Here is a 57,671-nt window from a genome sequence, read left to right on the forward strand (position 1 = left end):
GTTCGAGCCCGTCCATCTCCGGCATCAGCCAGTCCGCGATAAGAATGCTGATGGGGTCGCGGTCGAGGGTCTCGAGGGCATCCGCTGCGGTATTGACCACCTGTAGGTTGGTGTAACCGGCCTGCTTGAGGGTGCGGCTGACGACGGCGCTGCTGAAACGGGCATCGTCCACGACAAGGATGGGCAGTTCGGGGTTCATTCGAAGTCCGTTGTTGTTATCCGTTGTGGTCAGAAGTGATGCGTTTCCGGCCCATTATAGACGCCAAAGACCGGCGGGTACCGGCGACAATGCAAAACGTTTTTGAGGGATGGCGAGGGTGTGAGCTGCATCGCACGTAGGAGCGGCCATGGCCGCTCCTACGGGGTGGTGGGGCGATCCGGGTGGGCGAGCCAGAGCAGGGCAACGGCCAGCAGAATGGCGGGGATGCCCAGACCGGCCGTAATCAGGAAAAAGCCGATCCAGCCCACATTCTCGGCCACGACGCCGGTAAAGCCTCCCAGGAACTGGCCCGGCAGTGTCATCAGGGAGCTGAAAAGCGCGTACTGGGTGGCGGTATAGCGGGTGTTGGTGAGGCTGGAAAGGTAGGCGATGAAAACCGAGATGGACAGGCCGCCTGTGACGTTGTCCGCCACGATGGCGGCGACAAGCCCGATGGTTTCCGGCCCCAGGCCGGCCAGCCAGGCGAAGGTCAGGTTGGTCGCCGGGGCCATGAAGGCGGTGCCGATCAGCATGCGGGCAATGCCGAAGCGGGCCACCATTAGGCCACCGACCGCCGCACCCACCAGGGTCATGGCAAGACCGAAGGCGGCGGCGATATTGGCGATCTGTTCCTTGGTAAAGCCCAGGTCCAGGTAGAAGGGGTTGGCCATGACCCCCATGAAGATGTCGCTGATGCGGAAGGTGGCCACAAACAGCAGGATGACGATGGCCGCTCTGCCATAGCGCTGAAAGAAGTCCGTGAAGGGGCAGACCACGGCGCCGATGAACCAGGCGGTGACGCGCTGGCGCAGGCCGGTATGCTGGGTGTCCGCCAGGTACTGGATGACCCGCTCTTCCGATTCGGGCGCAAAACGATCCACTTCGGCGACGGGCTCACGGCTGATCAGGGTAGTGACCATCCCCACAGCCATGAGTGCGGCCATCACGCCATAGGACAGCGACCAGCTGCCCACGGCGGCCACGTGCAGGGCGCCGGCGCCGGCGGCCAGGATCGCGACGCGGTAGCCGGTAACGTAGGTGGCGGCCATGGCGGCCTGATGGGTATCCGGTGAGGCTTCCACGCGGTAGGCGTCGATGGCGACATCCTGGGTCGCGGACCCGAAAGCTGCGACAACCGCCCAGACCGCGACCAGCCAGAGCTGTTCGCGCGGGTCAGTCAGGGCCATTCCCAGCAGGCTTACCGCAACCGCGATCTGCGCGGCCAGCATCCAGGCACGCCGGCGCCCGAGCAGTCGGCTCAGACCGGGCAGAGGCAGCCGGTCCACCAGCGGGGCCCAGAGCACCTTGATGGAATGGGCCATGCCGACCCAGCTGAGGAAGCCGATGGCGGCCAGCTCAATGCCCAGGTCCCGCAGCCAGGCAGTAAAGGTACCGCCTACCAGCAGCAGGGGCAGGCCGGCGGAGAACCCAAGGAACAGCATGCCGATGACGCGTGGGTTCAGATAGACCCGCCAGCCGGGGTACAGCGTCGCCTGCGGCGAGGACTCAGTCATGGATTACGCTTCTGTATGGTTGAAGTCCAGCTGCTTCGCCCCGATGGTGATGCATACAACGACCAAGTCGCGGAGACCGCATGCCCGTTTTTCTGATTGCCTTCATTATCGTTCCCATCATCGAGATGGTGGTCCTCATTGAAGTCGGGGGCATGATTGGTGCCCTTCCGACGGTTGGCCTGGTGCTGCTGACCGCCGTCATTGGTGCCGCCATGCTGCGCCAGCAGGGCGCCGCGACCCTGCTCCGTGCCAACCAGCGCATGGCCAGCGGTGAGCTGCCGGCGCGCGAGATGGCGGAAGGGCTGCTGCTGGCCATCGGGGGCGCCCTGCTGTTGACCCCGGGGTTCATCACGGACGCCGTGGGCTTTGCCTGCCTGATCCCCTTCACACGGCGCTGGCTGAGCAGTTACGTGATGAATCGTATGGTGTTCAACGGGGGCGCGTCCATGGGCGGGCATTACGAATACCATTCGTACCGGGAGCGCGGGCCGCGCCGGGATGCCGACGGCAACATCATCATCGAGGGCGAGTTTGAACAGCAGCGCCGGGATGAGGACGATCCCGAGCGCCTGGACCGGCACTGAAAAATTTTCCGGGTGGGGATTGAAAAAAGGCAGTGCATCCCCAACTTAGGGCAGCACAAGGCCAATGTGCTTTGGGTAATCTCAACTCATTGCTTAACCGACGAACCGAAACTGGAGACAAGCAGCAATGAAAATCCGTCCGTTACACGATCGCGTAGTCGTGCGTCGCAAGGAAGAAGAAGAGAAGACCGCCGGTGGCATCGTGCTGCCCGGCAATGCCCAGGAGAAGCCCTCCCAGGGTGAGGTTCTGGCCGTAGGCGAGGGCAAGACCCTGGATAACGGCGAAGTACGCAAGCCGGCGGTGAAAGCCGGTGATCAGGTTGTGTTCGGGCAGTTCGCCGGTAACACCGTCAAGGTCGACGGCGAGGAACTGCTGATCATGAGCGAGAACGACATCTACGGTGTGCTGGAGGGCTGAAGCAGCCCCGGGCACCTGACGAGATTCAACAGTCAAGCAACAGGAACAGAAGACTATGGCGAAAGAGATCAAGTTCTCCGATCACGCCCGCAAGCAGATGGTAACGGGCGTCAATACGCTGGCTGACGCGGTCAAGGTCACTCTCGGTCCCAAGGGCCGGAACGTGGTGATGGAAAAGTCCTTCGGTGCTCCGAATGTCACCAAGGACGGCGTGAGCGTTGCCAAGGAAATCGAGCTTGAGGACAAGTTCGAGAACATGGGCGCTCAGATGGTCAAGGAAGTCGCTTCCCAGACCAATGACAACGCCGGCGACGGTACAACCACCGCAACCGTTCTGGCCCAGGCCATCGTGCGCGAGGGTGTGAAGGCAGTAACCGCGGGCATGAACCCCATGGACCTCAAGCGCGGCATCGACAAGGCATGCCAGTCGGCCGTTGAAGAGATCCGCAAGCTCTCCACGCCCTGCAACGACTCCAAGACCATCGCCCAGGTGGGCACCATCTCCGCCAACAGCGACGAGACCGTCGGCGCGCTGATCGCGGATGCGATGGACAAGGTCGGTCAGGAAGGCGTCATCACTGTTGAGGAAGGTCGTGGCCTTGAGGACGAGCTGGAAGTGGTCGAGGGCATGCAGTTCGACCGTGGCTACCTCTCGCCCTACTTCATCAACAACAACGAGAGCATGACCGTCGAGCTGGACGACCCCTACATCCTGCTCGTGGACAAGAAGATCTCCAACGTGCGCGACCTGCTGCCGACGCTGGAAGCCGTTTCCAAGTCCGGCAAGCCGCTGCTGATCATCGCCGAGGACGTTGAAAGCGAAGCGCTGGCGACCCTGGTGGTCAACAACATGCGCGGCATCGTCAAGGTCGCAGCTGTGAAGGCGCCTGGCTTCGGCGACCGTCGCAAGGAGATGATGCAGGACATTGCCGTTCTTACCGGCGGTACCGTGATCTCCGAGGAAGTCGGCCTGACCCTCGAAAATGTCTCCTTGGATGACCTGGGCAGCGCCAAGCGCGTCAACATCAGCAAGGAAGACAGCACCGTCATCAACGGCAACGGCCAGCAGCAGGACATTGAAGCCCGTACTGGCCAGATCAAGAAGCAGATCGAGGAAAGCACCTCCGACTACGACAAGGAGAAGCTCCAGGAGCGCCTTGCCAAGCTGGCCGGTGGTGTTGCCGTGATCAAGGTGGGCGCTGGCTCCGAAGTTGAGATGAAGGAGAAGAAAGCCCGCGTTGAGGACGCGCTGCACTCGACCCGTGCCGCTGTTGAAGAGGGCATCGTGGCCGGTGGTGGCGTGACCCTGGTGCGCGCGCTGCAGGCGATTGAAGGCCTCAAGGGCGACAACGAAGAGCGCCAGATGGGCATCAACCTGCTGCGTCGTGCCATGGAAGCACCGCTCAAGCAGATCGCCTACAACTCCGGTGATGAGCCGGCCGTGGTGGTCGACAAGGTGCTCGAAGGCAAGGGCAACTACGGGTACAACGCCGCTACCGGTGAGTACACCGACATGCTCGAAGCGGGCATCATCGACCCGGCCAAGGTAACCCGCTCCGCACTGCAGGCGGCGGCATCCGTAGCCGGCCTGATGATCACCACCGAGTGCATGATCGCCGACCAGCCGGAAGAGAACGATGGCGGCGGTGCCGGCGGTGGTATGCCGGACATGGGTGGCATGGGAGGCATGGGCGGCATGATGTAAACGCCCCCTTCCCATCGCCGGTGTGACCGGCTCCATGAAAACCCCCGTGGCGGTTCGCCTCGGGGGTTTTTTATGGTTATCCTGTCGGCGCCTCCATCGCAGTGGTTGTCGTAAGGATGCGCAGATCGTCCCTCCAGAATACAGAGTCATCCGCCGGCGCTGAGCACCCCCGCTTTCGCGTCGGGCCGCTGCGGTTGTTTCTTCTGGTCCTTCTTTTCGTCATGACATGGCTGGTCGCGCTGGTGGTGTATCTGCCGGCAGGTTGGGTCTGGGCCCAGGTGGCGCGAGAGGTTCCCGTTCCTGATGTTGTTGAGGTGCAGCAGGTGGGCGGGACCGTCTGGTCCGGTGATGCCTGGCTGCGCGTGCAGGGCTTGCCCCTGCGCCTGAGCTGGCAGCTGCAGCCGGGGTCGCTCATTCACGGGTTCGTGCCGCTGGAATGGCGGCTTCATTCACCCGGCTCTGAAGCGGAGGGCAGTGTGACCGCCATGCTGGATGGCCGCGTGCGGATGCTGCTGCGCCGCGCCCGGGTGGACCTGGAGGAGATCACGGCCCACGACCTAGGCATCCAGCCCCTGCGCATTCCCGGTGTCATGACGCTGGAGAGCTTCTTCGGCGTCTGGGGTCCGGAACAGGGTTTCGGGAGCTTCCAGGGGAAGGGCCAGTGGCCGGGAGGCAGCGTGACCTGGCCCATGGGCGGTCAACCCCGCCAGTCGCGCATGCCGCCGATTGAGGGGCACCTTACCAGCAACAATGGCCAGCCGGAGCTGGTCCTGATGGAACAGGGCACGTCGGACCCGGCGGTGCGCCTGGTGGTGGATGCCAGTGGTCGCGCCGAGGTTGAGCTCTACAAGCGCTGGATTGATTTCCTGGGGCTGGACTTCGCGCCGGATGCGGCGCCGGGCGATGTGGTCTTCCGTGTGAGTCAGCAGGTGGCGCCATGAACCGCTGGCCGGTCCGTCTTGCGCATCTGCTGCTGGTTGTCCTGGTAGTCCAGCTGGGCTGGAAAGGCGGGCAGTGGACCTGGCGTGTGATCTGGCCGGCGCCATCAGACCCGGTGGAGCTCGCGCTTACGCAGGGCGACCCCCAGCGGGGAGCGGGCAGCAGTATGCCGCTCAGGGACATCGCGCTTTTCGGCCGAGCCGCCTCCGGCGAGCAAAGCAGCGTGTCCCGGGTGGAGCGGGAAACCGCACCGGAGACAGGGCTTACACTGACGCTTCACGGCGTCTTTCTGGCCACCCGCGGGAAAGGCTCCAGTGCTATCCTTTCCGGGCGGGATGGCGCTGCCGAGCGTTACGCGGTCGGTGATGAGCTGCCTGGTGGCGCGGAACTGGTGGCTGTGGAGCCGAACCGGATTCTGCTGCAGCGTAACGGTGAGGTGGAATCGCTGGGTTTTGATGACGACGGGCTCACACTTGGCGGGGTTGCGGCTGCCGGGGAAAGAACGGAAGATAGCCGAGCCGGGGTTGAGCGGGCCGTCGAGGCGCTGGAAGAGGATCCTGAAGAGGCAATCGCCAGGGCGGGTTTCCGGCCCAATGAGGACGGTCCCGGTTATGTGTATGACGGCACCAACGAAAAGCTTTCAGACATGAACCTGCAGCCCGGTGATGTGATCATTTCCGTTAACGGGCAGCAGCTGGGCGACATCGAGGCCGACCGGGCCAATCTGGAACGCTGGATGAACTCGGATCGGCTTGATCTTGAGATTAAGCGTGGGGGCACGCGCTTTTCATTCACGGTTCCGGTTCCATAACCGGCGAACCAGACAACAACAACGGGCACTGGTTATCCGATGATCCGCATGCAACGACTGTTTCTCGCGTTTGCGCTGGCACTGCTGGCTTCCATGCCTCTCATGGCCCAGGACGATAACGGGGCCGGGAACCAGGAGGTGACTGAAGCCGGGAACTCCGAAACCTGGACGGTCAACCTCAAGGATGCCGATATCCGCGCCCTGGTGGACCAGGTCTCGGACATTACCGGTTACAGCTTCGTGGTTGATCCGCGCGTCAAGGGCAAGGTGACCGTGGTCTCGGAAACCCCGATGAACAAGAATGAGGTGTATGACCTCTTCCTCTCGGTACTGCATGTGCACGGGTTCACCGCCATTCCCGGTGAGGATGCGATCAAGGTGATCCAGCAGAGTGACGCCAAGCAGACGGCCGAGGACATCACCCGCTTCATGGATGTGCCTTCCGAGCAGCTGATGACCCGTGTCATCCATGTGGAGAACGTCAGCGCCATGCAGCTGGTGCCCATCCTCAGGCCCATGGTGGCCAGTTACGGGCATCTGGCCGGGGTATCCGCCGCCAACGCGCTAATCATCAGTGACCACAAGGCCAATATCCAGCGCATGCAGCGCCTGATTGACGATCTCGACAAGCCCACGGATTCCGAGGTGGAAGTGGTTCAGCTGGAAGAGGCCTATGTCGGTGACATGGTGGAGCTTCTGGAGGAACTCGGCCCGGATCAGCTCAGTGGCCGTGGCGGCAGTGACGACGACCGTTCCGCCAGCGTGGTTGCTGACGAACGCAGCAACCGCCTCATTCTGCGTGGCACCAGTGCCTTCCGTGAGAAGGTGCGGGAGCTGGTGGAGAAACTGGACACGCCCAGCACCAGCCGCGGCACCACCAAGGTCATCCGGCTCAGCCATGCGGATGCCACCAAGCTCAGCGAGATGCTGAGCGGGCTCATGGGCGATATCACCGAAGGCGACGGGGGTAACCAGGGTAGTAGCGGTGAGAGCGATGTGTCCGTCTATGCGGATAAGGGGCTCAATGCGCTTGTGGTGCGCGCCGAACCGCAGATGATGAGTGAGATCGAGTTCATCGTTGACCAGCTGGACGTACGCCGTGCCCAGGTGCTGATCGAGGCCGCCATCGTTGAGATCAGCAATGAGGCTGGCCAGGATCTTGGCGTCCAGTGGGCAACCGGGGATGAATCCGGCGATTCGACCGCGCCCGTGGCCGGTACCAACTTCGAGAATGTGGGGGTGAGCCTCAATACGGTCCTGGCCCAGATTCTCGGTGGCTCGATCGGTAGTGGCGAGAATGGCTCGAGCCTTGGCCTGGGTTCCGGCCTTACCATTGGCGCCGGGGAACGTGACTCGAATGGCCTCACCTGGGGGGTGCTGATCCAGGCCCTGTCCACTTCCAGCAAGGCCAATCTGCTGTCCACGCCCTCGATCATCACCCTGGATAACGAGGAATCCGAGATCATCGTGGGGCAGAACGTGCCTTTCCGTACTGGCCAGTCCACCAGCACCGGCGATGGGCTCACCAATCCCTTCACCACCATTGAGCGCAAGGACATTGGTCTGACCCTTAACGTCAAACCCAGCATCAGTGCGGATGATGTGGTGAAGCTGGCGGTGGAGCAGACCACCGAGGATATCGGCCAGTCACTGGAAAGCGCTGCTGACCTGATCACCGAAAAGCGTGAGATCAAGACCACGGTGCTGGCTGATGATGAGGAGACCATCGTTCTGGGTGGTCTGATCAACGAGGACTACCGGGTTTCCCAGAGCAAGGTGCCGCTGCTGGGGGATATTCCACTGCTTGGGGCCCTGTTCCGCAGTGAGACCAAAACCCGCCAGAAGCGCAACCTGATTGTGTTCCTCAGGCCCACCATCCTCCGTGAGGAGGGCGAGGCTGATGAGGTGGCGCGTACCCAGTTCAAGCGCCTGTGGGAAGTGAACCTGGGCATGAACGGGGAAAAGACGGAAGGCGAACAGCCTGAGCGGCCCGAGATGGAGGAAATGTTCGAGGGCAACCCGCTGCCGCCGGTTGAATGAAAACCGCTGTCGCCATCAGCGGCAGCGGGCGGGCGCCTGCAGGCGGGCTGCGTTGAGTATGCCTGCGCCCGGCAGGAGGTCCAGCAGGGTATCCTTTTCAAGTTCCGGGATATCCTGGGCAATGAGACCGAGGATGCCACTGACAATGGGGGCTGAGAACGAGGTCTCGCTCATCCAGCGGTGGCCGTCTTCCGGTCCCTGGACCCGCACCTACATCCTCACCAGCCGCCCACCGTATGGCGCGGGCCACGTTGTAGAGATGGCCGAAGCTGTACCATTGCGGTAATCCTCGAGAACGCGCTCAACCTTTTTGATCTTTTCGGCCAGTGTGTCATGGGCGGATGCGGTCTCCGGTGTCCAATCCGCCAGCATCGACTGTTGCTCCGACCAGTCGATCTGGCCTTCGAGGTAGGCAACTTCCAGCATGTAGGCGTAGGCCTGCCGATCCTCGCTCAAGGCCAGAATGGAGGCGCTTTCATCGACGAGGTGGTCAGCCCGGATTTCGTCGGCGCGCCCGGACCGGTTCTCCACGACCACATTGATCCGCAGCTGCGTGGATCCGTGAGGGTCCAGAATACGGACCTGAGTGCGCCTCAGGCGGTCCACATGGCTGCTCCGGAATGCCAGGGTGTTGCCCTCCCAGTGCAGTTCACTCAGCTGGCCGTCAGCTTCCAGGCTGGCTTCTTCCGCCGAGAAACACAGTGACAGGTTGTCCCGGTAGGTGGTGTTCTCGTTCACCAGCAGGTTACGCGTCTCGGTCTTGCCACAGGCGGCTGTTGAGCCGGTATCACTGGCGTCGCCGCTGGAGGAACCGCCGCCGATACACCCGGCCAGCAGGAGTGAGGCAGCCAGTGTGATGTGCTTGAGGGGGGTTGCGGTCAGGCGGAGGAAAGCGGTTGGAGCTCTGAGCATTTTGTGACGCCGTTCTCATTATGAGTTCAGCGATGACAATACTCAGAGAGCGTTAAGGCAGGGGTAACCGACTGTTTGGCCGGGGTTACACCGGTGTAACGCAACCGGGGTGGATCACCCCTGAGTGCAACCGGTTGTAACAGGTGGTTTCAGGTGCGGCTCTGGTGTTACGGCCTCGTTTCGAATGTATCGATGAAGGCCTGGAACTGCTCCACATCCACCGGCTTGCTGAAGTAGTAGCCCTGGGCCATGACGCAGCCGCGGTTCACCAGGTAGACGCTCTGTTCCTCGGTCTCCACGCCCTCGGCGATCACATCCAGGCTGAGACTCCGGCCAAGATCAATGATGGTGTTGGCGATCTGGGTATCCTCCTCATTGGCGAGGAGATCCCGGATGAACTGTTTGTCGATTTTCAGGTGGTGTACCGGCAGCCGCTTGAGGTAGGTCAGCGAGGAATAGCCGGTGCCGAAGTCGTCCACTGCCACGCGGATGCCTTCGTCCCTGAGACGCGAGAGCTTGCCGATGGCATCATCGAGGTTCTGCATGAAACTGGTTTCTGTGACCTCCAGTTCCAGGCGGGAGGGAGGCAGGTCGTGCTGGCGCAGGACACCGAGAATCACGTCCACGATGTTGTCCTGGCGCAGCTGCACGGGCGAGAGATTGACGGACATCCGCAGGGCCAGACCCCGATCCATCCATTCCCGGGCCTGACGGCAGGCCTCATCCAGCACCCAGTAGCCGATCTCGATGATGGAGAGGTTGAGTTCCGCCAGCGGGATGAACTCATCCGGCGGAATGAAACCCCGCTCGGGGTGTTGCCAGCGCAGCAGGGCTTCGGCGCCCAGAACGCGGTGGGTGTCCATATCCACCTGGGGCTGGTACACCAGATGGAACTGACGCTGGGCCAGGGCCATATCCAGATCCCGTTCCAGGTGTTTGCGCTCGCGTATGGCCTGATCAACGCTGGCTACATAGAACTGGAACCGGTTGCGGCCCTCGGATTTTGCGAGGGTCATGGACTGTTCGGCTTTCTGGAGGAGGCGGTCTGACTGCAGCGCGTCGTCCGGATAGACCGCGACACCGATGGTGGCGGTGATGCTGATTTCCTTGCCGCTGACAGTGACCGGGCGACTGAGCTCGTGCAGCAGCCACTCGGCCATGGCGGCTGCCTGGTAGGTCTCCCGGATGCCGCCCTGGATGACCGCGAACTGGTCCGCACCGAATCGCCCTCCGTTGACCAGGTTGTCCTGGCTGTTGTTCGTGATCCTTTCAGCGATCACCTGCAGCAGCTGGTCACCGCTGGAGAAGCCGTACTGCTCGTTGAGTGTCTTGAAATCGTCCAGTCCGAGGCAGAAGATCGCCACCATGCCGCGCTGGCGGCGTGCGTTTTCCAGGGCACCGTTGAGCAGGCTCAGGAACATATCCCGGTTGGGGAGCCCCGTAAGCGAGTCATAGCGTGACAGGCGGGTGATGCGGTCCTGGGCATCCTGGTGTTTCTGCTGGGTCTCCGAAATGGCGGTCAGGAGCTCGTTGGTGTCCTTGACCCAGGTATCGAGCTCATCGCGGTCGTGGCCCTTGGGGGTCTGGAGAAGGTGCCGCCCGGGGTCGGCTGGATCCACATTCGACAGATCCTCGGCGATGCGGAACAGCGGTCGTGTGACCAGAAGATGGTAGACGACGTAGAGCACCAGGCCGAGGATCAGCGCACGCGCGATACCGGAAAGCAGGATGAGCGAGGCGCGCTCGAGCCAGAGCGTGGCCTGGGGGGCGGTGTCCACCTCGATGATCAGCTCGCCGTATTTGACCCTTTCGCCCCCCTGCGTGCGCATCAGGTCCACCCTGTAGGTGCGCTGCTGCCCGAAGATCACGTCGGTGAGGGAGCGATAGGGGCTGTCCGTGAGCGAGCGGTCAGCGCGGGCCAGGGGCATGCCATCGGGATGGACGATCTCGCCGCCACGGATGGACTGCTGTTCGAACAGCCCGTCAATCACCTGTTCCGCAAGGTCCTCATCGATGCTGTAGACGGCCTGGGTCGCTGCCTCCCGCACCAGGGCGAGCGTCTGCTGGGCGCGCTCATCGAGCTCGTGGGAAACGGTGCGGAAATCGATGAAGATCTGGATGCTGCCGATCATCAGGCCGACAGTGAACGCCGTGATCAGTACCCAGCGCAGGATACGGTAGCCGAGACGGCGTTCGGGCTGGAAAAGTGTCCTCATGGATCAGTCCGGATTCCTTGTCACTCCCTCCGGGAAACCCCGGCTCTGGACAAGCGTAGCAGGTCTGTGTGAAAAGCTGAAAATCAGCGCAGGGAGCAGGCCACCCATCAGGGTCGCCAGTCGAACTCCGGGCATTCCGGCAGCAGGCTTGCGGTGTTCATGGCGCGCCAGCGCAGCTCTTCCAGGGAATCCGCAAGGATGTTGATGTGGCCCACCTTACGCCCTGACCGCCCGGCTTTTCCATAGAGGTGCAGGTGGGTGTAGGGCAGCCTGAGGATCTCCGCCACCGGTCCTGTTTCGCCGATCAGGTTGATCATGCAGGTGGGCTGTAAGGCTGCCGTTTCGCCCAGGGGCAGCCCCGAGACGGCACGGATGTGGTTCTCGAACTGGCTGGTAACTGCGCCGTTCTGGCTCCAGTGACCGGAGTTGTGCACGCGAGGGGCCATCTCGTTGGCAACCAGGCCTTCCTCCGTTTCAAACATTTCCAGCGCCAGCACGCCCACATAGCCCAACTCGTTCATCAGTGTGCGGATCATGCGCTGGGCCTGGTCCTCCAGCTCCGGGGTGACGTGCGGTGCCGGTGCAATGGAGAAGCGCAGGATGCCCTGGTGGTGGATATTCTCGGCCAGTGGATAGAAGGCCATTTCGCCGTCCTGGCCGCGAGCAGCCACAATGGACAGCTCCCGCCTGAAGGCAACAAAGGATTCGGCAATGGCCGTGTCACAGCCGATGCGGGGCCAGGCCTGCGGAGCCTGTTCCGGGCTATCGAGCACCGCCTGTCCCTTGCCGTCGTACCCCTCGGTGGCGGACTTGGCCACAACACGGCCACCCAGGCGCTGTGTTGCCGCCTGCAGTTCCTCCGCTGACGCCACTACCTCGAAAGGTGCTGTGCTGATGCCCAGATCCCGGAAGAGGGCCTTCTCAAGGGTGCGGTTCTGGCAGCACTGCAGGGCCCTGGGAACTGGATGGACGGGCTTTTCCGTGGCGATGCGGTTCACCAGCTCGAGCGGCAGGTGCTCGAATTCGTAGGTCACCACGTCTGTTTCGTTGAGAAAGGTTCCGAGGTGTTGGCCGTCGGGGTCGTTGTAGATGGTGCCGACGCCCGCAGAGGCTTTGCCCGCCGGGTCATAGAGGCTGAATTCATGCCCCAGGCGCATGCCATCCAGTGTCAGCATGCGGCCAAGCTGGCCCGCGCCGAGAATGCCGATTCTCATCGTGCCTCCTGCCGTGTTCGTCTTGGTTCAGTCCGCCGGATCGGGGCTGTTGAGCACATCCTGCGTCTGCTTCTCGCGGAAGGCCTGAAGTGCCTGCGCCACGCCCGCATCGGAGAGGGACAGGATCTGTGCGGCCATGAGTCCGGCATTGCGGGCCCCAGCCTTGCCGATGGCGAGGGTGCCCACGGGTACACCGCCAGGCATCTGCACAATGGAGTACAGGGAGTCCAGGCCGCTCAGCGCACGTGACTCAACGGGAACACCCAGCACCGGGAGGGTGGTGTGGGCCGCGACCATGCCGGGCAGGTGCGCCGCGCCGCCAGCTCCGGCGATGATCACCTGCAGGCCCCGGTCGCGTGCCTCGCGGGCGTAGTCACTGAGCAGGTCCGGGGTGCGGTGGGCTGACACGACACGGCGTTCATAGGCAACGCCAAGTTCGTCCATTACGGTGGCCGCGTGTTCCATGGTCGGCCAGTCCGATTTTGAGCCCATGATGAGTCCGACCTGAGCCTGTTGCGCCATGGGTGACTCCACATCACTGTCCAGCGGGAAAGCGCGATATTCTATGCCCGCAGGCGGGGCAGTGCAAATGCTAACCAGTGCCCGGGCTTTGCGCAGTGCCGTACCGGGGGTACCATGCCTTGAACCCGATCAAAGGCAGCACCTGTAGACGCTGGGAGAGCAGCATGGAGTCACTGAGACCGGACGAGGATCAACTGGCTGAGCGTGGAAATGGAGGCGCTTCCGGAAAAGGCGGCAGATCCGGGGAGGCCGGTGGTGGTTCCGGGCCTCCCGGAATGCGCCCGTTATGGCTGCTGCTCGTGCTCGTTGTGGTCTGCGCAGGTGCTGGGGGCTGGCTGGCATGGGAACAGGCGCAGCGGATCGCCGCTCTTGAGAGCCGGCTGGCAACGGTGAAAAGCGATGTCCGGACCAACCAGATGGAGCTCGGGGTGGTGGATGAGGAGCGCGAGGAGACCGGTCAGGCCATCTCCGAGCAGCTCGAGATGCTTGACGACGAAATGCGCAAGCTCTGGGTCGTGGCTCACCAGACCAACCGGCCCCGCATTGAGAAGCTGGAGGAACAGACAGACACGCTCGAATCCCGTGTGGAGGAGCTGGGGGCCGGGCAGCAGAGCCAGGCGGGTCGGCTTGATGAGCTGGCGGGGTCCATCGAGGGCATGCCGGATGCCGGGGAGCTGCGTGCCTCTGTGGAAGAGCAGGTTCAGGGCGTACGTGATGACCTGGACAACCGTATTCAGTCGCTGCAACAGGGCCGCAGGTTGGCGCTGGAGGAACTGCGGGCCCGACTGGATGGGCTGGAAAGCAGCGTGGCCGGACTGGAAGAGAAAGTTTCCGGAAGCGGCGAGGTCAGTGCCCTGAAGGAGCAGCTGACGGAACTGGAGTCCGTGGTGGATTCGATCGACAGTTCGCGTGCCCAGCTGACCCAGCGCTTTGTGCGGCTGCAGGAGCGCGTGGATCGGCTGGCGGATCGCCAGAGTGCAGGAGGCTCCTGAGATGCCACGTAAACAGAATGCCGGAGACCATCTGCGTCGCCGGCTGGATCGCTGGGGAGTTTGGCAGAGCGAACAGCTGGACTCGCTCACCGGTCTGGTAACCCGCCGTCTGGACGCGCTCAATCGTGCCCTCGCAAGGCGGGCTGTGCCCAGATCCCGCCGGGAGCACGTGGAAGCGCTGATGAATGAACGTCGGCAACGTGGCCCCTCGCTGGAAGTGATCGAGGGCGGTGACGGCCGTGATTCCGGGGATTCCTGAAAAAAATCGCGGAAAGGGGTTTGACAGCTCCAGTGAAATGCTTAAAATGCGCATCTCGTTCGGCAGGGAAAGCCCTGCAGAGCGGTTTCGGAGCGGTAGTTCAGATGGTTAGAATGCCGGCCTGTCACGCCGGAGGTCGCGGGTTCGAGTCCCGTCCGCTCCGCCATCTTTTGGGTGGTTAGCTCAGTTAGGGAGAGCATCGGCCTTACAAGCCGAGGGTCGCTGGTTCGATCCCAGCACCACCCACCATTATCCCTTCCAAGTAATTCCGAAACACTCCATATCTTCCCCTGAAAAACCCGAGTTACGCCCATTTGAAGTACCCTTTGGAACCCATTGGACCTGTTTGGCACTAAAGCAGGATTGGGGTATGTTTGGGGGTATACCCCGATAGGCGGGGGTATCTGCTTCCCCGAGGGCTCCACGAATGGCGCGACAACTGAACCGGCTGGTTGACTCCACGCTCAAAAAGGCATCCTACGAGACCCACGGCAGCGTCAAGCTGTTCGACGGCGGCGGGCTCTATCTGCACATCCAGCAAAGCGGTCGCTATTGGCGGATGAAGTACCGGATTGGGGGTAGAGAGCGCCTGTTGTCCATTGGCGTGTACCCCCAGGTGTCGCTAAAGCAGGCACGCGATGAACGGGATCACGCCCGCCAGCAGGTGAGCCAGGGGATAGATCCCGTGCAAGCCCGGCGTGAACGCCAGCAGAGTCAGCGCGAGAAACTGGACAATAGTTTTCAGGCACTCGCTGATGAATGGCTGGTGAAAGTGCATGCCGAGACGGTGGGTGCCACCACCTACGAGAAGAACAAGCGTCGCCTCGAACGTCTCGCATACCCCTACCTGGGGGTACGTCCGATCAGCGAGATCCAGGCCCCCGAGGTGTTGGACGTGCTGCGACGTATCGAACGCCAGGGCCATGTCGATTCCGCTCACCGAGTGAAAACCCTTGTCGGCCAGGTGCTGCGCTACGGCATTGCCCGGGGTGTGGCCGCCCGTGACGTGACGGCGGATCTCAAAGGGGCCCTCGCACCAATCCGGCAAAAACATTTCGCTGCTCAGACTACCCCCGATGAACTGGCGCCGGTGCTGAAGGCTATCGACGGATACAGGGGTGCTCCGGAAACAGTAATCGCTCTGGAACTGCTGCCGATTCTACTACTACGCCCCGGCAATATCCGGGCGCTGGAATGGAGTCAGGTGGACCTCAAGGCACGGCGCATTGAACTGGCGATAACGAAAAACGGTGATCCTCTGGTGGTGCCGCTGTCGGATCAAGCCCTTTCAGCTTTGCAGCGTATCGAGCCTTTGAGTCGACACCGGAGTCGGTTTGTATTTCCCGGTGCGCGGAGTGCCGCCCGACCTATGAGTGATAACGCCATGGGAGCTGCGCTGCGCAATCTGGGTATGAAGGATCAGCAGACGGCCCACGGTTTCCGCGCCGTCGCCCGTACCATGCTGGTGGAGCGCCTGGGCTTCGCTGTGGAGCTTGTCGAGATGCAGCTAGGGCATCGAGTGGCGGATACCCACGGAAGGGCTTACAACCGCACTCAGTGGCTCGACGAACGCGCCCGCATGATGCAGGCATGGGCGGATTACCTGGACACGCTGCGAGACCCGCACAACAACGTGACGGCGATTGGCCGGGGTCGGGCGTGAACAGCTGAGAAAGCGGGTGTTGTTCATTTGCAGCCGCGACCGTGATCTTGATGAAAGGCCATTTGTGGCGATCAAGGCATTCCCGCAGATGTGCTGGCGGAAGCCGCTGGTTGAGAGGAGTAGCTTCCGACGCGCTCGAATCCTTTCGAATGGCGACCCAGGCTCCAGTTGAGCTACTGGGAGCAAATTCTTACCTCTCGCACCCCATATTTTATGCGAGTAACTATTTAAACGATTTGACCGGAAAGCACGGGGCCGTGGAGCACTGTTCCCGGAATTCTCGTGGGCGGCCATTTCGGTAGTAGTTATATACACGTCATAGAAAACAGTATCAGTAAGCAGCCTCTATCAGAGACATAGATCAATAATGAGTAGGTAGCCATCCGTTATTGATCAAGAACTCTATGGAGAACTGTGTCTGATGCTTAGTGCTTGAGGAGAACATCATGCAATCAGCGCAACAGATCACGCAGAATTTGCAGAATCCAAATCTCATGCTTAGTTACGAACCGCAGTATCGAGGACTGCCGGTTCTGGCAAATCAAGAGCGACCACTGATCGTGCAGTACCTGGATGGCATCCTGGACACTGTCGATGAGGCGCTTTGGCACTATCCGCGCATCACAGCGTTTTTGTTCGTTTTGAAGTTGCCAACGGGGTATCCCTTGGGGGAAACCGATAACAGTCCCATGACGCGGTTCTGGAAGTCCCTCAAGGCTAAAATCCAAGCCAATAGATCAAGTGCCCGCAAACGGAACGTGTTGGTACATGACACCGGTGTGTTCTGTGTGTGGTCCAGGGAATACGACTCCCATGAAACCGCTCCTCATTGGCACTGTGCGTTTATGGTGAACCAGGATGCCTATTCCAGGCTGGGATGGTCTCATTCAGATCAAGAGAACATGTGGCATCGGATCCATTCAGCGTGGGCGTCAGCTCTGGGCCTCCATGTCAGTCAAGTACAGGGGCTCGTGCACTTTCCCGGCAACGAAACTTATTACATCAACCGAAACTCAGAAGGGGAGGACAGGGCCGACTTATTCAGACGCCTCAGCTACCTTGCCAAGGCGCCCACCAAGGTCTATCACGACAATATCCACGCATTTGGGTGCTCCAGGTCGCGTAGACCCGGCTCCAGCTCCAGATGGGGGAGTTGTTTGGACTGATTGAGTCGAACATGCAGGCGCTCGGGGGTCTTCCTGTCGATGCCGGTTCTGGCCAGGGCAGCTCCGTGATGGGAGTTGTCCTGGCCTCTGAGATCGCGTAGCGCTAGTGAGTGCTCTAAAAATACGGTACAGTGAAACGACAGAGACGCCCCCTAAGGCAGCAATGTGACAGGAAATTGTAGAAATGACACAGACCTCCACCCTTGAAAGGGTAAGCGACTACATCAAGCACCGACCGCACGGAGCTGTCTTTACCAATGAGCAGGTGGTGAAGTCCACCAGCCTCCCTTCAGGCAACGTATCCAAGGCTCTAAGCCGGCTTTCCGGAAACAAGCGGGTGATCCAGATCAAAAGAGGCTACTGGGTTAGGCCCAGAGAGACTCCTTATGGACGGATCTCCGCCAGTACCGAGGATATCGTTCGCGCAATCGAGCGTCACAAGGACATGCTCGCAGTGCCGGCCGGTGCGGCGGCGGCCAACGCCATTGGCGCCTCGACGCAGATGGCGTTACGGGCAAGCTATGTGACGACGCGACGCGTTGACTCGATCACCGTTGGAAAGCACAAGGTAGAGTTCCGGTACAGCAAGAGTCTGGCTAATGCGGCAACACAGCTGAGTGGCTTGAACAACCATGAGAAGCATCAGGCAGCCACCATCAGAGTGGCACTTCAGTATCTGGGACGTGAGCAGGCTCAAAGTTGCCGCAAGCCCATAGAAAAGGCTGTCAGCGCTTTAACGCCTCAGGCTCGGAAAAAGCTGCGCTCAACACTGAATGGCCCTCTGGCATGGGCTCGCGAATACGTGGAAGGTTAGACCATGGAGACTCCGTACCTTTTCAGGGTCAACGAACGTGATAGGAGAGCGCTTTTTGAGGCCGCACAAGAGGCAACAGGATGGCCCAGCTACGTCCTGGAGAAGGATTACCACGTAACGCTGGTGCTGAGGGTGCTTTTTGAAGAGCTCAGGCCCCGCTATCAGAACGCAGACGTACCGACACCATTTTTGTTCAAAGGTGGAACGACTCTGAGCAAGGTGTTTGAGTGCATAACGCGCATGTCTGAAGACATCGATCTGTCGTTACATCGTGACTTTCTGGGCCACCCAGAGCCGAAGGGTGCCTCGAAATCCCAATTCAAAAAGTACCTGGACAAACTCAACGACAGTGCCCGGGAGACCGTTCGATCCAACCTGCAGCCCGCGTTGGAGGAGCAACTTAAGCGGTTTCACCCGGACTTCTCAGTGGAGGTCATCAATGACGGTATGGACATGGAGGTGCTTTATCCGCAAACCATTGCGACACAAGAGAATTTTTCGGGATATATCAAACCGCGTGTACTGGTTGAATGTGGCGGGCGCGCCGGCTTTGAACCTCACGCACGGCATACAATCTCCCCGATGGCCCTGAGTGCGCTTGGAATCAGCGATGATCAGTGCGAGGTAGAGGTTCTTGGATGCGATAGGACATTCTTCGAAAAGCTGACAGCTGTTCACGAGATCAACAATCGCGCTCAAGAGAAGATGAGTGAACGCCAGTCCCGCCACCTGTACGACCTGGTTTCGATCAACAACGAGTTTCCCCAGTACATTGATAACCGAGATCTGCTCGCCACGGTAGTCGAGCACAAAAAGTGGTATTTCCGCCGTAGTTCTGCCAATTGGGACCACGCGGTACCAGGGACATTCACGATCCTTCCAAGCGGAGAGGTCAAAGAGCAGTTCAGAGAAGACTGGTCCAAAATGGAGGATATGTTTCCTGGCGGTTTGCCTTATACCTTCGATGAATTGATAAATCAGTTGGGACTGATCGAGAAGAAAGTTAACTCTCTTTGATTCTGCCTCAAACAAGTGTCAAAAAATTAACCTTACTGTCTGTGACTCAGGATCTATCTGAGATCTTGGTAGGCCGGGGTATGGGCCATAAATGCGAAGGTCGTAATCGAGAGGAATGGCTTGATGCTTGATAATGTTAAACCAATCGTATCCGCACCGGATCCATTCCTTGGCCTTTCCGTCCCCGAGTGGCAGGCACTAGGTACTTTCCTCGCGGTGCTCGTTGCACTGACCTCACCCTTTGTTATGCATGCGCTTGAAGTGTGGCGCAAAAAACAGGCAGACGAGCGTTCGGCTGGCGCCGCTTTGGTCGCCATAGCTTGGGATCTCCAGGAACTCAGGACATTGATGAAACATTTGATCTCTTATTCAGATGCTAATCCCGAGGAGTTCAAGAAGGTTTCTAAGTATTTGGTTGAAAGCACACCTCAAGCAAGTTCTGAAGTAGGACTGGAAGCGCCAGATGCTAAAATTACCCTAATTGAAAAGCTGGATGATCAATTTTCTATCGCATTTGCGAACTGCCTAGGTAATAAGGGCAAAGTACTGAAAGCACTTCAAGGTTATTGGGACCTTTATGAGGGTATGGAAAACATCCAGGAAGAGAGTCTTAGGAAAACCATAATAGAACGGGCTGAGCAGTGTGCCTCTGAAATTGATTTCATCATGAGAGATATTCCATGGGAGGCATACCGGGAGGTAGTCAATGATCCGAGTAGTTGTAGCAACATAAAGGATGAAAAGGCTTAATTGCGGATCTTACTCTATCCACTCAGTTAAAAGCCAAACATCACAGACACGCGTTTCCGATGCACTGTGGGTTGATCTTAAGCAGCCATAAGGTAATCAGCCATGGTGAGTGGTAGGTGTTGTGAGTGATTGTTCGGTGTTGGAAATATCGACGGTTGGACATGCGAGCTTTTCCCGAACTACCAAATCAATATCTGAGCCTATGGAGACCCACTTCGTCATCAAGGTTTCCAGCCTCCCGTTCAAACGTTTCCGCCACTTCCTCGAGTATTGTTGCTGCGGCTGGCCAACGGGCTCGTTGCGCATCAGCCCAAGACCTATAAGTAGCGGCCAATTCTCGTTCCTGTTGGCCTCCCTCAAAAAGGCTCCTTGAGGTAACACCACGGCTATTGATTAAACCACTATGTAAACCGCTCATCAATCTGTCGTTAGGAATACTCTGGATTATGTTGCGAACAGCGAAACAGGGCCAAACTCCGTTCTCGTCGGCCGGGGCATGAGCCATCACTCCTCCGATCCGGAAATCTGCTTGATCCAAGCAATCAACTGCTTGGCACATCTCTCGTGCTTCCTGGACCCATATCTCCAATTCCTCTTCATCGACCCAGCCATTAGGCTTTAAGCCGGGAATAAGCCGCCAATTCCACAGGACAACCCATGATAATTGAGCAGCATTTCGATGCTTTTCCGTTGAAGCCTCTGTGTCCTCTTGCTCATCCTCAGGTTTGTAGAGCCATCTGATCAGGGTGGTGAAATCAGAGGGAGATCTAGCAATTAAACGATGGAAAGCCATTTCCGAACGGTCTGAGTGATTGAAAACTCTGCAGAACGGCACTTCTAGGGCGGCAATCTCCGAATCTGAAATATCGTCACGCTGATCCAACACCTTGAAAAGTTCTTTAACTGGGTGACCGAGGCTTCGCCCTGATCTTTGATGACGGTTCTCAGGAGTTGCCAATTCCCTAAGAGCCCGACAAATGACCTGTGTCGACAAGAACTTTGCTGATTGGGGAATTCCGATTCTTTCGATTACGTCTTCAGACCTGCCAACATCGAGAGCCTTTTCAATAACTGTCTCATAATCAGAGTCATTTTTTTGATCAATAACCCATATATTGGCTTGCCTCCAGTACTCATCAGAAAGCGAAGGCCATAGTTGTTCTAGTTTCTCCCAAGTGTCTGATGTTACAGGGAGTGCCAATAAGATTGACAAAATTAGTTCTGATCGCCATGACTCAGACATGGCACAGGTTAAGATCTCGGTTGTCCAATCCCAGCCAAGGGCTTTGTGGCGTTGAAAAGTGTAAGCCTTTATAAATTGCTGGAAAGCGGCTGTTGTCACCTGACTATTTCCACTGTGCTTTTTTATCAACGCGTCGAGAGATTCTACGTCATTCCTCCGAGCCGCAATAACCGCAACTTCAGTAGGATCGCCAGCTTTTTCTGCAAGAACAAGAATCCCGCTCAGTCCCTCGGATGAAACGATCTCCTCAAGTGCAGTTAAGCGGTACTCGAGAGCAGCCTCTACTTCAGAGCGTCGAGTACCTGGTATGTCTACCCAATGGTTGTCGAATAACCACCGGTGGCGTTCTGTCGGGTCAGAGGGACTTGAAAGATTCTCAATCTGGAGTAACAGGTCCTCTTCCTCTTGATCTGTAGTGTCCTGAAGACTTAAAAAGTAATGATAGCTTCTGACTTGATTGCGAATTACTTCAAGACTACCATCCAAAAGTTTTTCTTTTATCTGGTTTTTAAGTGTTCGAAAAAGCCTAAACCGATACTCAGGAGGGAAAGCTTGGAGCTGGCATTTAAATATGTCTACCCACCTCTCTCTACGGCACCCTACATGCTCTTCGATACGGTCCAAAACCGGTTTAGTTTCCCAGTATAAATCCGATGTCGTTTCCGGAGTCTGGGGGGTACCGGAAACAGGAAGCCAGTGCGGATTACGAGTTCCAGACGTAATGTCATGAAGCTTGGGTGCCAAGCTTGTAAGCAGATTCCATCCTACATCTGGATACCAGTCAATGACTCTATCCAGCACCTCCAATCGTTGGTTCAACGGCGCAAATGTAGCAGGGTGCCAAGGCAAGAAAATGTCTCGTAAACTCTTGGCTGGCCGATTCGAAAAAGTACCTCCGGGGTCGTGCCTAGCTAATGCTGCGAGTGCGAGGGAAACGCGGGGTAAAAGAGTTGGCTCCCAAGCCAATGCTTCCAACCCCCACAAAAGATTTGCATGACGACAACCACTGGTAAATGCATCGCCCTCTTCATCGAACAAGGCTATTACCGGAGGTTTCTCCTGCGTTAATGATTCTTCAAGAGCAGAGAGAAATGCCTTTGGTGATACTTCTGCCAAATCATCTAAGTTGCCAGAGAGGGAAAGCCAACGTTCGCCGGACTCACGGGATAAGAGGTCCTTAACGAGGCGATAACCAATGTCACTTGGATGGATAGTCGTATGGATGTCTTCCAACTTTGCAGTATAGTTGGTCAGCAAAGCGAGCGTGCCAAGAACGCCTTCCCTTAATACTTCTGAATGTTCAAAAACCTTCCCTTTGACAGGAGCCATATAGCGTTCATCTGGAGGGAGGTCCAGGGCAGGGTCTCGCTGACTGAGTAATTCAAACGCCGTCGCTTGAAGAGTTGTAAGGTGCTCATCATTTAAGTAAGGCGCTATAAAATGCAGAGCATCTACGGGGGCAGTTATACGCCAATATCCTTTGACGCGAACCACTGGCGGGTCTACTTCATTAGTAAGAGCTGTTAGCTCGGAACGAAAATCGTTGTAATTCTTCCCAGACAGCGCAGCGAGAGCTTCTCTATCCCCTAAATTGTTGTCCTCTATTACACTCCGGCTACTATCAACCCAAGCGCCTGCTAAGAAGGCAGGAACAACGAGGCGCACTTTTTCAGGGGTAACCCAATCAGGAGAGCCGAGAGCCCCCCGCTCTCTACGAAAAGCCGATAAGGTACAACCAGTATGTATGGCTATCGATTCCGCTTCCGTTTCTTTGAAGCCTAACTCCTGAAGTGATTCTGAAAACGCGTGACGGGTCGGCCGAAATAAGGTGATCATTTCATCACGCCGCCCAGCTGTATAGCCGCATGGAACAAAGACGTGATGTCCTCCGCTAACAGGGGAGGCTGGGCTTTGAATCTCTTCGGAGCCCACTATGATGACCAAAGGGGTATTCCATCTTTTCAGTGCTTGGAAAGCAGCCTCATCTTTAGCAATGACTGAACGTGCTAGGGCAACTCTCCCTGAGGAGTCTAAGTTTGTATTTAACGCTGCAGCGAAAAAAGCGATTGCTTCGTCAGGGGTGTGCGCTCGTACAACACGCTTTGACGGATTTTCGTTGGTCCATTTGATAAATTCACTGGCAGTCTCTTCTCGGCCGGATAGCACAAGTCTTTCCGAAACAGGGGGGTCAGTTTCGTCAGCCCATTCGATCCAGTATTCCTGCAATGATTGAAAGGAACCAGTAATTTTGCCCATGCGCTCCGCAACCCAAAGAGCAACTGCGGGCGCTTGCTCAAGCATGCACTCCAAATCATCGGCATCTAAAACAATAACATCTTTCCAAGTCCCTTCTGATCGCCTTGTATCACGCCATTTTTTCTTACCAACCGGCCATCGGCGTGGTGTTACGAATACAAACGTTGTATCTGCAGGTGTGACATTACCTGGCTGCATTGTCCGTTTGTCATAATCAGCATCGGCCTTCTGTTTTTTACTTTTGCTGGTGCCGAACTCCCATACTGACTTACCAGCGGGAATATGCTCAGTTCCCCCAATGGTCTCAATGACTCCGTCCCAGCCACCAGTATTGACGCTGTCGCCAGATGGCATTTCTAGCTCTGCTATCCTCTCGGTAGATGCATAAATGAGAAGACGTAGTACTTGCGGTAGCAGCTGCTCAGAAATGCGCTCATCTGCCCAACGATCGAGGTCTGTCGCTGTAATCCAATCCATGGTGGCCCCTAAAAGATATCAGGTGATTTTTACCTTAAATCCGGTTCCAATGTCACTCAAGCTGGAAACCGGAATAATGATGTCTCACCAGAGACTTGTCATCCCGGGGATTCCCATTGGATCTATGCGAAGTTATGGAGGAGGGTCATAAAGGGACATTACTAAGCCAGAAGCAGGCTAGAGCGGGTAGGTCAGTCATGCCTTACTCAATACATCTAAAATTGACGCTCCTATGCTTTCACTGCACCCTTATCCCCAAACGGCCTCTATGCCTCCGACACCACCTGTCGCAGGCGCCGCTCAGAATCGCGTCAATCGCACCGATCCAACGCCCCTTTGCACGGAGCCCGAATGAACACGGAAAACCACTCCGAGATTGCGTCCTTTATCTGGTCCATCGCCGATCTGCTGCGCGGCGATCTCAAGCAGTCCCAGTACGGCCGCGTCATCCTGCCGTTCACCCTATTGCGCCGGATGGAATGCGTGCTGGAGCCGACGAAAGACGCGGTGCTGGATGCCGCCAAACAGCACGCGGATAAATCTGAAACCGCCCGAGACCGCCTGCTGCACCGCGCCGCGGACCAGCCCTTCTACAACAGCTCCCCACTGAGCCTCGCGTCCCTGTCAGACACGCAGACCGGCGAGGACCTGATGAGCTACGTGCACTCGTTCAGCGCGCAGGCCCGGGCCATCTTCGAACACTTCAACTTCGAGGACTTCGTCCAGCAGCTGGAGAGCAGCAACCTGCTGTATCAGGTGGTGCAGGAATTCGCGGCCGTGGATCTGAGCCCGAAGCGCATCTCCAACTTCGGCATGGGCAGTGTGTTCGAGGAGCTGATCCGCAAGTTCGCGGAGAGTTCCAACGAAACGGCAGGGGAACACTTCACCCCCCGCGACATCGTGCACCTGGCCACTTCCCTGGTGATGACCGGTGAGGAAGACCACCTCCAGCCGGGCAAGATCCTGACCATCTACGACCCGACCTGCGGAACCGGCGGCTTCCTGTCGGAGGCGGAATCCTACGTGAAGTCCATCAGCGAGCAGGTGGATGTCTCCGTCAGTGGCCAGGAGCTCAACCCCGAGTCCTACGCCATCTGTGTGGGCGACATGCTCATCAAGGGCGAGAAGGTCGAGAACATCAGGCTGGGCAACACCCTCTCGGACGATCAGCTGCGCGGCAATTCGTTCGACGTCATGCTCAGCAATCCGCCCTTCGGTGTGGACTGGAAGAAGGTGCAGGACAAGGTCCAGAAGGAACACAAGGAGCGCGGCTATGAAGGGCGCTTTGGCCCCGGCCTGCCACGGGTCTCGGACGGCTCGCTGCTGTTTCTCATGCACCTGGTCGCCAAGATGCGCCCGGCCGACAAGGGCGGCTCTCGCATCGGCATCATCCTGAACGGCTCGCCACTGTTTACCGGTGGCGCCGGCAGTGGTGAATCCGAGATCCGGCGCTACATGCTGGAGCACGACCTGGTGGAGGCCATTGTCGCGCTGCCGTCGGACTCGTTCTTCAACACCGGCATCAACACCTACGTCTGGGTGCTTTCCAACGACAAGCCCAAGCAGCGGCGCAACAAGGTCCAGCTCATCAACGCGGCGGATCGCTGCGCCAAGATGCGCAAATCGTTGGGCAGCAAGCGCAACTACATCCCGGAATCCGAGCAGGACGAGATCGTGCGCCAGTACGGCCGGTTCGAGGAGACGGACGAGAGCAAGATCTTCCCGACCCAGGCCTTCGGCTACCGGCGCATCACCGTAGAGCGCCCGCTGCAGCTCAACTTCCAGGCCTCACCGGAGCGCATTGAGCGTATGAAGGGCGAGAAGTTCTTCGAAAAGCTCTCCGAGACGGACCAGGCCAACCTGATCAGCGCCTGCGAAAGCCTGGGCGACACCCTCTATCGCAACCGCGAAGCCTTCCTGGAAGCGCTGAAGGGCGAATGCACCAAGGCCACCTTCTACCCCGGCACCGCCCAGCTCAAGAACATCTGGAAAGCACTGGGCGAGCACGACCCGGAAGCTGACTACTGCCGGGACAAAAAAGGCAACCTCGAAGCCGACCCGGACCTGCGGGATAACGAAAACGTCCCGCTCGGCGAGTCCGTCTACGACTACTTCGAGCGCGAGGTCCTGCCCCATGTGCCGGACGCCTGGATCGATGAGTCCAAGACGGACGACAAGGACGGCGAAGTCGGCATCGTCGGCTATGAGATCCCGTTCAACCGCCACTTCTATGTATTCGAGCCGCCCAGGCCGCTGGAGGAAATCGACGCGGACCTCAAGGAATGCACGGATACGATCAAGCGGATGATCGAGGAGATGGCGGTATGAGCTATCCGAGTTATTCGGAGTATCGAGATTCAGGAGTAGAGTGGATAGGCGCTATTCCTTCCCACTGGAAAGTATCCCCGCTCCGAGGCTTTGCAGAGCACACTCCACTTGCTTTTATTGATGGTGACTGGATTGAATCCCCGTTTGTAACTGACGAGGGGGTGCGTCTAATACAAACCGGAAATATAGGTATTGGGGAATATAAAGAGAAAGGGTTCCGGTATATCAGTGAAGAAACCTTTATTCAGTTGAAATGTACTGAAGTAAAGCCTGACGATATTTTGATATGTCGGCTAGCTGAGCCAGTGGGTCGAGCCTGTAAGGCTCCAGACTTTGGCGTAAAGGCCATAACCTCTGTCGATGTTTGTATTCTGAAACCCAACGACCGGGCCGTCGCCAATTTCCTAGTCTATGCGCTTTCTTGTGATCAATATCTGCAGTTCATGGATGCCGTTGCCCGAGGGGGAACGAGACAGAGGGTTAGTAGAACGTTCCTTGGGACTGTTCGCCTTCCAACGCCGCCCGAAGTGGAACAAACCCAAATCGCCCGTTTCCTCGACTACCAAACCGCCCGCATCGACGCCCTGATCGCCGAACAGCAACGCCTGATCGAGCTGCTCAAGGAAAAGCGCCAGGCGGTGATTTCCCATGCCGTGACCAAGGGGCTGGATCCGGATGTGGCGATGAAGGATTCCGGGGTGGAGTGGCTTGGAAAGGTACCGGAGCATTGGACTACGTGCAAAGCAACTTATCTAGGAAGATTCTTTGGCTCTGAGCCTATAGCTGACAATGAGATTGTTTCCGATGGAAATGTTCCTGTTCTAAAAGTTGCCTCACTTTCTAAAGATTCGATAGAAGTTAGGGAATGGGAGTGGTACGCGGAACCCGAACGAGAGAATATCTATCGGCCACATTCCAATTTCGTGGCGTTTCCTAAAAGGGGTGCCGCGATTTTTATTAATAAAGTAAATGTTGTACGGACCAAGGCATTACTAGATCCCAATCTCATGGGGTGGAAGGTAAGTCCGGATGTTTGCCTGGATTACATGGCATATTCTTTAAAGTGCCGTGATATTAGTGATCTAGCCGATGTTTCTACAGTGCCTCAAATCAACAACAAACATATAGCTCCTGAAAAGTTTCCATGTCCACCAAGAGACGAGCAAGAGAGAATTTCCTCATTTATAGATCGCAGGACTTACGATTTTGAGGAACTAATAACTACTGCGCTTAAGACTGTTGATTTGCTTGAAGAGCGCCGCTCGGCCCTGATTTCCGCTGCCGTCACCGGCAAGATCGATGTCCGCGAATGGGAACCGCCGGTTTCTGAAACCTTTCCACAATCCACTGCCAGCGAAGAAGCGCCAGCCTGAGCCCGATTCAAGGAATACGGCTTATGGTCTACAGTGGGAGCAATTCGATAAAACAAGGCGAAGCGTAACGTCATGGCCGACGAACGAGAGCACCAGTTCCAGACCGACATCATCAGTGAGATGACCGCCCAAGGGTGGCAGACCGGCACGGCGGACGGCTATGACCGGGAGCTGGCGCTCTACACCGAGGATCTGGTGGATTTCTTCAAGGAGGCCTACCCGGATCGCTGGCAGAAGTTCGCCAAGGCCTACCCCGGGGATCCGGAACGCCAGCTGTGCGTGGCAGTAGACCGGGAGCGGCGCAAGAAAGGCACGCTCTTCGTCCTGCGCAATCCCGTGCGCCTGCCCGGCCACTACATCGAAGCCTGCGCCTTCAAGCCCGACCACGGCATGAACCCGGAGTCCGAGCAGCGCTACCACGCCAACCGGCTGCGGGTGGTGCCGGAGGTGTCCTACTCGCCCCATGCCGGGGAGAACTACAACCCCCGGCTGGATCTGGTGCTGTTCGTCAACGGTATCCCCACGGCTACGCTGGAGCTCAAGAGCGAGTTCAAACAATCTGTGGAGCGGGCCAAGCGGCAGTACCAGCACGACCGGCCGCTGAAGGCGCCCACCAACAAGCAGGTGGAACCGCTGCTTGCGTTCAAGACTGGGGCGCTGGTGCACTTCGCCGTCAGCCAGGACCGGGTAGCGATGACGACCCGCCTGGCCGGCAAGGACACGGGCTTCCTGCCCTTCGACAAGGGCACCCCGGAAGGCGCGGCGGGCAACCCGACGCCGGCCGATCCCAACGAATACGCCACCGGCTATCTCTGGAACGACGTCTTCGCCCCGGATGCCTGGCTGCGGATCCTGCAGCGCTTCCTGCATCTGGAGCAGAAGGAAGAAGAAGACTTCCACGGCAACATCCAGAAAAAGGAGGCGCTCATCTTCCCGCGCTATCACCAGTGGGAAGTGGTTAATCGGCTCATCGAGACGACACGCCAAGAGGGCGCCGGCGAGCGCTACCTGATCCAGCACAGCGCCGGCTCCGGCAAGTCCAACTCCATTGCCTGGACGGCGCACCAGCTCGCCGGGCTCTACGACGACAACGACGCCAAGCTGTTCAACTCGGTCATCGTCATTACCGACCGAACGGTGCTCGACAGCCAACTCCAGAACACCATCCGCCAGTTCGAGCGTACCGAGGGCATGGTCCGGGCCATCACCCGGGATGAGAAAACCACCCAGAGTAAGTCCGAGCAACTGGCCGACGCGCTGCGTAAGGGCACGCGCATCATCGTGGTCACCATCCAGACCTTCCCGGCGCTGTACGATGCCCTGGAGAAGGATAAAGCGCTCGCCCAGGGCCGCTATGCGGTCATCGCCGACGAGGCCCACTCCTCCCAGACCGGCACCTCGGCCACCAAACTGAAGGCACTGTTGGGCGGTGGCGATGATGACGACGAAGGCGAGGTCAGCGCCGAAGAGCTGCTGGATGCGGCGGTGTCCTCACGCAAGCCACCCACGCAATTGAGCTATTACGCCTTCACCGCCACGCCCAAGGCGAAGACCCTGGAGCTGTTCGGACGCCGACCCAATCGCAACGAACCGGCCAGCGAAGACAACCTCCCGGAGCCGTTCCACCTGTACTCCATGCGCCAGGCCATCGAGGAAGGCTTCATCCTGGATGTGCTGAAAAACTACGTGACCTACAACGTCGCCTGGAAGCTGGCGCATCCCCACGGGGATGAAGAGGAAGTGGAGTCCCGCAAGGCCTCGGCCACACTGGCGCGCTGGGTGCGCCTGCACCCCTACAACATCAACCAGAAGGTGGAAGTCATCGTTGAGCACTTCCGCGCCAACGTGCGCCACCTGCTCGACGGCCAGGCCAAGGCCATGGTGGTGACCGCCAGCCGCCAGGAAGCGGTGCGCTACATGCTGGCGATGCGCAAATACGTTCAAGAGCACGGCTACCGGGATGTTTTCCCGCTGGTGGCGTTCTCCGGTGAGGTGGCTGCCGATGAGGTGATCCCGGAGCCGGTGACCGAGACCAGCAAGCTGCTTAACCCGGATCTGCACGGCCGCGACCACGCCGAGGCGTTCGACACGGACGATTACAACGTGATGCTGGTGGCCAACAAGTTCCAGACCGGCTTTGACCAGCCCAAGCTCTGCGCGATGTACGTGGACAAGAAGCTGCAGGGCGTGGAGTGCGTGCAGACCCTGTCCCGACTGAACCGCGTCTTCCCGGGTAAGGAGACCTTCATTCTGGATTTCGTCAACGACGCCTCGGACATCCAGGAAGCCTTCGAGCCCTATTACCAGCAGACCGAGCTGGCCAACGTATCCGACGCCCAGGTGGTCTACGACCTGTTCGACAAGCTCAACGAGTCCGATATCTACACTTGGACCGAGGTGGAGGCATTCGCTACAGCGTTCTTCGACCCCAAGGCCAAGTCAGCCCGCCTCGATAATGCCTGCCGACCCGCGAAGGATCGCTTCAAGGCCCGCTACGACGACGCCCAGAAGCAGATGCAGGAAGCCCGAAAACAGGCCCGGGAAGCAGAGCGAAAGGGTGATGAGAGAGCCCAGAAACGCGCCGAGCACGACCTCAAACAGGCCGGCGAGCAACGCGACGCCCTCGATACCTTCCGCAAGGACCTTCAGAGCTTTGTGCGCGCCTACGAATTCCTCTCTCAGATCGTGTTCTATAACGACCGGGACCTGGAGCAACTCTGCGTCTTCGCCAAAAACCTCCACGGCCTCCTGCGCGTTGAAAGGCTGGAAGAAGACATTGATGTCTCCGAACTGGAGCTCACCCATTACCGGCTGACCAAGCAGGCTGAGAACCGCCTAGAGCTTGGCGACGAACAGGGTGAGTACAACCTTTCACCGGTCAGCTCCGTGGGCTCCGGCAAGGCTCATGACCCGGAGACGAAGCGTCTCTCCGAGATCATCGACTCACTCAACGAGATTTTCGGCAGCGACATCAGCGAGAGGGATCAGCTCCATTACGCCGAGGGACTTGCAGGCCGCCTGGAACGCGAAGAGTCGGTGATGAACCAGGTGCTGAACAACGACCCGAACCAGATCATGCACGGCTCCTTCCCGCAGAAGCTCCAGGATCTGGTGCTGGATGACATGAACGAGCACCAGAGCATGGCGGAACGGGCAATGGAAACGCCGGAGAATGAGGTGAAGCTGGCGCATTTGGTGCTGCGGTTGTTGCTGGATAAGCATCAGCGGCCGAGTGCGGTTGACGGCCAGGGGAGGTGAAGGCTGCTGCCTCTCACCTGCAAACCCGGGCGATTTATACAGTGGTATTGAATGTGTAAAAGCAGGAATTCAAACGATTACACAGAAAGGGACGGGGTTGGCTTTAACATTTTATGTATGCGGCGGTTTTAGGGTTTCTGAAGTATTAGCGACGGTGGAGTTATCTAGAATTCAGGGATATTGATAACGCCGAATTCCATCCATTACCTGTTACCACCAATAAGTTCAAATATGGCAAAGGTTACGAAAAAACTTACTCCGGCTCAAAAGCGTGCGAAGAAAGCCGCGAAGGCCGAGCGACAAAGGAAATACCAGTGGGTCTTTATGAACGGCAAGCAAGTCAGAATAAAGCGGCCTCCAACCGTGGATGGCATACCGGTAGGTCAGTTCATTGAGGAGAACGCTGATCCGATCTGGTTGCACCAGAATGAACTGTGGGAGCTTATGCCGCTGGAAGACTCTATTTTCGAACCTGACCCGGCCACCGAATCAGAGACAACTGAAGATCAGCATGGGATACCGTTTTGACTTCAATCAGCTGAGCAGCGCTAACCAGGTCATCCACCGCATTTCGGGTGTTAGGACTTTATGAATCATCTCGAACAACTCGTTGCTGAGTGGTATGAATACGGAGGGTATTTCGTCCGTCGAAATATTCAGGTAGGGCCTCGTTCGAATGGTGGCTACGAGGGCGAGCTTGATGTTGTGGCTTTTCATCCTGGGCAGCAACATTTGGTTCATATCGAACCGTCTATGGATGCAAACTCATGGGCAATACGAGAGCAGCGTTATAGTAAAAAGTTTGAAGCCGGGCGGCAGCATATCCCGGCGCTGTTTGAGGGCATCAGTTTACCCCAAGAAATCGAGCAAATTGCTCTCCTTGGGTTTGCCAGCAATGCAAACGTAAAAACCTTGGCAGGTGGTCGAGTAATGACAACCTCTGAGCTGTTTGCAGAGATTGTCGCCGGAATTGGCAACAAGAAAATTGCTAAGGCAGCTGTCCCAGAGCAGTTTCCTTTGCTGCGAACTATCCAGTTTGCCAGTGAGCACCGTCATGCTGCTGGCTGGTGCTAACAATACGCGTCACGCGGATGGCCTTTACGGCGCTTCGCTCTGTAAAGGCCACCGGTGCGCTCTGCGTTGGGCGGCAAGTAGGAATTGGCAATGAACAGAGCGATCACTTTCTTGGCTAGCAGCTTGTCCCTCCTAGTTGGGGGCCTGCTTTATCTGTGCTTCCGCCCAGAATCGCTCACGATGTTTGCCTGGGTGAAGTTAGTCGGACTTTACCCAACGGTTTCTGAGCTTCGGATGCAGGGCGCCTCAATTGCCCCAATACTTCCTGATTGGTTGATATTCTCAGCGCCAAATGGGCTTTGGGTGTTTTCGTTCGGTGCTTTGATGGTCACCCTATGGGGAAGCGCGCGATTGTCAGTTGCCTTCATCTGGGTGGCTGCGTTATGGGTTGTTGGCATCACTTCGGAGGTCATGCAACTTTTTAGCATCGTATCTGGGGTTTATGATCCGGCCGACGTTATCGCGTATACGATAGGTTTACTTGGGATTTTTGTATTTAATAAAAAAGGGGAGAGGCATGAACAATAAGACAGTTCTATCGCTAGGTGCATTTGTTTTATTTCTGGTGTTTGCGGCTGGGAGTGGCGACAGTGGTAGCAGTAAAACGCCAGCGGAAAAGGCTGAAGACCGCCGAAAAGGTTTTCATTGCTTAAGTGGGTGGGATGGGTCGCACCGCGAAGTAGTAAGGCGCGTAAAAAGTAGGCTTAGAGATCCGGATAGCTTTGAGCATATTGAAACCAGAATTACTCCTAACAAAAATGGTGAACACACAGTGATAATGCAATATCGAGCTAAAAATGGATTTGGCGGAATGACTGTTGGATCAGCTTTGGCTACGATAGCGAACTCCGACTGCTCTGTTTCCAGTCTCGATATTAATTAAACGAGGTAAATTCTAGCCAGGCGCAGCGACAGGATTCCAATTTTCTGCACGGCATTGTTACGGTTCGAGCTGACGTACGTGGAGAAGAGGGAATGAACGGAGCATTGCCGCCCAACAAATCGTTGCACCTGACGTTTAACCCGCCACGCATTTTTGCTCTCGCAAAAACACGCGTCGCCTCAAACGCAGGTGAACTCAGGCGTTATGTACTGAGAGGATAGCGAGTGAGGTCGTTTGTAATAGCCCTAACAACAGTCTTGGTGCTTGCATTCGCATCAATGGCGGCTATTGGTGGGTATATGGTTTATGAGGAGGTTAAGCCATTAGCCAGTGTGGGTGACGTAGAGGTTACCGTCACTCGGAAGTCACTTGAGCTACGGTTGATGAGCGCTTCTCCGGGAATGGTTATTTTTTGCTTTGGTGCTGCCGGTTTGATTCTTATGGTCTTCAAGGTTCCTACCAAAGAAGTGCTTGGGTACAAGAGAGAAGGTGCGGGCCCCTCAGGCATGGGATTAATTCGAGAGACAAAAATTCTAGATACAAGAAAAACCTATATCCCTTTGCCTATTTGGTGGTTAATAAAGAGAACGCAGCGATTTGAACGAGTCAACGAAAATGCATAACCAGCCGCGTCACACGGATGCGCTTCGCGTTATGTAGACGTTGCGTCTTTCTATAGGGGGAGTAAATGGCAAAGTACGAACCAAACCAACGAATAAAATTTGCATATAAATTAGAAGGTTGGTCGTATGAGAGTGGTAGTCAGTCTGAGTTGAAACGAACTGGCGAAAAGGTTCTTCCTTCTGAATATACGCGGGATATGGAGGGCAAGATATTTTGCCCAGGTTGTTTCACCAATCTGGTCCGGGTTCCGAAGGGAACCGACTACTTTTCAAATGGGCGCGATGCCTACTTTGCCCATTTGCGGACGTATAAACACGTCAAATGCGATCTCCGAGTAAAGCGCTCTGAAGGCAAAAAATTTGATACTTATGAAGAGGCTCAAAAGGCTATCGATGACGAGAATTTGGTCATCGTATCTGGATTCTTGCAGGAAAAACCTCAAGGTCAAAGAGATCCCGCTGGAGTTTATGACGAAACCCCTGTTGAGGATATGAATGGCCCTGTATCTAAGGTGCCTATAGCGCGCCACTCTGGTGAGTCATTTTCCTTACCCAGTAAGATCACCACAGTTGCTGGAATATGCAGAAACTTTGACGAAAATTTATACAAACATTATTTCCTGCCAGGTCGGCAGCATGCCGTCAGGCTAATCGATTTGCTGAAAGATGTTCGGGAGGTTACCCAGAAAGATAGCGCCCCTCGACTGTACTTTGGCAAAATCATTAGATCTTACACTCCCATCAATGACCCCGCCTATCACAACACTCGAATGACAGAGTTAGCTAGTGCACCCAGTGTGAAAGACTTCTATCTCAAAGAAGAACACGGGATTTCCAGTAGTAAAGGTATTAATGACAAGACCCAGGAACGATATGTTCTTATGTGGGGAAAAGTTGGGACGAATGGAATCGGTCTTTGCATTGAAGGGTTGAGTTGGGGGGAATTCGCATTGTTGCCTGCTCAATACGACTACCTTTTAGAGACATAACCAGTGGCTGTTTTCGGACGCGCCCGCGCTGCGCTCCGGCACGCCGCAAAGCTAAGCGCTAGGCATTCCTATGGGCGAAGAGAACCTTTCCATGCTCCGCTACTATAAGCGGCATGTAATTCAAATGAAAAAGATGCTCAATGAGTTGAATCCTGAAGTTGCTGACCTTCGCCCATTGGCTCAGATTCAGGACTATCTAATTGATCGCGTTGTCGACACCGAGGCCAAAATTTCAAAACAGCAAGCATTACGCAAGTCTCTGAAATCGGAACTCAGGAAGAAGGGAACGACCAAGGAACAGTCATCGAAAATCAAAGAACAAATTGCTTCTTGCGACGCAAAAGTCTCAGGGTACAAGTTTCTTCTTTACGTCTGGCGTTGCTTTGGAGATGGCATTGCAAACAAATACGTCAGCAAGTGGAACTTGAAGCGACTGTTTTACGCGCATGATTCCGCCGAAATGAAGCAGGCTCCAGGTCACCTCGGCGGGAAAAGGGGAATTCGCGCTGAAAAGCATCTGATGCAAGAAGCTCTCTCGCACAATGTGCCTGCGCTATTGTGTGACCTCACAAATATCATCAGGCACGGTGATGTCTGTCTGCTCGGCGCATCAGATCCGTTCGTCATTGAAGTCAAGTCGAGCACTAATCGAAATAAGCGTATCGAGCGACAGATGCTGGCGATCCGCACCATTCATGAATACCTTGATAACGATGTGGGTAACGTTGGTGGGTTTCCAGGCATGCAGAGGCAGGCGCTGCCCGTTAAGGAAAGGCACCATAACTGGGCAATAAATCATGTTGCTTTGGAGGCCGTCAATGGTCGGCCATCACGAATCTCTCCTGAAGAGGGGCTCTTCTACATCGGCGTGCCGACACAGAACAGCGCCGATTATGATGAACTCTTTGAAGGTATTGAAGAGCCGATTGTTTTTATGCTCAATCATGATAAGACGGAACAGCTCTGGGGGAATTATTATCCTTTCACGCTCTCGCTTCTTGAGCCTGAAACGCTATATGCATTTCTTAAAGGGAAAATATATCTATTAGTTATCGTTAGCCAGTCTTCATTGCGTCTCCGCGCGGATGCTGCAAGCTTCGACCTCAATGTGGTTATGGCCAATAACGTCGGGTTTGAGTTGCTTAATCGTGAGTCCTCATTCAATAACGAGATTCCGTACGTTGTTTCTGAGCACTTTGCGGGTAGGTTGGCGTTTGAATTTCTCTCACTAGAATGGTTCTTCGAGACTGAAAGACTCATGATCCATGACATGGAAGAGCAGATAAAGCGAGAATGCAAGAATGCCTAACAAGGCAAATTAACTCGCAATACTCGCTGACGCTCGCATTGCGCTGGTTATTTGCAACGTTGAGGCTGTAGAAAAAGTCAGAGCCGGCGACATCAAAGCGCCTGTGTGCGGAATCTGGGTTGGGAACTGTGATGTCACCCCAACCCTTGTTAAGCACGCTTGGCAAAAAATATAGCCCCTTCTGATGGAAGGGGCTTAGACGTCCAGCTCTCTTGCATTGACTCGGCACTTACTACACCTTTGATGAGGCCGCCAGGCGCTCCTTTATTCCATGGGCTTGGAAATTTGAACCCTGCTCTGATCGCTGCAGATCCTCGTCTCCAGCAGCTTCAGGGTAAAATTCCTCCATCACCGCAGCTGCCTCATCCTCCGAGTGCTCGAACTCGGCATTCTCAAAACCTCGCCTACCGGCTTCATCCAGTGCCGCCTGGTCGTACCCAGCTTGCTGCATGGCCTGCTCACCTTTCTTGGCCTCCTGGATTTCACTCTGTACGGACTGGCCCTCACGAACCGTCAGATCCACATAATAGATCGGCGTCCGGTGACTCTGAGTGGTGCTTTTGCCACGCAGGCGCAGTTCCAGCGGCATGAACGCCAGTCGGTTGCCGGAAACGGCCTGGTAGTAGCGCAGTCGAGCCGCCAGGGTTCGGATACTGTTATAGCCGGTGGTACGGAAGATGAAGGTGCCCAATTCATCGTCATCCCCAATACGCACGTTCAGCCGTCCATAGGGCTTGCATAGCCCACCCTTGCCGAACTCGCAGAGCGTCGGCCCAGGGCATGGCAGTGACTGCACACCGGACTCTGTGAGGCGTCGACAGCTCTCCCCGTCGCCTACACAGACTGGCCGGCCATTGGTGCGGTCGAATAGGGTGTATTCCGCCCGCAGGTTCAGGTCGGCGTCATTGAACAGCATCCGCACCGGGATGGTCCGGAGCTTGTTGTTGGGCGCGGCTTCCCTCAGCTCCTCATCTTTGGGGTGGATGATCCACTCCCCCTGTTCCTGGATTTGGGTGGTGATCGTAAATTGGTTGTCTTTCTGGGGCAGACGCTGGCCGTTTTTCTCAACGACCCGGCCAATGCTGATCCGGCCCAGTACCGGTGGTGTGATGGCAAGCCCTTTAATCATGGCGATTACCTCCTGGTGGTGATTAGGGTGAGGCGGCCTGAGCCGCCCCGGTGGTGTGGATGAAATGGCATCAGTCGTTGATCAGGAACCGACGACTGCCTGGTTTGGTCACCGGGTACTGATCCAGCAGTTGGGGCTGGTCTTTCAAAAGCCGTTTGGTATCGAGGGCCACGCTGTCGTTGCTCTTTCGCCAGGACACGGTGCCCTGGGGGAAGATCGCCCTGGTGGCCTCGCCCATGCGTTGCTGGAGGGTGTGCTTGAGCTGGGCCTCCGCCTGCTTCAGCGCCTCCATCTGGCGGCGGGCGGACTGGAGCTGGTCGAAGGTCTTGCAGGCCTCGCGGTCATCCCGAAGGTCCAGCTCCTCGCCGTTGTCGCTTGGATAGAGGTGGCGCAAGGCCCGGTCGGCGGAATCGGAATAATCCGCCGGCAGTGGGATATCCGACTCCACGTAGCTCCAGAACTGGCGTTCCAGGCGGATCAGCTCGGCAATGAGCTCATCATCGCGCTGGATGCGATAGATCTTGAGCTCCTGGCCGCACAGCAGCACGCACACATCGGCCGCCTTCTTGCCGGTGACCGCCAACTGGTGCTGGACCTGGCACTGGACATAGTCCGGTACGCCATTGCGCCACTTGCGGGATCCGAACTCCCCGGCGGTTTTGCACTCCAGGACCTGGACCTCGTCGTCGCCGACCACGGCGTAATCCAGGTTGGCCAGCATCCAGGCTTTATTGGGATCCGGGTGTTGGAGTACCGAATTCACGCGCCGGACCTTACGCCCGGTACGCTTGCTGTAGTGCTCGGCCACGATCGGTTCCAGGACATTGCCCCAGTAAACGGGGGAGCCCTGATCATCGGGATCGGGCTTTGGAAGCGTTGCGTCTCTTCCCGTTTTGACCATCCACAGCTCCAGCGGGGACTGGTAGGGGCTGAGCCCGACGGCAGCTGCTGCGTCACTGCCGCCAAGGCCGTTTCTTCGGATCGCGAGCCACTCATCCCGGCTCATGGATTTGGTGGAGACCAGCCGCAGAGCGGCCTTGTGGGATTGTTGGGGTTGCTGCATTTCCATGGGGGTTTCCTCCAGACGAAAAAAAGCCCGCCGGAGCGCTTGGCTCCGACGGGCTTCTATGTCGTTATCAGTGGTTGATTGGGCTCAGGCGGCCAGAGCCAGTGCCTTTTCGAAGGCGCGTTCCTTAATGGCCGCCCCATTGCCGAACCAGGCCGAATCCAGCCGGTGATCGACGCTCTTGGCCCGGCGCTCGTGGTCGATGAACTCCGTCACCGCGTTGACCAGGCCGTAGGCCGTGCCATTGGAAGACGCCAGCTGTGAGCCGGTGCCGTTGCCCTCGAACATGGACAGGGCCTGCTTCATGGCCCGTTCGTTGGTCTTACCGGCAGCCTGACCAGGGATGTCGGTGAACAGTTCCCGGTAGAAGTCCTGAGCCTCGCGGTCCTTCACCTTGCGTTCGCTCAGCGTCTTCAGCCGGTACATGAACTCATCCCAGGCCGTGACCGAGATGCCCAGTTGCTTCTTCACCGCTTCGGCGTCGAACTGAGTGCTGTGTTTGACCTTCACCGCACCACCCGCTCCCTTCACGGCGACTGCCAGGGTGTTGTTGCACACCACCCTCACGCTGGTGAACTGAGCCGTTGTGGCCATGCTGCCGTCACAGGCCGTGGCCAGCAGAACGTAGGCATCGGTCTGGTCACCGCCTTTTAGCGTGGTGGACTGGCCTGTGCGGGCCAGCGCCCAGAGCTTGCGCCCGCCCTTGAACGAGCCAGCGGTCTCCAGCTCAAAGCCGGAGATTTCGGTCAGATCCCGATAGAACTCCAGGACCTCTTCGGGCTGGACCACGTTGAAGCGGTCCCCGACGACCGACAGCGGCGCCTGGTTGTCCGAGCGGTAGAGCACCTTGCTGCCCGGCACACTCGCCAGCTCCTCGCTCCCTTCCCCGTCGACCACAGGGAACTGCACGGGGCTTTCCTCAATGGACCAGTTCAAACCTGCCTGGCGCGCCCAGACATCCAGCGGTTGGCCGCTGTCCAGTTGATTGCCCAGGCCATGCCAGGGTGTGCGGCCCACGTAAGCCATTGCTTCAACTAAGTGAGTCATTGGATCGTCCTCCCAGAAATAGAAAAGGCCGTGCTGGAGCACAGCACGGCCTCTATGTCGTTTTGCTTGTGCGAACTTGGTGGGGCGGTCAGTTACCCGGGGTCTCCGGATGCCTCGCTGTCTTCGGATGGGGCACTACGGAAGCAGTAGTTGCAGTCCAGGCAACGCTGATTATCCAGCACCTGCTCATCGAGCACGCTGCCCAGGGCCACGCCAGCGGACGCCCCGGTGGTACCGCCTACCAGCCCTCCGATGATGGCCCCGGAAAGGCTGCCGACCGTGACGCCCACGGGCCCAGCGAAAAACCCCAAGGAGGCGCCATAAGCGGCACCGGAAGAGGCGGCACTGATGCCCCCAACAGTACCGGCACCCGCGCCGACCACTCCGGCGCCCTTCTTCCCATAGTTATTGCTGCCAATCCGGGTGGACTGACAGCGCGGACATTCAAGCGACATGATCATCTCCTCTGTGCGATCGATGATGGGCGGACTCCTGGTCCGTCCTCATAGAAGTGATATGTGTCTGAAGGACGCTCGATTCCTCCTGTCACCCCGCCTTTTTGAATCCTGTCAGCTCTCCACCCCCTGCTACCGCTGCTACCTGGTCGCGGGGGTAGCAGCTCGTATGAAACCGAACGGGCGGAAATCTGCCAGCCGATAACCGATGTGCTGTCGCACTTTTAAAGTAATCTGAAGCAGCAAGCGCTTGGGCAAGAAGATGTCAGACCCTACGATTAAAGCACTTCAGATCAGAAAGAGGGTGCAAAAATGAGCGACAATTCCAAGGCTACACGGATAATCCGGTTGAAGGAGGTCATCAAAAGAACAGCATTATCGCAGTCAACGATTTACAACAAACTCAATCCAGGATCCAAACAATATGACCCTGAATTCCCCAAGCAGGTTCGGCTAGGAGTTGGTGCAGTCGGGTGGTATGAAGAACAAATTGAAAAATGGCTATTAACGAGGCAATAAAATAAATCAATGATCCGTCTTTTGGAGGTATAGATGAACGAAATAGTAAGAACAGGACCTTCCAACTCCCAATATAATTATATTCCTGACCCTTTTGCTCCTGGTTCTGTTGCTGTGGGTGCACCTTTGCTAATGAGGGCAGTGGAGGATGTGTCAAACAAGACACAGACTCCGATAGAAATCCCCTTGATGAGTGCAATTGCTACTGCGAGTGCCGTTGCCCAAGGGCTTATTGATGTCGAAAAACCGCTGGGGGGCGTGAGCCCATCCAGCCTTTATTGCTGGGGAGCTGGTGAATCAGGTATAAGAAAAACATCAGCAACGAGCCCATATATTAGAGTTTTTCAGGATCTTCAAGAATATCTTAGTGAAGAGTATAAAGAGCGTCGGTTTGTCTATGAAACAGAAAATGAAATTCATAAAATTAAGGTTAAAGAGGCGAAAAAGAAGATACAAAAGCTAGCTGCAAACGGCAGGCCCTCAAAAGAAGCGGAAGATGATCTTGCACGTTTGAAAAAAGAAGAACCACCCGAACCTAAAAAACCTCAATTTATTCATGAGGCGCTAACATCTGCCAGTTTCTCTTCTGCTTTGAGGTCAGGCTGCCCATTTCATCTTATTTATAGTACTGAAGGAGAATCGGTTCTAAAATCAGGTATTCTTTCGGACATTAAAAAGTGGAACTCTTTTTGGAGTGGAGAGACTGTTCGAGAAAGCACTATTGCTCATGGTGATGTGGAGCATAAAGGAGTTAGAGTTGCACTTCTGATTTGGGTCCAGCCGGATGTTATCCATAAATATCTAGAAGAAAATGACGTAAAAATGAGGGGGTCAGGGATGATGTCGCGCTGGCTGTATACTCACCCGGATGGTAACCATGGCAGCCGATTTGCGAACCACTTTGAACCGAATCAAGAAGGTTTGCGCGCATTTAATGATAGGATTGGCGATTTAGCGAGCCAAAATTTCTCCGACTATTTTAATAGATCTAAAAAAGAACGGGATGTTTGGGGGTTTGATGAAGAAGCTTCCGAATATTTGGTTAGAGTATATAACGAAACTGAGTTTGAAACGCGAGATGGTGGGAGATTTGGCAGAGTAAGAGATCACGCGTCGAAGTTACAGGATAATGTATGCAGGCTGGCGTCTATTATACAACTAATTGAGGAGGGAGTTGGTCCTATCAGTTATACGTCGGCTTGGGCAGCTGTCCAGATCGTTTACTATTTTTCTGACCATTATCGCCGCGATTTCACTCCTCCTTCGCAAGAGGAGAAGGACGCAGAAGCTCTTCGTCAATGGCTATATCATAAAGTTTATTGTAGAGGGTTTCGGTATGTTCGCAAAAAATACGCAATGCAGTATGGACCGAATGCAATAAGAAAAGAGGAAAGAATGGGGAAAGCGCTGCTTCAGGCAAGACAAGAGAATAGCGCTGACTGGTTCAACGAAGGCGGTGTACAATCTATTGACTGCATGCCTGATCGTACTTTTGATTGGGCAAAGTATCAGGTGGATATTTTTTATCCTGAACAAGTTAATGTTGTACCAGATGTCTCCTATAATAATCCTATTGGTAATAGGATTGATCCAGATACATTCAGCCTGTAGCTGGACTTTTATTTAATCATTCTGTCGCGTGCCACGGCTACTATTGCGTTACCAATGCTTGTTGGCACGCTTCGCTCCCTATTGAGGCGTTCGACAAAGTATTGATGCTGTCCTTTTTTAAATGTGATTTCGTTTTTTGCCCACTGGTTTGCTATGGCTAGATACGAAGAAGGGGGGTAAAATGACTCGAATACACTCTGTGATTTTTCTAGTTTCCACCCATTTAGATGATCGGGGAGGATTAGTTTTTTTAGGTTTTCGAGAAAAGATGGCTTGCGGTTTTGAATGAGTTCAGTTGGTATCTTGCTTAGCAAGATTTCTTGTAACTCTTCTTTTTCTTTTTTCTTTGCATTATTTAGATCCTCTTCGTATCTGTATGCCAGCTTATTTAAAGTGAACAAAAAAGATGACATCCATCCCTCATCAAAGGCCTGGAGGATCTCTGGGTGGGTAGGGTGTTTTGATTCTGTTATTTCAATGATTCTATTTTCATCGGAGTCTTTTATGAAAAGATGGTCCAATTCGAAATATATGGAGGAGCGTTCAAAATGCAACGGGGTTTGGCCTGAGAACGTATGGGTATTTTTTTGGCATATCTTGAAATTGAATGATAAGTATCCTGGTTCCCAGAAAGGGATATTTGTTTCCTTATAAGAGGTCGTATAAATTTGATTTAGACCTTCTCGATCATAAATGAGAAGGGATGGCGTTTCCTCTACGCTAGAAAATCCTAACGTTTCCAGTTTAAGGAGAGATAATGGGCCAACTGCGGCGCCGATTATTTCACCATGCATGGGTTTGACTTCTATTCCAAATGCGTCGCTTTTAGGAGTGAATGCGTTACGATTTAATGCTGTCGTGACTTCATTTATGAAAGCGTGGTCTTTTTTTATTTTTACATATATATCTATTTCGTGTTCAAAGATGATATCTGATATCTCTGAGAGAGTTAGATTTGGAAAGGCTTCCAAGAGTTCATTAAGGTGTCGTATGCGATAGGGCGAGTTCATTTTTTAACTATCTAACTGTTGTTATAGAAAATTAAAAGCGGAATATATTGGTTGATAATGGCTGTGTCGTTGATAAGTCAGTTTTACTTGATCTTGCTCAGTGTGATTTAGGTATTTTTCGGTCGTTTCAGGAAGTACGCCAAATGATTTGATAAGTGTAGCATCTATGTGGGGAAGGTCATGCGGGGTCCATCTGCCGCCTGAAGAAGCAATAACAGCCGTGAGCTGTGCACGTCCAAAGAGGGCTCTCTGGCAGGCGCTTGAGCTTACTGGCCAGCAGGTAACAGTTTGCGATGTAGTGCCGGATCGACCCATAGCCTCGAGCCTGGGATGTGGCTGGTTGGGTCAGGCTGTTCATTGCCTTGACATAGTCATTGTTTAGAGGCTGCTGAAGCATTGCCAGTGAGCTTTCGTTAGCGGCAGCAAGTGGCAAGGATGATCCGGATCTCAGCTTCTGTGGTGGCGACGGCGAGCCGCTGCACCATCTGCGTAAATGCGAATACCGAGAGATCCCGGTGCTTGGCCGTCTGAGCCGGTGACAGCTCCGCCTGCTTGTGTAGTCACCCGACGTGCTCAACAACTCGCGATTGTTCAGTCCCCGCAGTGCCACAGTCAGCCTTGCCTATGGAGTGCCAATCTCTAGCAGCGTCTCAGTGGCGGCATGTTCAAGGTGCGGGTGCGTGTCGAGGTAAGCGCGGGCTGTCTAGTCGGGAGGGCCGGTAGTCGTCATGAAGCCGGATTTGTACCGGCGGTAGATGCGTTCCATTGCCGAGGTTTGCCAATGTATTGGTGTTAAAAAGTGGGGGTACTTCTGGGGGTATAATTTGGGTGGTAAAAGGAGATAATGTTTTAAAAATAGTCTATTACGGTTGGTATTTTGTGGAAGCACCACCCACCATTTCTTTCCCCTCTATTTTCTTTTTTCCCCGTTCATACTTCGCCTGAAGCGCCTTACGATTGCGCCTGAATTCTATGGGGCACCAGTGTGCCTGTGTAGGAGCGAGCCCCGCTCGCGATAGGTCTGATCGCTTGCGAGGCAGGCTCCTACGGTATGGGGTAGGTGGTCTGGTTTATTTGCCGACCAGGCTTTGCCCGCACACACGCACCACGTTGCCGTTGATGCCGCGCGAGAGTGGATTGCAGTACCAGGCGATGGTTTCCGCCACATCCACCGGCAGGCCGCCCTGGGAAAGGCTGTTCATGCGCCGGCCGGCCTCGCGGATGGTCACCGGCATGGCGGCGGTCATCTGGGTTTCAATGAAACCGGGCGCCACCGCGTTGATGGTGATGCCGTTCTTCAGCTGCCGCGCCATGCTCTCCACATAGCCGATGACCCCGGATTTGGAGGCGGCATAGTTGGTCTGGCCGAAGTTGCCCGCGAACCCGGCAATGGAGGAGACGCAGACAATGCGGCCGTTCTCGCGCACCAGATCCCGCTCCATCAGTTCCTCGTCAATCCGTTCCTCCGCCGTAAGGTTCACGGCGATGGCCATATCCCAGAAGTGCTCCGGCATGCGGGCAAGGGTTTTGTCGCGGGTGACGCCGGCGTTGTGAACGACAATATCGATGCCGCCAAACTCGTCCTCCAGGTGATCCGCGATCAGGCGCGGGCCATTGTCCTCGGTGATGTCCGCCGCCAGCGGTGAACCGCCGATGTCCTCGGCCACGCGATTGAGGTCCTCCATGGTGGCGGGAATGTCCAGGCAGACCACGCGCGCGCCGTCCCGGGCTAGGGTGCGGGCAATCGCCTCGCCGATGCCGCGGCTGGCTCCAGTGACCAGTGCCACCTTGCCAGTCAGGGGGGCATTGGTATTTACGGCGGTGCGGCCCTTGGTGCCGCTGCCCTTGCCGATGCGCACGGGTTGACCGTCCACGTAGGCGGACTTGGGCGAGAGGAAAAAGCGCACCGAGGACTCGATCTGGTTCTCGGCATTGGGGGCCACCCACAGCAGCTGGGCGGTGGCTCCTTTCTTGCCGATCTCCTTGGCCACGGATCGCACGAAGCCCTCCAGCGCCTTGTGTGCCGCCGCGCGCGCCGGGTTCTTGCAGGAGGCCGGGTCCGTGCCCACGATCAGCACCCTTCCGCACCTGGCGATCTGGCGGATGGTGGGGTGGAAGAAGTCATACAGGCAACGCAGTTCGCTGGTGTCGCGGATGCCGGTGGCGTCGAAGACCAGTGCCTTGAACTTGTGTTCGGCGATGGCCTCGTCCTCCATGGTCAGCGTCTTGGCAACGCCGCTTTCCACCAGTGCCGAGGATTCACCCAGCGTGGCGGGCCCTTCGGGGGAATAGAGTGTGGCCGGACTGCCGCGCAGGGTTTCACCCAGTGCGGAAAGAGCCCGCGGCCTGGGGCCGGCGCCCACCAGCACCTTGCCCTCGATGAACGACTGGTCCTGGCGCTTCCAGCGTTCCAGCTCAATGGGGGCGGGAAGGCCGAGCGAGGATGCGGCCTGTTTCCCGACAGATGTATTCACGAATTTGAGGTAGAGATCGGACATAGCAGTATCCCCTGGTCAGTCGGAATGGAACATTTTCAGATTCATAACGGAGATATGTTACATTCTGTGAACATCTGAATGGTAACGGATCCCCTGGAAAGGGTCACAGCAGGGAGCTTCCCGGCCGTTTTCAAGTGGCTGTATTGGGCGCTTTCACCCCGTTGAATGCAATGAACCGGCTGTCACCCGGCAGCGTCACCTCAGCCAATGAGGCTGTGCATGCAATCCGCACAGTATGCACCCGATTCTCTCCGCGTCTCGAAAGCAACAGGGATATAATGCAATGGCACAAGCAAAATCGACTTCCAGTAAGAGCAGGCAGAGCAAGGGGAATGGGGCCGCTGCCACGCTGCCGCGCCCGGTCGCCATTCTCGGCGGCAACCGTATTCCATTTGCCCGTTCCAATACCGCCTACAGTAAGCTTTCCAATCAGGACATGCTGACGGCCACCATCCGTGGGCTGGTGGACCGCTACGGCCTGGAAGGGGAGCGCCTGGGTGAGGTGGTCGCCGGTGCTGTCATCAAGCACTCCCGTGACTTCAACCTGACCCGCGAGACTGTTCTGGGCTCCGGGCTGGCTCCCGAAACCCCGGCCTATGATATCCAGCAGGCCTGTGGGACGGGCCTGGAAGCGGCCATCCTGGTTGCCAACAAGATCGCTCTGGGCCAGGTGGATGTGGGTATCGCGGGGGGCACGGACACTACCTCGGATGCCCCCATCGGTGTGAGTGAGGGCCTGCGTGAACTGCTGCTGGACCTCAACCGCGCGAAAACCAATACGGAACGACTGAAGATTGCCGCCCGTTTCCGCCCGAAGCACCTGGTGCCGCTGATCCCGGAGAACAGCGAGCCGCGTACGGGCATGTCCATGGGGGCGCACCAGCAGGTGACCGCGCATGAGTGGGGCATTCCCCGTGAGGAGCAGGACCAGCTGGCGCTTGAGAGCCACCAGAAACTGGCTGCGGCCTATGAGGAAGGTTTCTTCAGTGACCTGATCACGCCGCTGGCCGGGCTTGAGAGGGACAACATCCTGCGTCCGGACTCCTCACTCGAAAAACTCTCCCAGCTCAAGCCGGTGTTTGATAAGGAAAAGGGCACCATGACGGCGGCCAACAGCACAGCGCTGACCGATGGCGCGTCCTCCGTGCTGCTGGGTAGCGAGGAATGGGCGCAGCAGCGTGGCCTGAAGGTGCGTGCCTATCTGACCCACGTTGAAACAGGCGCCGTGGATTTTGTCGGCAAGAAGGAGGGGTTGCTGATGGCGCCGGCATACGCCGTGCCGCGGCTGCTGGACAAGGCGGGCCTCACACTGCAGGACTTTGATTTCTACGAGATCCACGAGGCGTTCGCCTCACAGGTACTGTGCACCCTCAGGGCCTGGGAGGATCAGACCTTCTGCAAGGAGAAGCTCGGCCGCGCCAAGCCGCTGGGCAGCATTGACCGCAGCAAGCTCAACGTTAAGGGCAGCAGTCTCGCGGCGGGCCATCCCTTTGCCGCTACTGGTGCCCGCATTCTGGCCACCGCGGCCAAGCTGCTGGAGCAGAAAGGCAGCGGACGCGCCCTGATCTCCATCTGCGCCGCCGGCGGCCAGGGTGTGACCGCTATCGTGGAGCGTAACTGAGGCCAGTACTCCTGTAGAAGCGAGCCTGCTCGCGATTGTTTCTGATCGCTTGCGAGGCAAGCGCTCCTACAGGGGGCGGAACCCGCTCAGCCCCTGTTCTTCCATCAGGCGTGCAAACTCGATGGTCGCCCGGTCCTGGCCGGGCGCGCCTATAATCTGGATGTTGAACGGAAGACCGTTCTCATCCACGCCAACCGGGGCCGACGTTGCTGGCAGCCCCAGTGTGGTGGCCAGCGCAATCCAGTGCATCTGGTCGGTATAGGGCCGCTCCCTGCCATCCACCAGGATCTTCCGGCGGAACATGGGCTGGCTGCGGTTGTGGGGAATGGCCGTGGTGGGCGTCACCGGCGTCAGCAGTATGTCGGCGGTGCCGAAGAGATCCTCTACAAGGGCCGCCCGGGCCTTTTCCCGCTGTTCTGAATGCTGAAGCCAGTTGAGGACCGGCTGATTCACGCCGAGGATGTACTGCTCCAGCCCAGGGGGCATCCGCATCCAGCGCCCGAAGAGCCGGAGCATATAGCCCATCAGCCTGAGCTGGCGGCGCTGTTTCGGCCGGAAGCCGGTGCCCAGGAGGCTGCCCAGCAGGTTGTGATAGAGGGGCATCAGCTGGCGATGATCCAGCCACTCATGCTCAGCCCGCGACACGCTGGTGCCGGCATCCGCCAGCCGTGTTGCCAGATCCTCGTAGTGGCGTGTGAGGGCATCCGCGACGGGCGAGGCCGGGTCATGGAAGCAGGTGGCGACCCTGACCTGATCCAGGCGGCTGAAACCGGGCGCCGGCAGTGACAGCTGCCACTGTGGACCTTCGTGGGGCCTGGGGCCGGCGATGACCTCCAGCAGCAGGGCCAGGTCGTCCGCCGTGCGCGCCATGGGGCCGCCTTCGGCCAGGTCCGGCTGCGTCAGGGTGCCCGGAGGACCGGGGATGTGGCCGCGCAGGGAGACAATGTCGCGGCTGGGTTTGTGCCCGAATACGCCGTTGAAGTGGGCCGGTGTTCGGATGGAGCCGCCCACATCCGAGCCTACCTCCAGTGGTGTCATGCCCGCGGCAAGGGCGGCTGCGGCGCCGCCGGATGACCCGCCGGGGGTCCGTCCCAGATCCCTGGGGTTGTTGGTTACGCCGAACAGTCGGTTGTAGGTCTGGAGGTCCGAGGCGAAGAGCGGCACATTGGTCTTGCCGATGATGATGGCGCCGGCTTCCTCAAGCCGCTGGATGGCATCGGCATTCCGCTTGGGCCGGTGTGCCTGCAGGGAGGAGGAGCCAGCGGTGGTCGGCATGCCGGCCACCTCCCAGACGTCCTTCACTGTCATGGGCAGTCCGTGCAGAACGCCGCAGTGTTCGCCCTGTTCACGCTGCCGGTCGCGATCCCGGGCCTGATCCAGGGCCCGTTCACGGTCGAGGTGGATGACGGCATTGATGGGCGCGTTGCGTGCGTCAATGCGTGCCAGCAGTTCAGCCGTAACGGCTTCGCTGGTTATGCTGCCGGTACGGAGTGCACCGGCCAGGTCCCGTGCCGGTTGATCCAGCCATTCGCTCATGTTGATGCCTTCTGCTCTTGTCGGGTCGCTCTGTCGGCTGCCTTCTGTTCATCCTTTTCCGCCAGCGTTTCCTGCCACCGCTTGACGGCCACCTGGTCCTTGACCAGTTCCAGTGTCTCGATCACGCCCTGTATGACAGCCGTATTGGCTTCGGAATTCTCGCGTTCGTGGGGTGTGAGCAGCACATCGACCAGATCCTCCACGAAGTCGTGATTGTCGGGGGAACTCAGGTCATTGAGGATCTGTTCAATCACCTCGGCGGTGATGTCGCCCACCGCGCGATCCAGGGTGCCCGAGGCCCAGCTGCCGAATACCGGCAGTTCACGGATGCGGCCCAGGTCCCGGTTGCGGTTCATGGCTGAAATCACCCGGGTATTGAGGTAAGCGCGCAGTTCCTGCTGTCTGGGCATATACCCTTCCCGCGCGTAGCGGGTGATCCGGGCGGAGAGAAAGTCCACAAGCAGATCTCTTCGGGGCAGCAGGACTTCCTCCTGGACGCGCCGGACCAGGGGCGAGCCCCGTTTCACTTCCTCCTGTGTGCCGCTGAGCACCTTGATAACCACGCGGTCGGAAAGCTCTTCCATGAACGCGTCGTAGTAGAAGCGCAGGAACTCGAAAAGGCGTGTGTTCGTGATGTCGATGACGCCGTATTTCTGCAGGCGATAGACAATGCTGAAAACGCGCAGAAAACGCAGGATCCGGGCTCCGGAAGCCGGGATGCAGCCCAGCAGGTCGTACCAGTGGGCGATGGGGTAGAAGTACCAGCGCTGGTACTCCCGCCGGTAGACCGCATGCACCCAGCGCACCGCGAACTCGCTCAGGAAAATCCCGATGAACATCAGGTCGTAGAACAGGAAATGCCGGTGTATGGGGTTGTAGAAAGCGGTGAAGGCCGGCACCTGTTGAGTAAGGAGGTCTCTCAGAACATCCACCGCATAGAGGGAATCAAACAGAAGCCAGACAAGATTGATGACCAGCAGCACCAGCATCAGCATATCCAGTGCGAACCAGAGTGTCTGGTGGCTGGTGCGGAGGTTGCGGAGGTTGATGGTGAGCACACTGCATCCTTATGACGTGCCTTGAGGGCTCTTTATAGCAAAGGTGAGCCTGTCACGCACTGGCCCGGCGACCTGGCGGCAGCGTGACCCCATTGGTGCTACGCTGGAAGGACGGAAAGAGGAGGTGAGTCATGGACCTGAAAAAAGCACTGGTTGACCCTGCAGCCGTGTTCACTACGCCGGATGAGGTTGTAACCGCCGGGGAGCTGAGCACTGATGACCGCATCCGGATTCTGCGCCGCTGGGAGTACGACGCGCGTGAGCTGACGGTGGCGGATGACGAGAACATGCCGGGCGACAGCACCCCGCTTCTGGATCAGGTGCTGGCCGCGCTTAACAGGCTGGGCTATTCGCCTGATCCGGATCAGGAGCCGCCCACCAAACAGGGTGGTGTCTGACTGTCGGGGTGTTAAATCGGACCAAAGTCCTACAGGGGCCTTCTGTAACAGAATGTTTCAGGTAGAATGCCCGTTCGCTGATGCAACCATCCCGGTGTTAATGCAAGGAGAAGGCTCCCGATGAAGCGAATGAGTGTGCTGGACTCGTCCTGGCTCAAGGTCGAGTCCGAAGACACGCCCATGCATGTGGGCACGATGCAGATCTTCTCGTTGCCGGAGGGAGCGCCTGAGACCTTCCTGCGGGACATGGTTGAGCGCATGAAGAATGCGGGTGAGATCCAGGCGCCCTGGAAGTATAAGCTGTTCAGTGGCAGCCGCCTGGGGCGCAGTCTGGTGCCGGCCTGGGTTGAGGACCAGGATCTGGACCTGGACTACCATGTGCGCCATTCGGCCCTGCCGAAGCCCGGCAGTGAGCGTGAACTGGGGGTTCTGGTCTCGCGTCTGCATTCGCACCCGCTGGATTTCGATCGCCCGCTCTGGGAGTGCCACATCATCGAAGGGCTTGAGGGCAACCGGTTTGCGCTCTACACCAAGATGCACCACTCCATGATCGATGGCATCAGTGGTGTACGCCTGATGCAGAAGATCCTGACCACGGATCCCGCCCGTACCAACATGCCACCACCCTGGGCGGTTGAGCCCAGCCAGCGCCGCTCCCAGGCCGGGCAGGGGGTTACCTCGGTTCAGGGGGCGTTTGAGCAGGCGGTTGAGGCGCTGCGCATCCAGGCTGGCTCGACCCCGCAGCTGGCGGCGGCGGTGGGGCGCCTCGCCAGTGCCGCCTGGCGGCGCAAGGACAGCAAGCTGACCGCGCCCTTCGTGGGCCCGCAGTCGATCCTCAATAATCGCATCACCGGTCAGCGTCGTTTTGCGACCCAGCTCTATGAGTTCGATCGTCTCAAGACCATCTGCCGCAGGACGGATGCGTCGCTGAACGACGTGGTACTGCAGATCTGTGGCACCGCCCTGCGCCGCTTCCTGCTGGAGCAGGACGCCCTTCCGGAAGAGCCGTTGACGGCGGGGATCCCGGTCAATGTGAGGCCTGCCGATGACGAGGGCACCGGTACGGCGATCAGCTTCATGATCGCCAGCCTGGCGACCGATGAGCCGGATGCCATGGCGCGGCTGGAGCAGATCAAGGAGTCCACCCAGAAAGCCAAGGAGCATCTCCAGAGTCTGCCGCGGCAGGTTCTGAACCAGTACACCATGATGCTGATGTCGCCCTACATCCTGCAGCTGGTCTCCGGGTTGGGTGGGCGCATGCGGCCGGTGTTCAATGTCACCATCTCGAACGTCCCCGGGCCGAGTGACCCCCTGTACTACGAGGGCGCCCGCATGGAGGCGATGTACCCGGTCTCCCTGGTGACCCATGGCGGTGCGCTCAACATCACCTGCCTGAGCTACGCGGGCTCGCTCAACTTCGGCTATACCGGTTGCCGGGATACCCTGCCGAGCATGCAGCGCCTCGCGGTGTACACGGGTGAGGCGCTGGATGAACTTGAGGCGTGTGTGACTGCGCGCGACTGAGTCCGGAAGCTGGCCCCGTCCTTTACAGTGCACAGCTGTTCACTGTATTGTCAGGCCATGAGCAACGCTGATTTCCATCCCGTCGAAGAGATCTGGAACGCCCTGACCCATGGCCTGGGGGCGGTTCTGGCACTTGCCGGGACCATTGTCCTGATAGCGCTGGCTGTCCTCCATGGCGATGTCTGGTCCATCACCAGCGCCACGGTTTACGGCATCAGCATGGTGGTTCTCTTCCTGGCCTCCACCCTGTACCACAGCGCGCGCCGGCCAACACTGCGCCGGGCCTTCAAGATGTTCGATCACTGCGCCATCTTCCTGCTGATAGCCGGCACCTACACGCCGTTCCTGTTGGTGAACATGCGTGGGACCCTGGGCTGGACCCTGTTCGCCATTATCTGGGGGCTGGCTGTGGGCGGCATTGTGTTCAAGCTGGTATTCGGCCATCGCTACAGGGGGCTCGAGGTGGCCACCTTCCTGGTGATGGGGTGGCTGGTGGTCGTGGCAGCCACGGAGCTGCCCGCTATCCTGGGGGTGACCGAACTGGCATTGCTGGTGGCCGGTGGGCTCTCCTACACGGTCGGGGTGGTCTTCTACCTCCTGAATCGGATTCCCTACAATCACGCGATCTGGCACCTGTTTGTCCTGGCCGGGGGCGCCCTGCATTATTTTGCCGTCTATAACGGCTTCCTGACCGCCTGGCAGAGCTGACGAATTTACTGCGCCGGGCCCGTGGCTGTGCGCTTCGGGGCTGATATCATGCGTGGATGATGACCCCGAAAGTTCTCCGGCTTCTGCTTTTCCCGCTGTTGATCCTGGCCGTGGCCGGAGTCCGTGCGGCGGAACTCGAGGTCATTGTTGAGCCGGAAAACGACGCCCTCCAGTCCAACATCCGTGCCCATGTAGGGGATCTCGGGGACCGCAATGCAGCCTCCCTGCGCCGTTTCGCCGCCCATGCCCGGGACAGTGCCACGGAAGCCATCCGCGCACTCGGCTATTACGACGGCGACATCCGCTACCAGGTGGTGGAGGGGGATCCGCCCGTGCTGCGTCTTGAAGTGGCACCCGGCGAGCCGGTGCGCCTGACCAGTGTGCGCATTGAGGTGCGTGGCGAGGGGGCCGACCTGGCGGCGTTCGAGGTGCCCGGGCGGTTGCGCCCGGAGGTCGGTGATGTCCTGAATCATGGGCACTATGAACAGGTGAAGCGCTTCCTGCGGGGGCGTGCCCAGACGCATGGTTTCTTCGATGGTGAGTTCGTTACCCGCGAGCTGAGGGTGCGCCCGGATGAGCGCGAGGCTGAAATCCGACTGCTGTATGACAGCGGCCCACGATACAGCCTGGGAGAAGCCCATTTCCCTGAGGACATCTATTTTGAGCAGGATCTGCTTAAGCGTTTCGTGCGGTTTGAGCCGGGAACGCCCTATCATTCGGATCGTGTGATTGAACTGACCCAGGACCTGAGAGGTGCCGGCTATTTCAGTGAGGTTCTGGTGGACGCTGATCCGGGAGCGGCTGACAACGGGGAGATTCCGGTGGATGTCACCCTGGATGAGCGCACACGCCATTCACTGGGAACGGGCGTGGGCTTCAGCACCGACGTGGGCCCCCGCCTCCGGGCCACCTGGGACCAGCACTACGTGAACCCCCAGGGGCACCGCCGCGGGATGGAGTTCGAGGTTTCGCGGCCACGCCAGAATGCCGGCCTTTACTATGAGTTGCCGCTCAATCCACCCATGACGGATTCTCTGCGCTTTACTGGCTCCTACCAGAATGAAGACATCGAGGATACGCGTTCCCGTCGGATCAGCCTGGGTGGCCAGTGGCAGAGTGAGTTGGATTCCGGGTGGCAGCAGGTGGTCTCACTGCAGCGCGAGGAGGTCCGTTTCCGCGTGGGCGACGACCGTGAACAGCGTACGGTCCTGGTGTTGCCGGGCCTGAGCTACAGCTATCTCTACCGCAACTCCCCGGTGGATCCCTCCAGGGGCTATCGTTTCCAGTTTGAAAGTTCCGGTGGCCAACGCGACCTGCTTTCTGACATTGATGTGATCCATCTGGTCGCCTCGGCCCGTGGGCTGATCACCGTGGGCAACGGGCACCGTTTTCTCGCAAGGGTTCGCGCCGGCGGCATTGGAACCAATGAATTTGATCAGGTACCACCCTTTCTGCGTTTCTTCGCCGGTGGTGACCAGAGCGTTCGTGGATACGGTTACCGCACCCTGGGCCCGACGGATGAGGACGGCGACAATGTTGGCGGGCGCTTCCTGCTCACCGGCAGCGTCGAATACCAGTACCCACTGTCGAACAGCTGGCGCTTGGCGACTTTCGTGGATGAAGGCAATGCCTTTGATGATCTGGGGGATCCACTGAAAACCGGTGTGGGCGTGGGCATCCGTTGGGTGTCACCAGTGGGACCCATCCGCCTGGACATTGCGCGGGGGCTGGATGAACCCGAGAACTTCCGCCTTCATTTCTCCATGGGGCCGGAACTCTGATGATGCGTCGCCGTGTTCTCTGGGCAGTGATGCTGTTGCCGGTGGCGGCCCTGCTGGTGGTGATGGCGGTGGCAGGCTGGCTGCTGTTCACCGAGAGCGGGAGCCGCTGGGTCATCCAACAGGTCCCCGGCCTGGAAGTGGCGGGTTACCAGGGCTCGCTGGGCAGTGCCTGGCGTGCGGAGCGCGTTGTCTATGACGACGGCCAGGGAACAGAGGCCCGGCTGGAGGGCGTGGACCTCGCCTGGTCCCCCGGGTGCCTGTTCACACTGGAACTCTGCGTGGACCGACTCCATGCCAGCCGGGTGGCGCTCTCCCTTCCTGAGGGCGAGGCCTCGGAAGCCTCCAGTGACGCCATTGAACTGCCCGCCATCCGGCTGCCGCTTTCCGTATCCATCGCGGACCTGGATGTGGGCCGGATCAGCTGGAACGACACGCTGATCCTCGAAGCGATTGAGTCCAGGGCCACACTCAGCAGCGGCACTCTCCAGCTTGATTCACTGCGCGTGATCAGGGAGGGCCTGGATGCCAGGGCCGAAGGGTCCCTCGAAATGCGCGGGGACTGGCCGGTGGATCTGGCACTGGAGCTGGATTATGAAACGGGTACGGATTTCCCCGGAGAGCTGAATCTGACGGCGGAGCTGGCCGGAACGGTCAGCGCGCTGGATGTGATGGCCCGTATGAGCCACCCCTGGCAGGCGCGCCTGCAGGGGCGGGTGAACCCCCTGGAGCCAGGAGTCCCCGCCGAAGCCCGACTGAGCGCTGAGCATTTCGCGGCAACACCGGATCTGCCACCGCACTATGCGCTGAGGGATCTGGTGCTCGATGCCAGCGGCGATCTGGATGAAGGCTGGTCCGTCGCGGGGGATGCGGTGCTTGCCACCCAACCCGGGCTTGATGTGTCCCTGGAAGGGCATACCACCATCAAACAGGCAAGCATCGAGAAACTTGCCGTCTCGGACGGCCAGGGGCGGTCGCGCTCGCTGGAGCTCAGAGGCGCCAGCGTAAGCTGGAGTGATGGGCTGAGCGCCAGTGGTTCGTTGGCGTGGCACTATTTCCCCTGGCAACGGCTGGTCCCGGATCTGCCCTCGGTGCCGGTGGCCGTGAGCGATGCCGGCCTGGATTTTGCGCTTGAAGACGGCGAGTACACCGGGCGCCTGGATGCGCAGCTCTTCACACGGGAAGGGCCCGTATGGCTGCGGACACCGGTTGAAGGCGACTTCGGTCGGGCCCGCCTTGAGGGGCTGGGTCTGGCCAGTGCACTGGGGCGTGCCGCTGGCGATCTGGGGGTGGGGTGGTCCGGCGGCCTTGAGTGGCGTACGGACCTTGCACTGGAGAATCTACTGCCGGGCCGGCGTCTGCCGGAGCTGGATGGGGTGCTCAGTGGTCATCTCAGGAGCAGCGGCCGCATGACGGATAACGGTCCTGAAGGGGATGGTTCGCTGGAACTGGCGGGCGGCCTCCGGGGCCAGGCTCTGTGGCTGAAAACGGGGGTCCGTCTGGAGGGGAAACACTGGGAGATCCCCGCGTTGGAGCTGCGTTTCGGCGACAATGGACTCACTGGTTCCGCCCGCCAGGCGGAGCAGCTGCAGGCGGAGCTGGAATGGAACCTGCCGGTACTGGCCCAGTTCTGGTCCGGTCTTGAAGGGCAGCTTGAGGGGCGTGCCAGTGGCCGCCATCTGCTTGGCGACCCGAAGGGGAGCATGACCTTCAGCGCCCGGGATCTGGCGATTGAGGAGTACGGCATCGAACTCAGGCAGCTGCAGGGTGAGGCGGGTCTGGCCGACGACGGTGCGGCCCGGGCCCGCGTGGATTTCTCGGGACTGGAAGCCCGGGAGCAGCGGCTGGAATCCGGCCAGCTGAGGGTTGACGGGTCCCTGGCCGATCATGAGCTCGGTCTGTCCCTGATGCACCGCCAGGGCAGTCTGCGCCTGAGCGCAGCAGGCGCCTGGGGGAGTGAAGGCTGGCAGGCCACCCTCAACGGCGGTGGTGTTGCACTTCCGGGCCAGCACTGGCTGATGGCGACCCCGGCCAGGCTGACGCTCGCCCGGGATGGCGAGGCCCACCTCGGGGGCCACTGCTGGCGCTGGGGCGGTGCCCGTCTCTGCACCGGTGATCAGCGGCTCAATCCGGCGCCCTCACTGAAGCTGGGTGTGGCGGATCTGCCCACCCGGGCCTTCAGGCCCCTGCTGCCACCGACCTTCCGTTGGGAAGACACCCTGGATGCCCATGCCACGCTGGAACTGGATGACCAGGGGCCACGCGGGCGGGCATGGATTGATGCCGGCAGCGGCCAGGTTGAATTGCGCCGTGACGTGGATCCGGACAATCTGGACGCGCAGGTGGATGAGCAGGAGGGCGAGCAGGCCTGGCAGTGGCTGCCGTTTGAGTACAGCGGGTTGCGGGTTGCCGCGGATTTCGGGCCTGAGCGCACACGGCTGAGCGCGGATCTGGCTGGCCCGGAGATCGGGCAGCTTGACCTGAATGCCGCGCTCAGGCCGCTGAAGAAGGGCATGCCAGTGGACGGCCAGCTCAATCTGGAGGCGCTGGATCTGGCCCTGATCCGTCCCTTCCTGGACCTGGACACCGTGGAAGGACGGCTGGCGGGGCGCCTGGATGTCAGAGGGCCCGTGGCATCACCTTCCATGCAGGGGGAGGTGGCCCTGTCGGAGGGGGAGATCCGCGACCCCCGGCTCCCGCTCCCTCTGTCTGAACTGAGTGCAACAGCGCGCATCGATGGCACAGAAGCCAGGATCGACGGGAACTGGCGCAGCGGTGAGGAGGGCCAGGGCCGGATTGAAGGCACGGCCAGCTGGGCCGATGGGCCGAGGGCGGAGATTTCCCTGGTGGCTGAGTCGCTGCCGGTGAGTGTGCCGCCTTACGCAGAGCTGACGGTCTTCCCGGATCTGATGCTGCGTTACGGAGAGGAGGGGGTTGGCGTCTCCGGCCAGGTCCGTGTTCCTTCCGGAAGCGTGGTGATCGAATCCCTCCCGGAGTCTGCCGTTGGTGTATCCGGCGATACCGTGATCGAAGGCGAGGAACCCGACGCCGGCCCCATACCTCTATCCCTGGACCTGGACGTGCGGATCGGGGAGGAGCGTGTGGATTTCAACGGTTTCGGTGTGACAGGGAACCTTGAGGGGCGCCTGAACCTGGCCGACGACATGGTGGCCAATGGCAACCTCAACCTGCGTAATGGCCGTTATGAGCTCTATGGCCAGGATCTGCGCATCCGCCGCGCCACGCTGCTGTTCTCCGGGCCCATTGACCGGCCTTTCCTGGACATCGAGGCGGTGCGGATTGTGGATGACGTGACGGCCGGCATACGGATCACAGGCCCCGCGGACGAACCGCGCTCCGAGATCTTCTCCGAGCCCCCGATGAGCCAGCAGCAGGCGCTGGCGTATCTGACACTGGGCCGGCCACTGGAAAGCGAGAGCGACAGCTATGCCATGGAGCGGGCTGCGATCAATCTCGGGCTGGCCCGCACCGCGCCGCTCACCCGCGAGATCGGTGAACGTGTCGGGATCGAGGACCTGCAGCTTGAGACCGAGGGGCGGGGCGAGGAGGCGAGTGTGGTGGCCTCCGGCTACCTGACGGACAGGCTCAGCCTGCGTTACGGCGTGGGTCTGTTCCAGCCCGTAAGCCGTATGGCGCTGCGTTACGACCTGTCGCGCAACCTCTATCTGGAAGCCGCCAGTGGTCTTGCCAGCTCACTCGATCTATTCTATCGGACAGACTTTGGCAAACCGGGAGACTGACCATGCTTGTCCATGGTGACCAGATCCGGCTCACGCCCCGGGAGCGTCGGGTGATCCGGCGCCTGACCGGAATAGACCCGCACTTCATCCACAACCGGGAAACAATGATCCGTTTCCGGGATCAGTACCTGCAGAGCTACCCCACTGATACCCCCCAGATCCGACTGGTCAAACTGCTACTGCGTCGCAACCTTGTGTAGCGTCTTTCCGGATGTTGATTTTTCGCAATGGCCTCGATAGCCAGTGGTGATTAGATGGAACCACGATGCGGCAATAACAAGAGAGGCCCTCATGACGGACCCGGCTCAGGTGCCTGAAGAAGACCGCAGAAAACACGAAATCGGGCTCTTCCTTTTCCTGATCGTTTTTCTGTTCCCACTGGTGACCTTCATGGTCGTTGGCGG

Annotated in this window: 49 protein-coding genes and 2 tRNA genes (2 of these 51 cut by a window edge); 35 read left to right on the plus strand and 16 right to left on the minus strand. The window is 58.0% G+C overall.

Annotated elements, in window-relative coordinates; all coding sequences use genetic code 11:
- Both F3089_RS00310 and F3089_RS00315 read right to left on the minus strand, forming a co-directional pair.
- Nucleotides 1–199 carry the start of a GGDEF domain-containing response regulator gene (locus F3089_RS00310; protein WP_151438898.1) on the minus strand. The gene continues 782 nt to the left of window position 1, outside the view, so the window shows 199 of its 981 coding nt (coding positions 1–199); the start codon lies at nucleotides 197–199; its stop codon lies beyond the left edge, outside the window.
- A 158-nt stretch (nucleotides 200–357) separates the two neighbouring features.
- Complete coding sequence (locus F3089_RS00315) at nucleotides 358–1,713, minus strand: AmpG family muropeptide MFS transporter (RefSeq protein ID WP_151438899.1); 1,356 nt, start codon at nucleotides 1,711–1,713, stop codon at nucleotides 358–360.
- Nucleotides 1,714–1,793: 80 nt separating this feature from the next.
- Here F3089_RS00315 and F3089_RS00320 point away from each other — a divergent pair, with 80 nt between their 5' ends.
- From F3089_RS00320 to gspD, 6 genes are all read left to right on the plus strand, one after another.
- On the plus strand, nucleotides 1,794–2,297 hold the full coding sequence (locus F3089_RS00320) for an FxsA family protein (RefSeq protein ID WP_151438900.1): 504 nt from the start codon (nucleotides 1,794–1,796) through the stop codon (nucleotides 2,295–2,297).
- A gap of 127 nt (nucleotides 2,298–2,424) precedes the next feature.
- Complete coding sequence (gene groES, locus F3089_RS00325; RefSeq protein ID WP_095618210.1) at nucleotides 2,425–2,715, plus strand: co-chaperone GroES; 291 nt, start codon at nucleotides 2,425–2,427, stop codon at nucleotides 2,713–2,715.
- 55 nt (nucleotides 2,716–2,770) lie between these two features.
- Complete coding sequence (groL, locus tag F3089_RS00330; RefSeq protein ID WP_151438901.1) at nucleotides 2,771–4,420, plus strand: chaperonin GroEL; 1,650 nt, start codon at nucleotides 2,771–2,773, stop codon at nucleotides 4,418–4,420.
- 221 nt (nucleotides 4,421–4,641) lie between these two features.
- Nucleotides 4,642–5,361 carry a type II secretion system protein N gene (gspN, locus tag F3089_RS00335; RefSeq protein WP_192497227.1) on the plus strand — a complete coding sequence of 240 codons (720 nt, stop codon included), beginning with the start codon at nucleotides 4,642–4,644 and terminating at the stop codon, nucleotides 5,359–5,361.
- A complete protein-coding gene (locus tag F3089_RS00340; RefSeq protein ID WP_151438903.1) occupies nucleotides 5,358–6,170 on the plus strand; it encodes a type II secretion system protein N in 813 nt (270 codons plus the stop codon). Before gspN ends, F3089_RS00340 begins: the two co-directional genes overlap by 4 nt.
- 48 nt (nucleotides 6,171–6,218) lie before the next feature.
- Entirely contained in the window at nucleotides 6,219–8,210 is a 1,992-nt protein-coding gene (gene gspD / locus F3089_RS00345; RefSeq protein ID WP_502707315.1) for a type II secretion system secretin GspD, read from the plus strand.
- A gap of 15 nt (nucleotides 8,211–8,225) precedes the next feature.
- Here gspD and F3089_RS00350 read toward each other — a convergent pair whose 3' ends face one another.
- The 5 genes from F3089_RS00350 to purE all read right to left on the minus strand — a co-directional run bounded on the left by F3089_RS00350 (nucleotide 8,226) and on the right by purE (nucleotide 13,074).
- A complete protein-coding gene (locus F3089_RS00350) occupies nucleotides 8,226–8,420 on the minus strand; it encodes a S8/S53 family peptidase (RefSeq protein ID WP_151438904.1) in 195 nt (64 codons plus the stop codon).
- The gene (locus F3089_RS00355) at nucleotides 8,421–9,122 is read right to left on the minus strand and encodes a hypothetical protein (RefSeq protein ID WP_151438905.1); all 702 of its coding nucleotides are present in this window, start codon (nucleotides 9,120–9,122) and stop codon (nucleotides 8,421–8,423) included.
- A gap of 167 nt (nucleotides 9,123–9,289) precedes the next feature.
- A complete protein-coding gene (locus tag F3089_RS00360; RefSeq protein WP_151438906.1) occupies nucleotides 9,290–11,338 on the minus strand; it encodes a putative bifunctional diguanylate cyclase/phosphodiesterase in 2,049 nt (682 codons plus the stop codon).
- A 107-nt stretch (nucleotides 11,339–11,445) separates the two neighbouring features.
- The gene (locus F3089_RS00365) at nucleotides 11,446–12,552 is read right to left on the minus strand and encodes a 5-(carboxyamino)imidazole ribonucleotide synthase (RefSeq protein ID WP_151438907.1); all 1,107 of its coding nucleotides are present in this window, start codon (nucleotides 12,550–12,552) and stop codon (nucleotides 11,446–11,448) included.
- A gap of 27 nt (nucleotides 12,553–12,579) precedes the next feature.
- Nucleotides 12,580–13,074 carry a 5-(carboxyamino)imidazole ribonucleotide mutase gene (purE, locus tag F3089_RS00370; RefSeq protein WP_151438908.1) on the minus strand — a complete coding sequence of 165 codons (495 nt, stop codon included), beginning with the start codon at nucleotides 13,072–13,074 and terminating at the stop codon, nucleotides 12,580–12,582.
- A 164-nt stretch (nucleotides 13,075–13,238) separates the two neighbouring features.
- Between purE and F3089_RS00375 the strand changes: the two genes are divergently transcribed.
- The 9 genes from F3089_RS00375 to F3089_RS00415 all read left to right on the plus strand — a co-directional run bounded on the left by F3089_RS00375 (nucleotide 13,239) and on the right by F3089_RS00415 (nucleotide 19,735).
- Nucleotides 13,239–14,066 carry a hypothetical protein gene (locus tag F3089_RS00375; protein WP_151438909.1) on the plus strand — a complete coding sequence of 276 codons (828 nt, stop codon included), beginning with the start codon at nucleotides 13,239–13,241 and terminating at the stop codon, nucleotides 14,064–14,066.
- Nucleotide 14,067: 1 nt separating this feature from the next.
- Entirely contained in the window at nucleotides 14,068–14,325 is a 258-nt protein-coding gene (locus tag F3089_RS00380; RefSeq protein ID WP_151438910.1) for a hypothetical protein, read from the plus strand.
- Between the two features lie 89 nt (nucleotides 14,326–14,414).
- Nucleotides 14,415–14,491: transfer RNA gene (locus tag F3089_RS00385), tRNA-Asp, on the plus strand.
- 6 nt (nucleotides 14,492–14,497) lie between these two features.
- Nucleotides 14,498–14,574, plus strand: a tRNA-Val gene (locus F3089_RS00390).
- Nucleotides 14,575–14,752: 178 nt separating this feature from the next.
- Complete coding sequence (locus tag F3089_RS00395; protein ID WP_151438911.1) at nucleotides 14,753–15,988, plus strand: tyrosine-type recombinase/integrase; 1,236 nt, start codon at nucleotides 14,753–14,755, stop codon at nucleotides 15,986–15,988.
- Nucleotides 15,989–16,434: 446 nt separating this feature from the next.
- A complete protein-coding gene (locus tag F3089_RS00400) occupies nucleotides 16,435–17,154 on the plus strand; it encodes an inovirus Gp2 family protein (RefSeq protein ID WP_151438912.1) in 720 nt (239 codons plus the stop codon).
- Nucleotides 17,155–17,338: 184 nt separating this feature from the next.
- Nucleotides 17,339–17,968 (plus strand): DUF6088 family protein, encoded by a 630-nt coding sequence (locus F3089_RS00405; protein ID WP_151438913.1) that lies wholly within the window; start codon nucleotides 17,339–17,341, stop codon nucleotides 17,966–17,968.
- Between the two features lie 3 nt (nucleotides 17,969–17,971).
- On the plus strand, nucleotides 17,972–18,985 hold the full coding sequence (locus F3089_RS00410; RefSeq protein WP_151438914.1) for a nucleotidyl transferase AbiEii/AbiGii toxin family protein: 1,014 nt from the start codon (nucleotides 17,972–17,974) through the stop codon (nucleotides 18,983–18,985).
- A 123-nt stretch (nucleotides 18,986–19,108) separates the two neighbouring features.
- A complete protein-coding gene (locus F3089_RS00415; protein ID WP_151438915.1) occupies nucleotides 19,109–19,735 on the plus strand; it encodes a hypothetical protein in 627 nt (208 codons plus the stop codon).
- A 187-nt stretch (nucleotides 19,736–19,922) separates the two neighbouring features.
- Here the strand turns inward: F3089_RS00415 and F3089_RS00420 are convergent, their stop codons facing one another.
- Entirely contained in the window at nucleotides 19,923–23,711 is a 3,789-nt protein-coding gene (locus tag F3089_RS00420; protein WP_151438916.1) for a hypothetical protein, read from the minus strand.
- A 351-nt stretch (nucleotides 23,712–24,062) separates the two neighbouring features.
- On the opposite strand from F3089_RS00420, the gene F3089_RS00425 reads away from it, so the two are divergent.
- The 10 genes from F3089_RS00425 to F3089_RS00470 all read left to right on the plus strand — a co-directional run bounded on the left by F3089_RS00425 (nucleotide 24,063) and on the right by F3089_RS00470 (nucleotide 35,548).
- Nucleotides 24,063–26,039: a type I restriction-modification system subunit M gene (locus tag F3089_RS00425; RefSeq protein ID WP_151438917.1), complete on the plus strand. Its 1,977-nt coding sequence runs from the start codon at nucleotides 24,063–24,065 to the stop codon at nucleotides 26,037–26,039.
- Nucleotides 26,036–27,412, plus strand: coding sequence for a restriction endonuclease subunit S (locus F3089_RS00430; RefSeq protein ID WP_192497228.1), 1,377 nt, complete (start codon nucleotides 26,036–26,038; stop codon nucleotides 27,410–27,412). Before F3089_RS00425 ends, F3089_RS00430 begins: the two co-directional genes overlap by 4 nt.
- A gap of 72 nt (nucleotides 27,413–27,484) precedes the next feature.
- The gene (locus tag F3089_RS00435; protein ID WP_151438919.1) at nucleotides 27,485–30,670 is read left to right on the plus strand and encodes a type I restriction endonuclease subunit R; all 3,186 of its coding nucleotides are present in this window, start codon (nucleotides 27,485–27,487) and stop codon (nucleotides 30,668–30,670) included.
- 231 nt (nucleotides 30,671–30,901) lie between these two features.
- Entirely contained in the window at nucleotides 30,902–31,198 is a 297-nt protein-coding gene (locus F3089_RS00440) for a hypothetical protein (protein WP_151438920.1), read from the plus strand.
- Nucleotides 31,199–31,258: 60 nt separating this feature from the next.
- On the plus strand, nucleotides 31,259–31,744 hold the full coding sequence (locus F3089_RS00445) for a hypothetical protein (RefSeq protein WP_151438921.1): 486 nt from the start codon (nucleotides 31,259–31,261) through the stop codon (nucleotides 31,742–31,744).
- Nucleotides 31,745–31,834: 90 nt separating this feature from the next.
- Nucleotides 31,835–32,272 carry a hypothetical protein gene (locus F3089_RS00450; RefSeq protein WP_151438922.1) on the plus strand — a complete coding sequence of 146 codons (438 nt, stop codon included), beginning with the start codon at nucleotides 31,835–31,837 and terminating at the stop codon, nucleotides 32,270–32,272.
- Nucleotides 32,262–32,627: a hypothetical protein gene (locus F3089_RS00455; protein ID WP_151438923.1), complete on the plus strand. Its 366-nt coding sequence runs from the start codon at nucleotides 32,262–32,264 to the stop codon at nucleotides 32,625–32,627. The genes F3089_RS00450 and F3089_RS00455 overlap by 11 nt, the downstream gene beginning before the upstream one ends.
- A 224-nt stretch (nucleotides 32,628–32,851) precedes the next feature.
- Entirely contained in the window at nucleotides 32,852–33,250 is a 399-nt protein-coding gene (locus F3089_RS00460; protein ID WP_151438924.1) for a hypothetical protein, read from the plus strand.
- Between the two features lie 65 nt (nucleotides 33,251–33,315).
- On the plus strand, nucleotides 33,316–34,239 hold the full coding sequence (locus tag F3089_RS00465) for a hypothetical protein (RefSeq protein ID WP_151438925.1): 924 nt from the start codon (nucleotides 33,316–33,318) through the stop codon (nucleotides 34,237–34,239).
- A gap of 70 nt (nucleotides 34,240–34,309) precedes the next feature.
- Nucleotides 34,310–35,548, plus strand: a complete 1,239-nt coding sequence (locus tag F3089_RS00470) for a hypothetical protein (RefSeq protein ID WP_151438926.1) — start codon at nucleotides 34,310–34,312, stop codon at nucleotides 35,546–35,548.
- A 232-nt stretch (nucleotides 35,549–35,780) separates the two neighbouring features.
- On the opposite strand, the gene F3089_RS00475 is transcribed toward F3089_RS00470, so the two are convergent.
- From F3089_RS00475 to F3089_RS00490, 4 genes are all read right to left on the minus strand, one after another.
- Nucleotides 35,781–36,677 (minus strand): recombination directionality factor, encoded by an 897-nt coding sequence (locus F3089_RS00475; RefSeq protein WP_151438927.1) that lies wholly within the window; start codon nucleotides 36,675–36,677, stop codon nucleotides 35,781–35,783.
- Nucleotides 36,678–36,747: 70 nt separating this feature from the next.
- A complete protein-coding gene (locus F3089_RS00480) occupies nucleotides 36,748–37,746 on the minus strand; it encodes a YqaJ viral recombinase family nuclease (protein ID WP_225741624.1) in 999 nt (332 codons plus the stop codon).
- 84 nt (nucleotides 37,747–37,830) lie between these two features.
- The gene (locus F3089_RS00485; RefSeq protein WP_151438928.1) at nucleotides 37,831–38,790 is read right to left on the minus strand and encodes a DUF932 domain-containing protein; all 960 of its coding nucleotides are present in this window, start codon (nucleotides 38,788–38,790) and stop codon (nucleotides 37,831–37,833) included.
- Between the two features lie 92 nt (nucleotides 38,791–38,882).
- Nucleotides 38,883–39,245: a hypothetical protein gene (locus tag F3089_RS00490; RefSeq protein WP_151438929.1), complete on the minus strand. Its 363-nt coding sequence runs from the start codon at nucleotides 39,243–39,245 to the stop codon at nucleotides 38,883–38,885.
- 312 nt (nucleotides 39,246–39,557) lie between these two features.
- On the opposite strand from F3089_RS00490, the gene F3089_RS00495 reads away from it, so the two are divergent.
- Nucleotides 39,558–39,764, plus strand: a complete 207-nt coding sequence (locus F3089_RS00495; RefSeq protein WP_151438930.1) for an AlpA family phage regulatory protein — start codon at nucleotides 39,558–39,560, stop codon at nucleotides 39,762–39,764.
- A gap of 33 nt (nucleotides 39,765–39,797) precedes the next feature.
- Nucleotides 39,798–41,375 carry a DUF3987 domain-containing protein gene (locus tag F3089_RS00500; protein WP_151438931.1) on the plus strand — a complete coding sequence of 526 codons (1,578 nt, stop codon included), beginning with the start codon at nucleotides 39,798–39,800 and terminating at the stop codon, nucleotides 41,373–41,375.
- Between the two features lie 8 nt (nucleotides 41,376–41,383).
- Here the strand turns inward: F3089_RS00500 and F3089_RS00505 are convergent, their stop codons facing one another.
- A complete protein-coding gene (locus tag F3089_RS00505) occupies nucleotides 41,384–42,385 on the minus strand; it encodes a hypothetical protein (RefSeq protein WP_151438932.1) in 1,002 nt (333 codons plus the stop codon).
- 1,070 nt (nucleotides 42,386–43,455) lie between these two features.
- Nucleotides 43,456–44,883 (minus strand): 3-oxoacyl-ACP reductase, encoded by a 1,428-nt coding sequence (locus F3089_RS00510; protein ID WP_151438933.1) that lies wholly within the window; start codon nucleotides 44,881–44,883, stop codon nucleotides 43,456–43,458.
- A 283-nt stretch (nucleotides 44,884–45,166) separates the two neighbouring features.
- On the opposite strand from F3089_RS00510, the gene F3089_RS00515 reads away from it, so the two are divergent.
- Entirely contained in the window at nucleotides 45,167–46,504 is a 1,338-nt protein-coding gene (locus tag F3089_RS00515; RefSeq protein WP_151438934.1) for an acetyl-CoA C-acetyltransferase, read from the plus strand.
- A gap of 66 nt (nucleotides 46,505–46,570) precedes the next feature.
- Here the strand turns inward: F3089_RS00515 and F3089_RS00520 are convergent, their stop codons facing one another.
- Nucleotides 46,571–48,040 carry an amidase family protein gene (locus F3089_RS00520; RefSeq protein WP_151438935.1) on the minus strand — a complete coding sequence of 490 codons (1,470 nt, stop codon included), beginning with the start codon at nucleotides 48,038–48,040 and terminating at the stop codon, nucleotides 46,571–46,573.
- On the minus strand, nucleotides 48,037–49,098 hold the full coding sequence (locus tag F3089_RS00525) for an ion transporter (protein ID WP_202405513.1): 1,062 nt from the start codon (nucleotides 49,096–49,098) through the stop codon (nucleotides 48,037–48,039). Before F3089_RS00525 ends, F3089_RS00520 begins: the two co-directional genes overlap by 4 nt.
- Nucleotides 49,099–49,229: 131 nt before the next feature.
- Between F3089_RS00525 and F3089_RS00530 the strand changes: the two genes are divergently transcribed.
- The 7 genes from F3089_RS00530 to F3089_RS00560 form a co-directional block, all read left to right on the plus strand.
- Entirely contained in the window at nucleotides 49,230–49,496 is a 267-nt protein-coding gene (locus F3089_RS00530; protein ID WP_095617585.1) for a hypothetical protein, read from the plus strand.
- 120 nt (nucleotides 49,497–49,616) lie between these two features.
- Nucleotides 49,617–51,020, plus strand: a complete 1,404-nt coding sequence (locus tag F3089_RS00535) for a WS/DGAT/MGAT family O-acyltransferase (RefSeq protein WP_151438936.1) — start codon at nucleotides 49,617–49,619, stop codon at nucleotides 51,018–51,020.
- 57 nt (nucleotides 51,021–51,077) lie between these two features.
- Nucleotides 51,078–51,728: a PAQR family membrane homeostasis protein TrhA gene (gene trhA / locus F3089_RS00540; protein ID WP_151438937.1), complete on the plus strand. Its 651-nt coding sequence runs from the start codon at nucleotides 51,078–51,080 to the stop codon at nucleotides 51,726–51,728.
- Between the two features lie 59 nt (nucleotides 51,729–51,787).
- Nucleotides 51,788–53,509, plus strand: a complete 1,722-nt coding sequence (locus tag F3089_RS00545; protein ID WP_502707322.1) for an autotransporter assembly complex protein TamA — start codon at nucleotides 51,788–51,790, stop codon at nucleotides 53,507–53,509.
- The gene (locus tag F3089_RS00550) at nucleotides 53,509–57,267 is read left to right on the plus strand and encodes a translocation/assembly module TamB domain-containing protein (RefSeq protein ID WP_151438939.1); all 3,759 of its coding nucleotides are present in this window, start codon (nucleotides 53,509–53,511) and stop codon (nucleotides 57,265–57,267) included. The genes F3089_RS00545 and F3089_RS00550 overlap by 1 nt, the downstream gene beginning before the upstream one ends.
- A 2-nt stretch (nucleotides 57,268–57,269) precedes the next feature.
- Nucleotides 57,270–57,467 carry a hypothetical protein gene (locus F3089_RS00555; protein WP_095617580.1) on the plus strand — a complete coding sequence of 66 codons (198 nt, stop codon included), beginning with the start codon at nucleotides 57,270–57,272 and terminating at the stop codon, nucleotides 57,465–57,467.
- Nucleotides 57,468–57,558: 91 nt separating this feature from the next.
- Nucleotides 57,559–57,671, plus strand: partial view of a nitrate reductase gene (locus F3089_RS00560; RefSeq protein ID WP_077530727.1) — the 5' portion only. The gene runs 64 nt beyond the window's last position; only the first 113 of its 177 coding nucleotides appear in the window; its start codon is at nucleotides 57,559–57,561; the stop codon falls past the right edge of the window.

Source organism: Halospina sp. K52047b, from assembly GCF_008709855.1.
In the GTDB taxonomy this organism is placed as follows: domain Bacteria; phylum Pseudomonadota; class Gammaproteobacteria; order Pseudomonadales; family Oleiphilaceae; genus Halospina; species Halospina utahensis_B.

Excerpts from the sequence above, each read along its gene's own strand:
- F3089_RS00315 (WP_151438899.1), bottom strand. The coding sequence starts at position 1,713 with ATGACTGAGTCCTCGCCGCAGGCGACGCTGTACCCCGGCTGGCGGGTC.
- F3089_RS00320 (WP_151438900.1), top strand. The coding sequence starts at position 1,794 with ATGCCCGTTTTTCTGATTGCCTTCATTATCGTTCCCATCATCGAGATG.
- groES (WP_095618210.1), top strand. The coding sequence starts at position 2,425 with ATGAAAATCCGTCCGTTACACGATCGCGTAGTCGTGCGTCGCAAGGAA.
- groL (WP_151438901.1), top strand. The coding sequence starts at position 2,771 with ATGGCGAAAGAGATCAAGTTCTCCGATCACGCCCGCAAGCAGATGGTA.
- gspN (WP_192497227.1), top strand. The coding sequence starts at position 4,642 with ATGACATGGCTGGTCGCGCTGGTGGTGTATCTGCCGGCAGGTTGGGTC.
- F3089_RS00340 (WP_151438903.1), top strand. The coding sequence starts at position 5,358 with ATGAACCGCTGGCCGGTCCGTCTTGCGCATCTGCTGCTGGTTGTCCTG.
- gspD (WP_502707315.1), top strand. The coding sequence starts at position 6,219 with ATGCAACGACTGTTTCTCGCGTTTGCGCTGGCACTGCTGGCTTCCATG.
- F3089_RS00355 (WP_151438905.1), bottom strand. The coding sequence starts at position 9,122 with ATGCTCAGAGCTCCAACCGCTTTCCTCCGCCTGACCGCAACCCCCCTC.
- F3089_RS00360 (WP_151438906.1), bottom strand. The coding sequence starts at position 11,338 with ATGAGGACACTTTTCCAGCCCGAACGCCGTCTCGGCTACCGTATCCTG.
- F3089_RS00365 (WP_151438907.1), bottom strand. The coding sequence starts at position 12,552 with ATGAGAATCGGCATTCTCGGCGCGGGCCAGCTTGGCCGCATGCTGACA.
- purE (WP_151438908.1), bottom strand. The coding sequence starts at position 13,074 with ATGGCGCAACAGGCTCAGGTCGGACTCATCATGGGCTCAAAATCGGAC.
- F3089_RS00375 (WP_151438909.1), top strand. The coding sequence starts at position 13,239 with ATGGAGTCACTGAGACCGGACGAGGATCAACTGGCTGAGCGTGGAAAT.
- F3089_RS00380 (WP_151438910.1), top strand. The coding sequence starts at position 14,068 with ATGCCACGTAAACAGAATGCCGGAGACCATCTGCGTCGCCGGCTGGAT.
- F3089_RS00395 (WP_151438911.1), top strand. The coding sequence starts at position 14,753 with ATGGCGCGACAACTGAACCGGCTGGTTGACTCCACGCTCAAAAAGGCA.
- F3089_RS00400 (WP_151438912.1), top strand. The coding sequence starts at position 16,435 with ATGCAATCAGCGCAACAGATCACGCAGAATTTGCAGAATCCAAATCTC.
- F3089_RS00405 (WP_151438913.1), top strand. The coding sequence starts at position 17,339 with ATGACACAGACCTCCACCCTTGAAAGGGTAAGCGACTACATCAAGCAC.
- F3089_RS00410 (WP_151438914.1), top strand. The coding sequence starts at position 17,972 with ATGGAGACTCCGTACCTTTTCAGGGTCAACGAACGTGATAGGAGAGCG.
- F3089_RS00415 (WP_151438915.1), top strand. The coding sequence starts at position 19,109 with ATGCTTGATAATGTTAAACCAATCGTATCCGCACCGGATCCATTCCTT.
- F3089_RS00420 (WP_151438916.1), bottom strand. The coding sequence starts at position 23,711 with ATGGATTGGATTACAGCGACAGACCTCGATCGTTGGGCAGATGAGCGC.
- F3089_RS00425 (WP_151438917.1), top strand. The coding sequence starts at position 24,063 with ATGAACACGGAAAACCACTCCGAGATTGCGTCCTTTATCTGGTCCATC.
- F3089_RS00430 (WP_192497228.1), top strand. The coding sequence starts at position 26,036 with ATGAGCTATCCGAGTTATTCGGAGTATCGAGATTCAGGAGTAGAGTGG.
- F3089_RS00435 (WP_151438919.1), top strand. The coding sequence starts at position 27,485 with ATGGCCGACGAACGAGAGCACCAGTTCCAGACCGACATCATCAGTGAG.
- F3089_RS00440 (WP_151438920.1), top strand. The coding sequence starts at position 30,902 with ATGGCAAAGGTTACGAAAAAACTTACTCCGGCTCAAAAGCGTGCGAAG.
- F3089_RS00445 (WP_151438921.1), top strand. The coding sequence starts at position 31,259 with ATGAATCATCTCGAACAACTCGTTGCTGAGTGGTATGAATACGGAGGG.
- F3089_RS00450 (WP_151438922.1), top strand. The coding sequence starts at position 31,835 with ATGAACAGAGCGATCACTTTCTTGGCTAGCAGCTTGTCCCTCCTAGTT.
- F3089_RS00455 (WP_151438923.1), top strand. The coding sequence starts at position 32,262 with ATGAACAATAAGACAGTTCTATCGCTAGGTGCATTTGTTTTATTTCTG.
- F3089_RS00465 (WP_151438925.1), top strand. The coding sequence starts at position 33,316 with ATGGCAAAGTACGAACCAAACCAACGAATAAAATTTGCATATAAATTA.
- F3089_RS00470 (WP_151438926.1), top strand. The coding sequence starts at position 34,310 with ATGGGCGAAGAGAACCTTTCCATGCTCCGCTACTATAAGCGGCATGTA.
- F3089_RS00475 (WP_151438927.1), bottom strand. The coding sequence starts at position 36,677 with ATGATTAAAGGGCTTGCCATCACACCACCGGTACTGGGCCGGATCAGC.
- F3089_RS00480 (WP_225741624.1), bottom strand. The coding sequence starts at position 37,746 with ATGGAAATGCAGCAACCCCAACAATCCCACAAGGCCGCTCTGCGGCTG.
- F3089_RS00485 (WP_151438928.1), bottom strand. The coding sequence starts at position 38,790 with ATGACTCACTTAGTTGAAGCAATGGCTTACGTGGGCCGCACACCCTGG.
- F3089_RS00490 (WP_151438929.1), bottom strand. The coding sequence starts at position 39,245 with ATGTCGCTTGAATGTCCGCGCTGTCAGTCCACCCGGATTGGCAGCAAT.
- F3089_RS00495 (WP_151438930.1), top strand. The coding sequence starts at position 39,558 with ATGAGCGACAATTCCAAGGCTACACGGATAATCCGGTTGAAGGAGGTC.
- F3089_RS00500 (WP_151438931.1), top strand. The coding sequence starts at position 39,798 with ATGAACGAAATAGTAAGAACAGGACCTTCCAACTCCCAATATAATTAT.
- F3089_RS00505 (WP_151438932.1), bottom strand. The coding sequence starts at position 42,385 with ATGAACTCGCCCTATCGCATACGACACCTTAATGAACTCTTGGAAGCC.
- F3089_RS00510 (WP_151438933.1), bottom strand. The coding sequence starts at position 44,883 with ATGTCCGATCTCTACCTCAAATTCGTGAATACATCTGTCGGGAAACAG.
- F3089_RS00515 (WP_151438934.1), top strand. The coding sequence starts at position 45,167 with ATGGCACAAGCAAAATCGACTTCCAGTAAGAGCAGGCAGAGCAAGGGG.
- F3089_RS00520 (WP_151438935.1), bottom strand. The coding sequence starts at position 48,040 with ATGAGCGAATGGCTGGATCAACCGGCACGGGACCTGGCCGGTGCACTC.
- F3089_RS00530 (WP_095617585.1), top strand. The coding sequence starts at position 49,230 with ATGGACCTGAAAAAAGCACTGGTTGACCCTGCAGCCGTGTTCACTACG.
- F3089_RS00535 (WP_151438936.1), top strand. The coding sequence starts at position 49,617 with ATGAAGCGAATGAGTGTGCTGGACTCGTCCTGGCTCAAGGTCGAGTCC.
- trhA (WP_151438937.1), top strand. The coding sequence starts at position 51,078 with ATGAGCAACGCTGATTTCCATCCCGTCGAAGAGATCTGGAACGCCCTG.
- F3089_RS00545 (WP_502707322.1), top strand. The coding sequence starts at position 51,788 with ATGACCCCGAAAGTTCTCCGGCTTCTGCTTTTCCCGCTGTTGATCCTG.
- F3089_RS00550 (WP_151438939.1), top strand. The coding sequence starts at position 53,509 with ATGATGCGTCGCCGTGTTCTCTGGGCAGTGATGCTGTTGCCGGTGGCG.
- F3089_RS00555 (WP_095617580.1), top strand. The coding sequence starts at position 57,270 with ATGCTTGTCCATGGTGACCAGATCCGGCTCACGCCCCGGGAGCGTCGG.